The sequence below is a fragment of the Blastocatellia bacterium genome, assembly GCA_035573895.1.
Classification (GTDB): Bacteria; Acidobacteriota; Blastocatellia; order HR10; family HR10; genus DATLZR01.
Genome location: DATLZR010000009.1, coordinates 1 through 57,671, shown reverse-complemented (window position 1 = coordinate 57,671; position 57,671 = coordinate 1). Strand labels below are relative to the sequence as shown.

Annotated in this window: 49 protein-coding genes and 1 tRNA gene (1 of these 50 running past the window's edge); 30 read left to right on the top strand and 20 right to left on the bottom strand. The window is 57.6% G+C overall.

Annotated features, from left to right (window positions below):
- On the top strand, positions 1-185 hold the 3' portion of the coding sequence (locus tag VNM72_00950; GenBank protein HXF03967.1) for an MFS transporter. It extends 1,087 nt beyond the left edge of the window; 185 of the gene's 1,272 nt are visible here — the last part of the coding sequence; its start codon lies beyond the left edge, outside the window; it ends in the stop codon at positions 183-185.
- Between the two features lie 78 nt (positions 186-263).
- Here VNM72_00950 and hslO read toward each other — a convergent pair whose 3' ends face one another.
- Positions 264-1,187, bottom strand: a complete 924-nt coding sequence (gene hslO, locus VNM72_00945) for an Hsp33 family molecular chaperone HslO (protein HXF03966.1) — start codon at positions 1,185-1,187, stop codon at positions 264-266.
- A gap of 409 nt (positions 1,188-1,596) precedes the next feature.
- On the opposite strand from hslO, the gene VNM72_00940 reads away from it, so the two are divergent.
- The 7 genes from VNM72_00940 (at position 1,597) to VNM72_00910 (ending at position 10,838) form a co-directional block, all read left to right on the top strand.
- Complete coding sequence (locus VNM72_00940) at positions 1,597-2,751, top strand: cysteine desulfurase family protein (protein HXF03965.1); 1,155 nt, start codon at positions 1,597-1,599, stop codon at positions 2,749-2,751.
- A gap of 35 nt (positions 2,752-2,786) precedes the next feature.
- The gene (gene thiI, locus VNM72_00935; protein ID HXF03964.1) at positions 2,787-3,995 is read left to right on the top strand and encodes a tRNA uracil 4-sulfurtransferase ThiI; all 1,209 of its coding nucleotides are present in this window, start codon (positions 2,787-2,789) and stop codon (positions 3,993-3,995) included.
- A gap of 389 nt (positions 3,996-4,384) precedes the next feature.
- Positions 4,385-5,167 (top strand): FTR1 family protein, encoded by a 783-nt coding sequence (locus VNM72_00930; protein HXF03963.1) that lies wholly within the window; start codon positions 4,385-4,387, stop codon positions 5,165-5,167.
- Between the two features lie 291 nt (positions 5,168-5,458).
- Complete coding sequence (locus VNM72_00925; GenBank protein ID HXF03962.1) at positions 5,459-6,850, top strand: tetratricopeptide repeat protein; 1,392 nt, start codon at positions 5,459-5,461, stop codon at positions 6,848-6,850.
- A 49-nt stretch (positions 6,851-6,899) separates the two neighbouring features.
- On the top strand, positions 6,900-7,487 hold the full coding sequence (locus tag VNM72_00920) for a CDP-alcohol phosphatidyltransferase family protein (protein ID HXF03961.1): 588 nt from the start codon (positions 6,900-6,902) through the stop codon (positions 7,485-7,487).
- Between the two features lie 69 nt (positions 7,488-7,556).
- A complete protein-coding gene (locus tag VNM72_00915) occupies positions 7,557-9,251 on the top strand; it encodes a M14 family metallopeptidase (protein HXF03960.1) in 1,695 nt (564 codons plus the stop codon).
- A gap of 141 nt (positions 9,252-9,392) precedes the next feature.
- Positions 9,393-10,838, top strand: a complete 1,446-nt coding sequence (locus VNM72_00910) for a lipopolysaccharide biosynthesis protein (protein HXF03959.1) — start codon at positions 9,393-9,395, stop codon at positions 10,836-10,838.
- A 27-nt stretch (positions 10,839-10,865) separates the two neighbouring features.
- Here the strand turns inward: VNM72_00910 and VNM72_00905 are convergent, their stop codons facing one another.
- Entirely contained in the window at positions 10,866-11,609 is a 744-nt protein-coding gene (locus tag VNM72_00905) for a polyprenol monophosphomannose synthase (GenBank protein HXF03958.1), read from the bottom strand.
- A gap of 279 nt (positions 11,610-11,888) precedes the next feature.
- Between VNM72_00905 and mutM the strand changes: the two genes are divergently transcribed.
- From mutM to VNM72_00885, 4 genes are all read left to right on the top strand, one after another.
- On the top strand, positions 11,889-12,731 hold the full coding sequence (mutM, locus tag VNM72_00900; protein ID HXF03957.1) for a bifunctional DNA-formamidopyrimidine glycosylase/DNA-(apurinic or apyrimidinic site) lyase: 843 nt from the start codon (positions 11,889-11,891) through the stop codon (positions 12,729-12,731).
- Positions 12,732-12,874: 143 nt separating this feature from the next.
- Complete coding sequence (locus VNM72_00895) at positions 12,875-13,162, top strand: hypothetical protein (protein ID HXF03956.1); 288 nt, start codon at positions 12,875-12,877, stop codon at positions 13,160-13,162.
- A gap of 79 nt (positions 13,163-13,241) precedes the next feature.
- Complete coding sequence (locus tag VNM72_00890) at positions 13,242-14,018, top strand: ABC transporter permease (GenBank protein ID HXF03955.1); 777 nt, start codon at positions 13,242-13,244, stop codon at positions 14,016-14,018.
- A 489-nt stretch (positions 14,019-14,507) separates the two neighbouring features.
- Positions 14,508-14,939, top strand: a complete 432-nt coding sequence (locus VNM72_00885; GenBank protein HXF03954.1) for a DUF420 domain-containing protein — start codon at positions 14,508-14,510, stop codon at positions 14,937-14,939.
- Positions 14,940-14,981: 42 nt separating this feature from the next.
- Here VNM72_00885 and VNM72_00880 read toward each other — a convergent pair whose 3' ends face one another.
- Positions 14,982-15,842 (bottom strand): SCO family protein, encoded by an 861-nt coding sequence (locus tag VNM72_00880; protein HXF03953.1) that lies wholly within the window; start codon positions 15,840-15,842, stop codon positions 14,982-14,984.
- A gap of 330 nt (positions 15,843-16,172) precedes the next feature.
- Here VNM72_00880 and VNM72_00875 point away from each other — a divergent pair, with 330 nt between their 5' ends.
- The 4 genes from VNM72_00875 to VNM72_00860 all read left to right on the top strand — a co-directional run bounded on the left by VNM72_00875 (position 16,173) and on the right by VNM72_00860 (position 21,061).
- The gene (locus VNM72_00875) at positions 16,173-16,898 is read left to right on the top strand and encodes a TetR/AcrR family transcriptional regulator (protein ID HXF03952.1); all 726 of its coding nucleotides are present in this window, start codon (positions 16,173-16,175) and stop codon (positions 16,896-16,898) included.
- A gap of 55 nt (positions 16,899-16,953) precedes the next feature.
- Complete coding sequence (locus VNM72_00870) at positions 16,954-17,439, top strand: (2Fe-2S)-binding protein (GenBank protein ID HXF03951.1); 486 nt, start codon at positions 16,954-16,956, stop codon at positions 17,437-17,439.
- A gap of 61 nt (positions 17,440-17,500) precedes the next feature.
- Positions 17,501-19,885, top strand: a complete 2,385-nt coding sequence (locus VNM72_00865) for a molybdopterin cofactor-binding domain-containing protein (protein HXF03950.1) — start codon at positions 17,501-17,503, stop codon at positions 19,883-19,885.
- Between the two features lie 189 nt (positions 19,886-20,074).
- Positions 20,075-21,061, top strand: coding sequence for an FAD binding domain-containing protein (locus VNM72_00860; protein HXF03949.1), 987 nt, complete (start codon positions 20,075-20,077; stop codon positions 21,059-21,061).
- A gap of 182 nt (positions 21,062-21,243) precedes the next feature.
- On the opposite strand, the gene VNM72_00855 is transcribed toward VNM72_00860, so the two are convergent.
- Positions 21,244-22,566, bottom strand: a complete 1,323-nt coding sequence (locus VNM72_00855) for a DUF4147 domain-containing protein (protein HXF03948.1) — start codon at positions 22,564-22,566, stop codon at positions 21,244-21,246.
- Positions 22,567-22,803: 237 nt separating this feature from the next.
- Between VNM72_00855 and VNM72_00850 the strand changes: the two genes are divergently transcribed.
- The 4 genes from VNM72_00850 to rsmD all read left to right on the top strand — a co-directional run bounded on the left by VNM72_00850 (position 22,804) and on the right by rsmD (position 29,922).
- Entirely contained in the window at positions 22,804-23,721 is a 918-nt protein-coding gene (locus tag VNM72_00850; GenBank protein HXF03947.1) for a YihY/virulence factor BrkB family protein, read from the top strand.
- Positions 23,722-23,997: 276 nt separating this feature from the next.
- Positions 23,998-26,796 carry an aconitate hydratase AcnA gene (gene acnA / locus VNM72_00845; protein ID HXF03946.1) on the top strand — a complete coding sequence of 933 codons (2,799 nt, stop codon included), beginning with the start codon at positions 23,998-24,000 and terminating at the stop codon, positions 26,794-26,796.
- Between the two features lie 213 nt (positions 26,797-27,009).
- Positions 27,010-29,199, top strand: a complete 2,190-nt coding sequence (lptD, locus tag VNM72_00840; GenBank protein ID HXF03945.1) for an LPS assembly protein LptD — start codon at positions 27,010-27,012, stop codon at positions 29,197-29,199.
- Between the two features lie 117 nt (positions 29,200-29,316).
- On the top strand, positions 29,317-29,922 hold the full coding sequence (gene rsmD / locus VNM72_00835) for a 16S rRNA (guanine(966)-N(2))-methyltransferase RsmD (GenBank protein HXF03944.1): 606 nt from the start codon (positions 29,317-29,319) through the stop codon (positions 29,920-29,922).
- A gap of 139 nt (positions 29,923-30,061) precedes the next feature.
- Here rsmD and VNM72_00830 read toward each other — a convergent pair whose 3' ends face one another.
- The 3 genes from VNM72_00830 to VNM72_00820 all read right to left on the bottom strand — a co-directional run bounded on the left by VNM72_00830 (position 30,062) and on the right by VNM72_00820 (position 32,036).
- On the bottom strand, positions 30,062-30,394 hold the full coding sequence (locus tag VNM72_00830; protein ID HXF03943.1) for a DUF6516 family protein: 333 nt from the start codon (positions 30,392-30,394) through the stop codon (positions 30,062-30,064).
- Positions 30,395-30,506: 112 nt separating this feature from the next.
- Entirely contained in the window at positions 30,507-30,737 is a 231-nt protein-coding gene (locus VNM72_00825) for a hypothetical protein (protein ID HXF03942.1), read from the bottom strand.
- Between the two features lie 165 nt (positions 30,738-30,902).
- Positions 30,903-32,036, bottom strand: a complete 1,134-nt coding sequence (locus VNM72_00820) for a VWA domain-containing protein (GenBank protein ID HXF03941.1) — start codon at positions 32,034-32,036, stop codon at positions 30,903-30,905.
- A gap of 333 nt (positions 32,037-32,369) precedes the next feature.
- On the opposite strand from VNM72_00820, the gene VNM72_00815 reads away from it, so the two are divergent.
- The 4 genes from VNM72_00815 (at position 32,370) to mutL (ending at position 37,960) form a co-directional block, all read left to right on the top strand.
- Entirely contained in the window at positions 32,370-32,885 is a 516-nt protein-coding gene (locus tag VNM72_00815; GenBank protein ID HXF03940.1) for a gamma carbonic anhydrase family protein, read from the top strand.
- Positions 32,882-34,174 (top strand): histidine--tRNA ligase, encoded by a 1,293-nt coding sequence (gene hisS, locus VNM72_00810; protein HXF03939.1) that lies wholly within the window; start codon positions 32,882-32,884, stop codon positions 34,172-34,174. Before VNM72_00815 ends, hisS begins: the two co-directional genes overlap by 4 nt.
- Positions 34,171-35,964 carry an aspartate--tRNA ligase gene (gene aspS, locus VNM72_00805; GenBank protein HXF03938.1) on the top strand — a complete coding sequence of 598 codons (1,794 nt, stop codon included), beginning with the start codon at positions 34,171-34,173 and terminating at the stop codon, positions 35,962-35,964. Before hisS ends, aspS begins: the two co-directional genes overlap by 4 nt.
- 82 nt (positions 35,965-36,046) lie before the next feature.
- Entirely contained in the window at positions 36,047-37,960 is a 1,914-nt protein-coding gene (gene mutL, locus VNM72_00800; protein HXF03937.1) for a DNA mismatch repair endonuclease MutL, read from the top strand.
- Here the strand turns inward: mutL and groL are convergent.
- The 6 genes from groL to hslV form a co-directional block, all read right to left on the bottom strand.
- Entirely contained in the window at positions 37,957-39,573 is a 1,617-nt protein-coding gene (gene groL / locus VNM72_00795) for a chaperonin GroEL (protein HXF03936.1), read from the bottom strand. The genes mutL and groL overlap by 4 nt on opposite strands.
- Positions 39,574-39,591: 18 nt before the next feature.
- The gene (gene groES / locus VNM72_00790; protein HXF03935.1) at positions 39,592-39,894 is read right to left on the bottom strand and encodes a co-chaperone GroES; all 303 of its coding nucleotides are present in this window, start codon (positions 39,892-39,894) and stop codon (positions 39,592-39,594) included.
- 122 nt (positions 39,895-40,016) lie between these two features.
- The gene (locus VNM72_00785; GenBank protein HXF03934.1) at positions 40,017-40,799 is read right to left on the bottom strand and encodes a fumarylacetoacetate hydrolase family protein; all 783 of its coding nucleotides are present in this window, start codon (positions 40,797-40,799) and stop codon (positions 40,017-40,019) included.
- Positions 40,796-41,878, bottom strand: coding sequence for a fibronectin type III domain-containing protein (locus VNM72_00780; protein ID HXF03933.1), 1,083 nt, complete (start codon positions 41,876-41,878; stop codon positions 40,796-40,798). The genes VNM72_00785 and VNM72_00780 overlap by 4 nt, the downstream gene beginning before the upstream one ends.
- 190 nt (positions 41,879-42,068) lie before the next feature.
- Positions 42,069-43,523: an ATP-dependent protease ATPase subunit HslU gene (gene hslU / locus VNM72_00775; GenBank protein ID HXF03932.1), complete on the bottom strand. Its 1,455-nt coding sequence runs from the start codon at positions 43,521-43,523 to the stop codon at positions 42,069-42,071.
- 7 nt (positions 43,524-43,530) lie between these two features.
- A complete protein-coding gene (gene hslV, locus VNM72_00770; GenBank protein ID HXF03931.1) occupies positions 43,531-44,079 on the bottom strand; it encodes an ATP-dependent protease subunit HslV in 549 nt (182 codons plus the stop codon).
- Positions 44,080-44,262: 183 nt separating this feature from the next.
- Here hslV and VNM72_00765 point away from each other — a divergent pair.
- The 4 genes from VNM72_00765 (at position 44,263) to VNM72_00750 (ending at position 47,514) form a co-directional block, all read left to right on the top strand.
- Positions 44,263-44,338 (top strand) — tRNA-Asn (locus tag VNM72_00765).
- Positions 44,339-44,565: 227 nt separating this feature from the next.
- Positions 44,566-44,997, top strand: coding sequence for an SCP2 sterol-binding domain-containing protein (locus tag VNM72_00760; protein ID HXF03930.1), 432 nt, complete (start codon positions 44,566-44,568; stop codon positions 44,995-44,997).
- Between the two features lie 88 nt (positions 44,998-45,085).
- Positions 45,086-46,129: a Holliday junction branch migration DNA helicase RuvB gene (gene ruvB / locus VNM72_00755; protein ID HXF03929.1), complete on the top strand. Its 1,044-nt coding sequence runs from the start codon at positions 45,086-45,088 to the stop codon at positions 46,127-46,129.
- Between the two features lie 434 nt (positions 46,130-46,563).
- Positions 46,564-47,514, top strand: a complete 951-nt coding sequence (locus VNM72_00750; protein HXF03928.1) for a hypothetical protein — start codon at positions 46,564-46,566, stop codon at positions 47,512-47,514.
- Between the two features lie 110 nt (positions 47,515-47,624).
- On the opposite strand, the gene VNM72_00745 is transcribed toward VNM72_00750, so the two are convergent.
- Positions 47,625-49,412, bottom strand: a complete 1,788-nt coding sequence (locus VNM72_00745) for a UbiD family decarboxylase (GenBank protein ID HXF03927.1) — start codon at positions 49,410-49,412, stop codon at positions 47,625-47,627.
- A gap of 124 nt (positions 49,413-49,536) precedes the next feature.
- Positions 49,537-49,812, bottom strand: coding sequence for a hypothetical protein (locus VNM72_00740; GenBank protein HXF03926.1), 276 nt, complete (start codon positions 49,810-49,812; stop codon positions 49,537-49,539).
- 884 nt (positions 49,813-50,696) lie between these two features.
- On the opposite strand from VNM72_00740, the gene VNM72_00735 reads away from it, so the two are divergent.
- Entirely contained in the window at positions 50,697-51,179 is a 483-nt protein-coding gene (locus VNM72_00735) for an adenosine-specific kinase (protein HXF03925.1), read from the top strand.
- Positions 51,180-51,296: 117 nt separating this feature from the next.
- Here the strand turns inward: VNM72_00735 and VNM72_00730 are convergent, their stop codons facing one another.
- From VNM72_00730 to uvrA, 5 genes are all read right to left on the bottom strand, one after another.
- Positions 51,297-51,542: a helix-turn-helix domain-containing protein gene (locus VNM72_00730; GenBank protein ID HXF03924.1), complete on the bottom strand. Its 246-nt coding sequence runs from the start codon at positions 51,540-51,542 to the stop codon at positions 51,297-51,299.
- Positions 51,539-52,087, bottom strand: a complete 549-nt coding sequence (locus VNM72_00725; GenBank protein ID HXF03923.1) for a CvpA family protein — start codon at positions 52,085-52,087, stop codon at positions 51,539-51,541. Before VNM72_00725 ends, VNM72_00730 begins: the two co-directional genes overlap by 4 nt.
- A complete protein-coding gene (locus VNM72_00720; protein HXF03922.1) occupies positions 52,084-52,965 on the bottom strand; it encodes a phosphoribosylaminoimidazolesuccinocarboxamide synthase in 882 nt (293 codons plus the stop codon). Before VNM72_00720 ends, VNM72_00725 begins: the two co-directional genes overlap by 4 nt.
- 20 nt (positions 52,966-52,985) lie before the next feature.
- A complete protein-coding gene (locus VNM72_00715; GenBank protein ID HXF03921.1) occupies positions 52,986-53,522 on the bottom strand; it encodes a TlpA disulfide reductase family protein in 537 nt (178 codons plus the stop codon).
- A gap of 69 nt (positions 53,523-53,591) precedes the next feature.
- On the bottom strand, positions 53,592-56,408 hold the full coding sequence (uvrA, locus tag VNM72_00710; protein ID HXF03920.1) for an excinuclease ABC subunit UvrA: 2,817 nt from the start codon (positions 56,406-56,408) through the stop codon (positions 53,592-53,594).
- A gap of 262 nt (positions 56,409-56,670) precedes the next feature.
- On the opposite strand from uvrA, the gene VNM72_00705 reads away from it, so the two are divergent.
- Positions 56,671-57,618: a hypothetical protein gene (locus tag VNM72_00705; GenBank protein ID HXF03919.1), complete on the top strand. Its 948-nt coding sequence runs from the start codon at positions 56,671-56,673 to the stop codon at positions 57,616-57,618.
- Positions 57,619-57,671 lie beyond the last annotated feature (53 nt).

Here is a 57,671-nt window from a genome sequence, read left to right as displayed (position 1 = left end):
GAGGGCGGGTCATGAGCATGTACTCACTGGCGTTCCTCGGCCTGATGCCAATTGGTAACCTCGTTGCTGGAACGCTGGCCGAGTTGCTGGGAGCACGGGCGGGACTCGCCCTCGGAGCGGTTCTCATTGCCTCGACGGTGTTTTATGTCATTACCGTTCGGAGCGACGTCGCTCACCTTCGCTAGACGGTATGGTGCTCCCGAGGCAATCACTTCGAGGGAAACGATCTCTGGGTCTACAGACAGGAGTTCACCACAGCACAATCAAGAGGGTTCATCTGTCGCCGCCTCAGCCCGCAGCCGGGCGAGGTCCTCAGCGGTGAAGCGATACGTCGAGCTACAAAACTGACAGACCATCTCGGCTCCCCCATCTTCCTCAAGCATTTCCTGAAGATAGCGCGGATCGAGTGCCGCCAGGATACGTCGCGCTCGCTCTTCTGAACACGTGCAGCGAAATCTCAGGGGTCTGATCTCCAAGACCTCGAAATCGTACTTGCCCAGGGCCGTTTGCAGGATTTCTTCGGGGCCTTTCCCTTGACGAATCAATTGGGTGATATAGGGGGTTTCGGCGATGGAGCGTTCGAGATCGGCGATCACGTGCGGGGATGTCCCGGGGAAGGTCTGAACGATGAAGCCCCCCGCCGCCGCTACGCGAAAAGCGCGATCTCCGTCGGGAACAACGAAAACACCGAGCGATACCGCCGAGGGAATCTGTTCGGATTGCGTGAGATAGTAAGCGATGTCTTCAGCAATTTCACCGGAGATGATAGGAACCGATCCGACATAGGGGTCGCGATAAAGTCCTGTGCGGTAGTATTCTCCCTCCCGCATAACGTAGAGCATCCCTCCACCCACGATGCCCTTGACGTTGAATTTGCTTCGATCTGTTAATGGCAGATCCGCTGACGGATTTCTCACATATCCCCGCACGTTCCCCCTCGCATCGGCTTCAACCGTGATCCGCTCAATAGGGCCCTGACAGTGGAAGATGAGCGTCAGCTTTTCGACCTCTTTGAGCATCGTTCCCAGGAGCAGACCGGCCGTCAGGCTGCGACCGAGCGCCGCCGCTGCGGTGGGGGACGTTCGATGGCGGCGGCAAGCTTCATCTACCAGCTCCGTCGTCACAGCCGCGGCACAGCGCACCGTGTGCTCGCAAGCAAAACCCCGAACAAGGCGATCACCATTCATCGCGCGTCAACGAAAGGGTTTATTTTACGACTAACGGACACTTTGGCAAAGCGGCATCTGCGTCCAGAGACGCTCCAAAACTCTGAAGCTACCCGGCGAGCGGGCTTCCACCGTGGCTGGGATGTCTTCAATAAACAGGCACACGAGAAGCAAACGCCCATAAGTTTTCGTCGGTCGTCGTTGTGTTGATCATCCCTGAGTGGCTCCACTCATTTTCGGTGATCGCTTCCTTTATGCCTTCCCCATCAAATGGCCTCTCACGGGATGGCTGACCGGTGCTTCCCTCAGGGGACAGATTTCGTTACTCGGAGCGTATTTTGTGCACGGGGCGAGACTTTTTTTCGCTTTTCATTCTGTGACGACGCAGTCGGTTCTTTTCTCCCTCGTGGGGATTATGTAAACTATCGGCATGATGACACGCGAGATCTATCTGGATAACAACGCCACCACGCCGGTGGCTCCGGAAGTCTTCGAGGCGATGCGTCCTTATTTTTGCGAGCGATACGGAAATCCATCGTCATTGCATCGGAAGGGAATCGAAGCCGAACGCGCCGTCCGGGCGAGTCGGAACACGCTCGCTCGATTTTTCGGAGTGCCGGAGGCCGCAGTCATCTTCACCTCGGGAGGAACCGAGGGCGACAACATTGCTATCAAAGGAACGGCGCGAGCGCTTCGGCGTCGCGGGACGCATATTATCACCACTCAGGTGGAGCATCCGGCTGTGCTCGAAAGTTGCCGCGAGCTGGAGAGCGATGGATTTCACGTCACCTATCTGCCGGTCAACGGCGAAGGTCGGGTCGAAGCCGACGATGTTTTGGCCGCTTTGAGCGATGAGACCATCCTCGTTTCCATCATGCATGTCAACAACGAGCTGGGCACGATCTTCCCTGTAGAGGAGATCGCCGCTCGACTCAAGCGGCAACGACCGGAGATCGTCTTTCATTCTGACGGCGTGCAGGCCGTCGGCAAGCTCAAGATCCGCCTCGACCATATTGATCTTTACACGATCAGCGGCCACAAGATTCATGCGCCAAAGGGAATCGGCGCGCTGCTCGTGCAGGGAGATACGTCGCTTCGACCGTTACTCAACGGCGGGGGGCAGGAGCGGGGATTGCGCTCGGGAACCGAAAACGTTCCTGGAATCGTTGGTCTTGCCCGCGCTGTTGAACTGATCTCCGAGGACTTCGATGCTCTCCAAGCTCATTTTACCAGGTTACGCGATCGGTTTTTGGCAGGTCTGTCCGAGATTCCCGGTGTCCGGGTGAATTCACCCGTGCACTCCGTGCCGACGACGGTGAACGTCTCATTCCCCGGGATTCCCGCCGAAGTGATGCTTCATGCATTGGAGGCCGAAGGGATTTACGTCTCAACAGGAGCCGCCTGCTCCAGCCGCAAAGGGCGGCGGAGCCACGTTCTGGAAGCGTCCCATCTTCCGCCGGAGGTCATTGATTCCAGCCTGCGGTTCAGTTTTTCCCGCTACACGACCGTCGAAGACATTGAGACCACCCTGCAGGTGATCCGACAGGTCGTGCCGCTGTTTGCTGGAGTGGCTCGACGTGGCTAGCCTCTCCGGGCGCACCGTCCTGGTGCCCGAGAGGGATGACATCGGTCATTATGGTTGAACGGCTCGTTCTCGTCCGCTATGACGAAATTGGCATCAAGGGGCGAAACCGCCCCGACTTCACCAGGAAATTGGCGGAAAACATCCGACGGGTGACGGGTGTTGAGCGTGGACGCGTTCGTATCGAGTGGGGACGACTCTATATCCTGGCGGGCGAGGACGAGGCGGAACTTCTGCGTGCTCTCCCGCGGGTGTTTGGCATTCGGAGTGTGAGTCCGGCGGTGCGGCTTCCCTTCGATACAACCCTCCTCGAACAGGAAGCTGTCACACTTGCCCGACGCGAATACGAACGGGGTGCGCGCACGTTTAAAATCGAGACGCGCCGAAGTTTGAAGACATTCCCCCTGACCTCGCTTGACGTCAATCGCCTCCTGGGGACGGCCATTCAACGCGCTATTCCCGATTTTGCTGTGGATGTTCATCACCCGGATACGACGATTGGCGTCGAAATTCGCCAGGAGGGCATCCTGCTTTTCGCTGAGTGGATTGAAGGACCGGGCGGGCTCCCCGTCGGTATTAACGGGCGGGCGCTCGTGTTGCTCTCAGGTGGCATTGACAGCCCGGTCGCTGCCTGGATGGCGATGAAGCGCGGCATCGCCGTTGATGTCGTCTACTTTCACAGCTTCCCCTACACCGGAGACAAAGCCAAAGAAAAAGTGATTGAACTCAGCCGGTGCCTCAGCCGATGGAAGGGCGAGCCGGTGACCGTTTACATCCCTTCGTTCACCGACCTTCAGGTGGAAATCTCCCGACAGATACCGCCGCCACTGTGGACCATCTTTCATCGCCGATTCATGTATCGGGTGGCCGAACGCCTGGCCACCGAACATGGATACGGAGCTTTGGTGACGGGCGAAAGTCTCGGACAGGTGGCCAGCCAGACGTTAGAAAATCTGAGCTGCGTGGATGCGGCGGTGAACATTCTCGTTCTCCGGCCTCTCATCGGTCTGGACAAGGCGGAGATTGTGACGCTCGCCCGACGCATTGGAACGTATGACATCTCGATTCTCCCCTATGAGGATTGCTGCACCCTGTTTGCGCCCAAAAAACCAGTCACTCGAGCCCGTCGGGATCGAGTCGAGCAACTCGAGCAGAGACTTGATGTCGAGCGATTAATCGCGGCCGCCCTGAGCCGAACGGAGGTATTTTCGGTCACCGAGACCATGACCGAACAGGTCGTTCGGTAGAGGGTACCATGGGGATGCGGTTTGACATTGGCTCGGGCTCAGGATCCCGTCAGCGACGCTTCGCCCGATGCCTCAGGCGTGCTAAGTGAGGACTCGTTCGGAATGAGGGGAAGGGAAGTGATGGGTTCCGTCCCCCAAGCCGAGCCCCTCATGACATTCCTCCGATCCCACGGCCTCGTCCTCCGAGGGGCTTACTGAGAGAGGTCCTTTTCCCTCTCCAACAGATCTTCCCACCGCACGGGCGATGCCGGAGGCATCCGGAAGTTAGATTGGAAATTGACAATCAATTTCAATTATGCTAAACTCTCGGCTCACCGACAGGCCAGGAGGGGATGAGGTGACATTCAGAAGCAGGAGCAGATGAACAACAGGAGGTGGGTTGGACGACTATGCTTGATGCCTTCATGATCGTTCTGCGCGAGGGATTTGAGGCGTTTCTCATCGTGGCTATTACGCTGACCTATCTCAACAAGACGAACCGCCAATGGCTAAAGAGCGCGGTATATGTGGGAATTGTAACGGCTGCCGTGCTCAGTGCGATTCTGGGTTTTGTCTTGTTGCGCGGCATCAATCAGGCGTTCTGGGAAGGAGTGATCGGTCTGGTGGCCGCAGTGCTCGTCGCTTCCTTGGTGATTCACTTGTGGCGGACGGGTCCTCGGCTCAAGCAGATCATGGAGGGGCACCTCGAAAGGGCATCGGCGCCAGTGTCACGGTGGGCCGCCTTTGGTGGAGTTTTCCTTTTCACTGTGCTAATGATCACCCGTGAAGGGATGGAAACTGCCCTGATGCTATACCAGGTCCGAGGCAACTATTTCACCGGTGCCATTCTCGGACTGATGGCCGCTATAACGATGGCCTGGTTGTGGTCGCGATATGGATCGCGGATCAACCTTCGACGATTCTTCCAGGTCACTGGAATTTACCTCATTCTCTTTACGATACAGATCCTCATCTACTCTTTTCATGAGCTGGCCGAAGCCGAGATTCTTCCCCGGAGCGAGGAATTTCACGCGGCGACCGAACCCTTATCGCCGACAGGGATTTATGGGAAGTGGTTTTCCTTAGGCATGGTGGGGATTTGTGGTCTCTGGCTTCTCGGCGCGTGGTGGCGAGATCGGAACCGGGGTGGTCTTTTGGTTCGCCCTGGCGTTTCTGCTACCGCAACTGATTGATCCTTACCCCTCTATCTTCTCTCCGAGTGCGTTGCGCAAGCTCTCGAGTCTGTGATTTCCTGCAGACCAGAGAGCTTGCGCTTTTTTTTCATGGTTTCCCGGTGGTTACTTTCGCTCCGGGAGGAGCGTGAAAAAAGTGCCCATCAGTCCACAAAATCACGTGGTCGGCTCGTCGGGGGAATGGGCCAGGCCGGGACGGGTTTGCTGCCTTCGGCATGCTGTCGAATTGTTCTCGCAGGATGCTGGCCTATTGACAGGAAAAAAGCGCGCGGGCAAGATTCTCCCCGACCGATGAGTGACATACACAATGCAATGGGTGCGAGGAGCAAGCCTAACGGTGCGTTCCGACGTCGTATCCCGCCAGGGGCTGTTGCTTATGTCCTGATCTGGTTATTCTCTCTCCGCGTCGCTGTCTTCGCTCAGGAGGACATCCCTCTAGGACCCAATGGCTACGCGCGACGAATCGAAATGCTTTATCGCACGGCCAAGGGACTCATTGATGTGGGCGATTACGAGGAAGCCCTTCGGAACTATGAAGAGGCCCTTCAGCTTCAGGAGGGCCGCAAGGACCGTCGGGGAGCGAGTGTGACGTTGATCGCCATAGGCGACCTTTATCTTTTCTTTATGGGGGATGCTCGTTCGGCGATCGGTTTCTACGAAAGATCGGTTGCCATCAAAAAAGAGATCAAGGATAGAAAGAGTGAGCCGGAACCCCTTCATCAAATCGCCTACGCCTACTATGTTCTCGGTGACGTTGACCGCGCGGAGCAGATCTACCGCGAGGTCCTCGAACTTTCACGTAAGGTCAAGAACCGACGGGCTGAAGCGACGGCTCTCAATGGTTTGGGCAATTGTTTTCTTGCGCGGGGGCGCACGACCGAAGCGCTCGATTATTATCGTCAAGCGCTGCCGTTGCGAAAGAAGGTGAAGGATCACACGGGTGTTGCGAACACAACGTTCAATCTCGGCCGTACCTATTTGCGGGTGGGTGACCTTGCTCAGGCGCGACAGTATTTCGAGGAGGCGCTGAGGAAACGGCGTGAACTTCTTGACGTTCGGGCGGAGGCGGAGACCCTCCTCTTGTTAGGTCAAACCCTCGCCGGCATGGGTGAGAGTCCGAAGGCCCGTGAGTATTATCAGGAGGCCATCGCATTGGCCCGGAGGTCGAGAAATCAGCGAATCGAAATCGAAGCCCTCTATGGCCTCGGTGTCCTGGCGGTTAAAGAAGATCGAGGGGATGAGGCGGTTCGTCCTTTGACCTCGGCGCTATCACTCGCAGAAAAGATGGAGCCCGGCTTGCGCGACGTGATGCTTCGCCGTTTGATTCGGATGCTGGCATCGGTTTATCTCGCGCGAGGAGATATGATGGAGGCCGCCGCACTGTACAAACGCGGACTTCGGCTTGTGCGCCCTGCAGGCGAGCTGTCCTCACAAGTCGAATTCATCACCGCCTTGGGTGAAGTTTATGCGCAGCAGGGGCAGCATCAATATGCGCTGGCATGTTATTTTCAGGCCGAGGCACTCAGTCAAAAGAATCCTGCCCTGGCCGAGAGCCTGGTCGGAGATCGCATTCGGCGCCTGCGGGAACAGCTCGGTGAGGTCGCCTTCGCTCGATTAGCCGAGGATGTTCGCGCCCGTATGCTGACTCTTGTCTCGGAAGCAACGGGAATGAGCGATTGGTGAAAGGCTGGTCCCCTGGCGGAGAGCGCTCGGTCACCCCTATGGAGCGTTGATGATCAGCCGATTCTTAGGAAAGGGATTTCAGTCCGTTCTGCTGCGTCTGGCACAGATGCTCGTGCGCGTGGGTATTTCGCCGAATCTGATCACGGTCGTCGGGTGCACGGCGGGAATCCTTTCGGGCGTCGCTCTGGCCAGGGGAGAGTTCCTCTGGGGAGCTACGGCCATTGCCGTGGTGGGATTGTGCGACCTGCTCGACGGAATGGTAGCCCGCGCGAAAAACACGCAGAGCCGGTTTGGGGCATTTTTGGATTCAGCTCTGGATCGGTATGCCGATATGGCGATGCTCATCGGTCTCATCCTCTATTTCGCTCGGATGAACCGGCTCGATTATCTGTTAATTTGTTGTCTCGCGCTCGTCGGCACGGTCATGACCAGCTACGCGCGGGCGCGAGCCGAGAGCGTCATCGGTCATTGTCGCGTGGGCTTCATGGAACGACCCGAGCGCATCGTCTTCCTTATGCTGGGCATTCTCTTCAATCGTGTGGAACAGGCGCTCTGGGTCATCGCCGTCGGCGCCAACTGGACGGCGCTTCAGCGCATTCATTATACCTGGGTGGTATCCTCCAGCCGGCAGCAATGACGGAAGCCGTCTTCGCCGGGGGAGAGCGCTTCACCCGGCATCAGTCACTTTAGGGAGGAGGGACAACGGATGTTCAGAATCAAAGGTGTGGTGATGATCGTCGTGGGATGTCTTCTTTCATCGGGCCAGGCGAGTGTAAAGCAGGAACCCGCGAATCTTCCTCGCTCGCGGGCGGAAATAAGCGGGTTCACCGAGACATCGCGGTATCAGGATGTCATCGAGTTCCTCAAGGAGATGAGCCGCCAGAGTGATCTCGTTCGCCTGACGTCGTTCGGCAAGAGTTTTGAAGGGCGGGATCTCCCTCTGGTGATCGTGTCCGAGCCGCCAGTGACATCGCCCGAGCAGGCCCGCGCGTCGGGGAAAATGGTTGTCTTCATCATGGCCAACATTCACGCCGGCGAGGTAGACGGGAAGGAAGCAACCCTCCATCTTCTAAGAGATTTAACTGTTGGCCGCTTGCGACCGTTGCTCGCCCGTCTGGTCGTGTTGCTTGCTCCCATCTACAACGCCGATGGAAATGACCGCATCGGCCCCAATAATCGGCGGCATCAAAATGGACCGAGCGGGGGCGTGGGGACTCGGGAGAATGCGCAGGGGTTGGATCTCAATCGCGACTTTATGAAGCTCGAAACGCCGGAAGCGAACGCGCTCGTTCAGAACATCTTCAATCGCTGGGATCCCCATCTCACGATTGATTGTCATACAACCAACGGATCGTATCACGGCTATGCGCTGACCTACGCCCCGCCACTCAACCCCAATGGGCACCGAGAACCCATCGAGTATGTCCGCGAGCGAATGCTGCCGGAGATCACGAAGGTGCTCGACTCCCGCTTCGGTTACAAGACCTATTTCTACGGAAATTTCATTGACCCCAACGATCCGAGCAAAGGATGGCAGACCTTCGATCATCGTCCCCGGTTCGGCAACAACTACCTCGGCCTCCGCAATCGGATGACGATCCTGGCCGAATCCTATGCCTACGCTGATTTTCGCACTCGCGTGGATGTGACGGAAAAGTTCCTCCAGGTGATCCTGGAATATGCAGCAACGCACAGTCAGGAGATGATGGAGATCATCGCGCGAGCCGATCGGGAGACAGTCAATCGAGGGAAGTCGCCGACTGCATCCGATCAGCTCGGCGTCCGGTTTAAGATGAGGCCGTTCGACAAGCCCGTCCCCATCCTCGGCTACGAGATCGTTCAGGAAACGGATCCAGCAACGGGGCAGAGACGGCCTCGCCGAACGGATCGGTTGGTCACCTACGTGACCCAAAACTTCGGTCTTTTCGAAGCCACGCGAACTATCACCATCCCGCGCGGGTATCTGCTCTTGCCCAATTTGCCCGATGTCGTCAAGAAACTTCGCGCCCACGGAGTGCTCGTTGAGGAGGTCAAGAAACCACTTCGGGCTGAGGTCGAAGTCTATGCCGTCGAGAGCGTCACCCATGCCGCCCAACCCTTCCAGAATCACCGAGAAACGACGCTGGCTGGGAAATTCCAGACGCGCGCCGTGGATATCCCCGCAGGTTCCTATTACATCTCCCTGGCGCAGCCCAAAGCCAATCTGGCCTTTTACCTCCTCGAACCGGAGAGCGATGATGGGTTGGTGGATTGGAACTTCTTTGATGACTACCTGATGGCGCAGCAGCAACGAGAGCAACCGGTGGTCTTTCCCGTCTATCGCGTCCATCGGCCTCTTCGCCTCGTGACCGAACGGGTAGAATCTTTCGACGCAATTCAACGGGAGAAGGAGAAGAAATGAGGGCTCGTTCACGGGGCCGACCCGTTGACCACGGGTCGAGACCACCCCGTGATGCCCTGTCCCGTGACTCATTATGTTTCGCGAACTCTCATGCCGAGCACCATGAGACGCGATGATGTAGCCCCGGGGTCGGCCTCCCTATTGGAGCGAGGATTTTATTCCGGGACAGTCTGGCTGCTGTTTCATCAACTGGTCACACGGACGATTAATTTTTTCTCCGGGATCGTCATAGCACGGCTTCTCACCCCGTTAGACTTCGGTCTGATGAACCTGGCCACAACGTTTTCCAACCTCGTCATGGCCGTGGGGAACATCGGCGTCGGCCATTTCCTCATCTATCAGCCCGAGGAAAGACAAGAATATCTCACGGCTGGATTCTGGTTGGGGATGACGGCGAGTCTCGGACTCTTTCTGATCCAGGTCGCTGTGGCCCCGCTGGTGGCAACGTTTTATGGCACGCCGATCGTGGCTCCGGTGATGATCGTGCTGGGGATCACCTTTTTTTTGATTGCGCCGCTCGGAGGGATTCATCAGACAGTGTTGCAGAAGCGAATGCAGTATCGGCGATTGATCATCCCCCAGATCGTGATGACGCTCGTGGGGACCGGGCTCACAATCCTTCTCGCAGCGCTCGGTTGGGGTGTATGGAGTCTCGCCCTTCCAGGTCTCGTCGCATTTCCTCTGGGTGTCGCCGTGACATGGGCAGTGTGTGACTTTCGTCCGTCATTTCAGCTTCACCGGAAATACTGGCGGGAGATTTTTCGCTATGGACGGAATGTCCTCGGCAGTGAACTGATCACCTTCGTCAACAACAATGCCGACTACATCCTCATTGGCAAGCTCCTGGGAGCGACGCTTCTGGGTTTCTACAGTTTCGCCTACGCCCAGAGTATGATGATCGTGGTCCTGATGACGGGCGTCTTCTCACAGGTTGTCTTCCCTATTTTCGCTCGCCTCCAGAACCATCGAGAGGAACTTCAGACCACCTATCTTCGCTTCCTTCGCCGGGGGACCGCAGTGATGGTGCCGCTGACACTTCTTCAGATGGTTGCGGCGGAGGAGTTCATCGGCTTTCTCTACAGCGAGAAATGGGCCGATGCCATCACTCCATTTCGTTTCCTGTTGCTCTATGCCGTAGGGCGGTCGCTGGCCCTGGGGGCGATGGAACTGCTCAACGCCGTTGGGCGACCGGATCTCGGATTCAAGTTTTCGCTGGCGATGGCCCCTGTTTTTACTGCGGTTGTTATCCTCGGGACGCACTGGGGGATTGCTGGGGTAGCGGCGGCGACGGGAATTGTCTTCGGTGGAGCCCAGCTCATTCTTGTGGGCCTGGTCCTCAGGCTCTTTCGGTGGCGGTGGGCTGCATACGCCGAGGCCATTAGACCCGCCCTTCAGGCGGCGGCAGTCGTGGCTTTGGCCAGCGCAGCGGTTCGTTTGCTCGCACGACAACAAGGTGCCCCCGAAGCGATGATCCTCTTGCTCACCCTGGCGGTCGGAGGGTTGGCCCATATTGTCATGCTGCGACGTTATTTCATCGAGGAGGCAAAAGCCCTCCGGCAGCTCCTGTTCGGAGGCGTGCCGCATTGAGGCGACCGTCTGGGGCTTTCCATGGGTTCAGCGAGAGTCTTTCGGGAGCAACCGACCTACCAACCGGGCGACAATCAAGCGCCAGGGCATAAACGCCGATTCAACAATGACCCGCTTGCTCATCTTCGAAGCCCCGGCCCGACGCTCGATGAAAATAATGGGGACTTCTGCGATGCGAAAGCCGAGGGCGTAAGCGCGGTAGAGCGTTTCCACCTGAAACGAATATCCATCGGAGCGAATCGTGTGAAGACAAATTCGTCTCAAAGCAGATGCGCGCCAGCACCGGTAACCGCCGGTTGCATCGGTCACCGGCAGATGCGTGATGGTTCGCACGTAGGCATTGGCGAAAACGCTCAATAATAGCCGCGACAACGGCCAGTTCACCACGCTGACATGGTGTCGCACGTAGCGCGAGCCAATGACGACATCGTAATCGCGAGCAGCTTCGAGCAGTGCCGGCAGATACTCCGGGTTATGCGATCCATCGGCATCCATCTGAATCACGAAGTCGGGATTCCGCTCCAGGGCCCAGAGCATCCCATCCACTAACGAACGGCCGAAACCTCGCGGGCCGGTTCGATGGAGAACATGCAAAAGAGGATCGCCTCGTGCGAGCTGATCGGCCAGTTCACCAGTTCCATCAGGCGATCCATCATCAACGATGAGAATCCCTCCGTTAGGGAGGACGTGCCTGATGGCCGCGATTAAAGGAGGCAGATTCTCTCGCTCGTTGTATGTCGGAATAACGATTTGAACCAATGGCGTACTCATTGGCGCAGACATTGAATCAACAGAGTAGGCGAAGGGCACGGGGACTGTCAAAGCTCCGTCTGGGGGTGATTGCCTTAGGTCATTCAGCCGCTTCGTCACATGCGCTCCCGATGGTGCGCTCGGAGAGTGGGGATCAAGGGACCTTGTCGCCGGGATACATCGCGCGTAGAATGACCGGTCGTGGGAGGACGGGAAACCCGGCAATAAGGACAGTAGCGAAGGATCGGTTCGCTCGCGGGGAGAGTCCTTGACCTGCGCTCGTTCTCATGAGGAGTGAGTATGCCCGAGCTTCCTGAGGTTGATCACGTCGTTGGGCTCTTGAATCGAACGGTCGTGGGGAAAAAGATTGCCGATGTGACACTGCTTCGCCATGACCTGATGAAGAATCTGAGCCCGCGGGCCGTTGCGGGCCGATTGCGGGGATGCATCATCGAGCAAACAGAGCGTCGCGGAAAGTTCATCCTCATCCATCTCAGTCGAGGGTGGACCTTGCTTGTTCATCTGCGCATGACGGGAGGATTTGCCTACGGTCAACTCCACAGCCCGCTGCCTCGATATACGCGGGCTATTTTCACCTTCACCGATGGAAGCCGACTTCTCTATGAGGATCGGCGAAATCTCGGGGTGATATATCTTGTCCGAACCGAAGGGCTCAGCAGGTTAAAGGAGCTGAACAAGCTTGGTCCGGAACCTCTCGGCGCGGACTTCACCCTCTCAGCTTTTCGTGACGCACTCGGGATGAGCCGTCGGACGATTAAAGAGATATTGCTCGATCAACGGGTGGTCGTCGGTCTGGGCAACATCTATGCCGCGGAAGCTCTCCACCGTGCAGGAATTCGGCCCACACGAAAGGCTTATGAGGTCGCCCGGTCGCTTCATCGAGTAAAGGCTCTCTATCAGGCCATCCGGGAAACACTCCAGCGGGCCATCAGTGCGCGTACCGAGACGGCCCTTCACTTCACCTTTCTCGATGCTCCACCCCGGGCTTCTCGCGAGATCATCGAGGAATGTTTCCTGGTATACGGGCGTGAAGGAGAGCCATGTATGAGGTGTGGTGCTCGGATTCGCCGTCTGCGTCAGGGTGGTCGTTCGACCTACTACTGCCCCAGATGCCAGCGATGACGAAGGGGAGAGAGGTCGTCGCTTGACGCTTGAAACGGCTCGGGCAGCTTTCTTATAATGCCACACTTCGTGGATGACCGAGCCAAGATGATTGATCAGGGGATTCGCCGCAGGACGGGAGAAAAATCGGGATGTGGGAGGCTATGAGAGAGTTCATGATACTCAATGGGATATCCGCAGCAGTTGCCCTCATCTCGTTGGGCTTGGCAGTATGGACGGTATTGAGCAACAAGTTCAAAGGCGGGATTGACGATCTTTTTCTGGTCCTTACGTGTTTGTTCATCACTCTCGTCTTTTCCATTCAACCCGTGGCGTGGCTCCTTCGGAAGTGGGCACTCCGACGGGCCTCCGTTCCGGTAAAGGAGGCTGAAAAGCTCGCACCCGAGGGAGAGCCGGAAGCTGCCCAGAAGGAAAAGGTCGCCGTCAAGTGAGCGTGTTGATGGCGGCGTTTCTTCCGATATTCGAGGGAGCAGTTCCAGCGCCGTGTCAGGTTCCCGGCCATCTCCACTATTGCTTGTATGGATATCCAGTGCTTCGCTCTGGCGGCGCGAGCTGGTTCGTTTCTATCGCCAGCGATCTCGCGTCCTGGGTGTCATCGCCTCACCGCTCGTCTTCTGGCTCGTGATTGGGTCCGGCTTCGGAACATCCTTTCGCCCCGAAAGCGACCACCGCATCAGCTATCTGCAATACTTCTTCCCCGGCACGCTGGCGATGATCCTCCTCTTCACGTCAGTCTTTTGCATGATGTCGGTGATCGAGGACAGAAATGAGGGGTTCCTTCAATCGGTCCTGATCTCGCCGGTGCCACGGGTCTCCATTGTGCTGGGAAAAGTTCTCGGCGGCACCACGATTGCCGCATTCCAGGCAGCGCTTCTTCTTCCCCTGGCTCCCCTGGTCGGGTTCTCTCTTGACGGCGGACGCGTCGTTCTCCTTCTGGCAGTACTGCTACTGGTCGCCTTTGGGCTGACTTCCCTGGGATTTTTCTTCGCCTGGCGAATGAATTCGATACAGGGATTCCACGCCGTCATGAATGTCTTCCTGATCCCGATGTGGCTGTTGTCGGGGGCATTATTCCCTCGGGCAGGCGCGGCTCCGTGGGTCGCCTGGGTGATGAAGGCGAATCCGCTCAGCTATGGTCTGGCCCTCCTTCACCACGTTTTGTCGGCGAATCCCTCAACGTTCAGTAGTGACGAGCCGCGCGTCACAACAGCTCTGACTGTGAGCGTGCTCTTCAGCGCGACGATGTTCCTTCTAGGCCTTCTCCTCGTCGGACGGCGAAGCGGGTGAGCTGTCATTCCCCTGCCGCAATCAAGAGCGTCTGTCATTTCTTGATAAGTCGCCAGAGTTTGCTCGGGGCGTTCTCGACTGGCATCCGGCAGAATCGCTGGAGCAACATCCGACGGCTGACCCTTCACCTCCTGAATGAGCGATCGGGTGGTGAGCGTCCCCATCGCAGGAATCCATCCCTCGTTGAGCGGGAACGCGAAATCCAGGATCCGTAGGCACTTTTCCTCTGCGGGCGATCGCTACTTCTTTCCGGGCGGAGGGACCCCAGGTTGCTGCAATAATCCGGTGGTGTCACCATCTCTCCCGACCGGCTGTCAAAAAGAGTCCCGCTTGGACCAGTCGCTCGTCTTGTCGGCCGGCGAGGGTCTTTTGACTGTGGCTTCGTTCGGCCTTCCGGTCTTTCACGGCCCTTCCCGGTAATTGGGGCAGGGTCTGAAAACAGGGGGATCGTATACGGAATCAGCGTTTCTCGTTATAATCTTCGCTCGTATGATTTCATTGACCGACCTGCCAACGGTGAACGCGATCCTCAATGGTCTGAGCACGCTCTTTCTCCTTTGGGGGTTCTCTTTCATCCGACGGAAGCAAGTGAAGGGTCATCGAATCTGCATGGTGGCCGCATTCTCGACGTCGGTTCTTTTCCTCATCTCATATCTGACCTATCACTTTCATCACGGGGCGACGCGCTTCACCGGGCAGGGGTGGGTGCGCCCGATCTACTTTGGCATCCTCATCAGTCACACGGTATTAGCCGCCGTGATTGTTCCTCTCGTGCTGATTACTCTCACGCGCGCCTTGCGGCAGCACTATGATCGTCATCGGCGCATCGCTCGATGGACCTGGCCGCTATGGCTCTACGTGTCAATTACCGGAATCGTGGTTTATATGATGCTGTACCACCTCTACCCGGCTGTTCCCTGATTCCGGGACATGGGCGGAACAGGATACGGAATCGCCTTTGATTCACTGATCGGCGGCGATAATTTCGTTCACAAGCTCTTCGGCCTTCCACTCATTGCCCCGGAGGACGTTCTGGAGTTTTCCATTCGGTCGGATGATCGCCGTCGCCAAGTTGTGATTGATCAGTCCTCCTTCGGTCCAAAAGGACAGTCCGAGGCTTGCACCGAACTCAGCGATTTCGCGGATGGAACTCGTGGCAAATGTCCAGCGGGAGAAATCAGCTTTCCATCGCTCGCCATAGGCCCGGAGGACATCGGGCGTGTCGTAGTCGGGATCGAAGCTGACGGTCAAAAATTGCGTGCGCTTGCTCAGGGAAGGAGACCGCTGGTCGAGAAGTTTCTGGGCTTCGACGAATCGTTGACTCATGAGAGGACAAAAGTTCGGGAACGGGCACCGGGTGAAGATAAACGTCAGCGCGACGATTTTCCCGCTGAGATCGGAGAGACGGAACTCTCGACCATTTTGATCAATGAGACGAACGTCGGGAACATCATTGCCCGGCTGAACCAGATACTCTATGGGCAGCGGACGGGAACGATCCGGTAGCGGACGCCCCTCGCCCTTTTTGGTGACGCGAAGCCTGGAGATCCACCCCTCGCTCGACGTGACCGTGATCTCCCCTTCGACCTCATCGCCGGGAGTGATTCCATCAAGGAGAGCTGGCTCCTTCACGGGAAAGGGCATGGTCATCGCTTCCATGTAGCCGGGAATAGCCTCATGGGCGATGGTAATTGACTGGCGGTTGGCGGCTACAGCGACAACGCGACCCTTGAGGGGATAGACGCGAGGATGCTCCTGACACCCCGAAAAGCTCGAAACCAGGAGAACGATGAGAATGAGACCAGCGCCACCCTTGCTCTTCATAGGTCATGAAGTTTACTCCCCGGGCGAGGGAAATCAAGGCGAGGTAAGGATGTCGCCTCCTCCAGAAGCGGAGTCGGTGAAGTGGGTGGCAGGTGGAAATTTTGGCTACCTTACTGATCACTAAAAACAGCATAAGTCCTGGAGCCAAGCGATGGTGCCGGTGAAAGTCCTCCCGACCGGCGGGATCCGAGCGTTCGTCCGAAGGGGCAGTGAAAGAGGGGGAGTTCCCGGAAACGGATCGCCACCTCTGGGCAGAAGTACGCGGACGGCTTGACGAGCGCCGGGACGCAGGATAAGCTGGAGGCATATTTTTGAACAAGTAGTCAAAAAATGACGAATCAGTCAAAACAAAAGAAGAGCCGACGCGAGTTGAAGATCGAGCAGAAGAGGCTGGAGATTCTCCAGAGTGCCGCCGAGGCCTTTCGTCGGAACGGCTTCGTGGCCACCACGATGGATGACATCAGCGAGCGCCTGCTCATGACCAAGGGGAGCCTCTACTACTATTTCAAGAACAAAGAGGAAATCCTCTACTTCTGTCAGGACTATTCGCTCACGCTGCTGCTCAAACAGTTGGCCGAGGTGCAGCGGAGCGGCGCGCCTCCGGACGAGAAACTTCGTCGGGTGATTGTCGGTCAGGTCGCCGTTATCCTCGATGTCCTCAAGGCCTCCGCCATGCACGCCGATTTTCAGATGCTCTCACCGCCTCTGTTGAAGAAGGTGATTGCTAAGCGCGACCGCTACGAGCGGGGTATCCGTGCCATCATCGCCGAAGGGATTGCCCGGCGCGTCTTCGTCCCGTGCGACCCGAAGTTGATTGCGCTGGCCATTCTCGGAGCTATTAACTGGACGGTGAAGTGGTTTTCCCCGGCCGGACCGCTGTCGGCGGAAGCCATTGGTGAGGCATTTGCTGATTATTTCCTGCGCGGGCTCGCTCGCCGACCCGCCCCATCGCTTCCGGTCCCCTCGGGGGAGGTGCCCGCTCGTTTCGGCAATGCTGAAGGGCAGACGGTGACATCGGCTCCAAGCAAGACTACGCGCAGGCGGTTGGTTCCATAGTAGCGCACCGAGAGCGCGTGGCGCTCTGTGAGAAGGATCATTTGGAGGGGGAATGATGGATAGAGAGCTGATCGAATTGCGCGTGAACGGCGAGACCTATCAGGTTGCGGTTCCCGTCTACAAGACACTTCTGGAAGTGCTTCGTGAGGATTTGAGTCTGACGGGAACAAAACATGGATGCGAACTCGGTGAATGTGGGACGTGCACCGTGCTCGTGGATGGTTTGCCAGTTTTGTCATGTTTGATTCTGCCCATCGAGGTGGCGGGCAAAGAGATCATCACCGTGGAGGGACTGGCCCGGAACGGTCAGCTCCATCCTCTGCAGGTGGCTTTCGCCGAACTGGGAGCTGCACAGTGTGGTTATTGCACACCGGGAATCCTTGTCACGGCAGCGGCTTTGCTCGGAGAGAATCCCCGCCCTTCCCGTCAACAGATCAAGGAGGCCCTCGCGGGGAATCTCTGCCGCTGCACGGGGTATGTCAAAATCCTCGATGCCGTCGAGCGAGCGGCGGCTCGGATGAGCCAGTCAGGCGATCACTAAAGATGTCTCCACCTCTAGCGAGGCTGTTCGCGTCCATCTGCGGTGAATGTCGGAGGTGAACATGGATAACGAACTGAGCGTGATTGGTCAACCGTTGCCCAAGGTGGATGCCTGGGATAAATGCGTCGGTCGAACAATCTATGCGGACGATCTCAATCTGCCGCGACTGGCGGTGGGGAAAATTTTGCGAAGTCCGCATCCCCATGCCCTCATCAAGCGAATAGATGTGAACCGCGCGCGACGGATGCCCGGCGTCTATGCTGTCATTACGGGCGAGGATCTCCCGATAAAGTATGGCATCTTGCCCGTGAGTCAGGACGAAGAGGCGCTCTGCCGCGAGAAAGTTCGATTCATTGGGGATCCGGTGGCGGCGGTGGCGGCCGCCGACGAATGGATCGCCGAAGAAGCGCTCCGTCAGATCGAGGTGGAATATGAACTGCTCCCAGCGATCACGGGGATCGAGCAGGCCCTCGAAGAAAGGACTGTCCGCATTCACAGCTATGGAGACGGTCCGAACATTCACAAGATGGTCTCACTGGAGTTCGGCGATGTGGAGGCAGGCTTCGCCGAAGCCGACTATATCCGCGAGGACATATTCTTCTATCAGGGCAGCACCCATCTCCCGATGGAGCAGCATGCGGCAGTGGCTGACTTCGGTCCCGATGGAAAGTTGACGCTCTGGAGTTCGACGCAAACACCGCATTATGTTCATCGCGCACTGGCGAAAGTGCTGGAGCTTCCGCCGAGTCACATTCGCGTCATTGCTACTCCCGTGGGTGGAGGATTTGGCGGCAAGAGCGATCCTTTTTCCCACGAAATTGTGGCGGCCAAACTCTCGATGCTGGCGGGGCGACCGGTCAAGATCACGCTCACGCGGGAGGAAGTTTTCTACGTTCATCGCGGACGGCATCCCGTTCTCATGTGGGTTCGGACGGGGGTCAAGCGAGATGGAACGATCACGGCCATGCATTTTCGCACCTTTCTCGATGGCGGTGCCTATGGCAGTTACGGTGTGGCGAGCACGTATTACACCGGAGCCTTGCAAACGGTCACCTATCGGATTCCCCGGTACAAGTTTGAGGGGGTGCGGGTTTTCACCAATAAACCGCCATGTGGTCCCAAACGAGGCCATGGAACGCCTCAGCCGCGCTACGCGCTGGAAGTTCACCTGGATAAAATCGCCGAGGCTTTAGGGCTCGATCCCGTTCAACTCCGACGGCCTCAGGTCGTCCACGCTCCTTCGCGTACGGTCAACTGGTTGAGGATTTCCAGTTGCGGATTGCGCGAGTGTATTGATCGCGTGGTGGAAGCGTCGGGATTTCTCCGGAAATTCCGCCGCCTGCCCTTCGGGCGCGGCGTCGGTTTCGCCTGTAGCTCTTATTTGAGCGGAGCAGGCTTGCCGATTTACTGGAACGATCTGCCGCATTCGGGGGTGCAGATCAAAATTGATCGCGGGGGCGGCGTGACGGTCTTCTGCGGCAGCACCGACATCGGCCAGGGATCGGATTCCATCCTCGCCGCCATTGTCGCTGAAGTACTGGGAATTCGCCCCGAGGATATTCGCGTGATCACGGCGGATACGGATTTGACACCGGTGGATCTGGGGAGCTACTCCAGCCGCGTCACAGTGATGACGGGCAATGCCGCGATCGAAGCCGCAGAGAAGCTCCGTCGGCTTCTTTTTCGCGTGGCAGCGGAGCAACTCGATGTGCCGGAGGATCAACTTGCCGCCAGGGATCGGAGAATCTTCGATGCTCTGGCCCCGGATCGCTTCCTCACCTTTGCCGAGGTAGCGCAACGCGCCGAAGCGCGGTTTGGCACGCTGGGTGCCGTCGGCAGTTACAAACCTCCGGCAACAGAAGGCAAGTACAAAGGGGCGGGCGTGGGGCCATCGCCATCCTACAGTTATTCGGCCTGTGTCGTCGAACTCGACGTGGATCCCGAAACGGGACTCATCACGGTTCACAAGGTCTGGGTCGCTCACGACATCGGACGCGCGATCAATCCCCTTCTTGTTGAGGGGCAGATCGAGGGAAGCGTTTATATGGGTCTGGGTGAGGCATTGATGGAGGAGCAGGTCTTTCGTTCACGATCCGGCCTGCACAAAATCCCTTCGATGCTCGACTATAAAACTCCCACGATACTTGAAATGCCGGAGGTTGAGTGCATTCTGGTCGAAACCGACGATCCGAACGGCCCCTTTGGTGCAAAGGAAGCCGGGCAGGGACCACTGCTCCCCGTCCCGCCGGCGGTGGCCAATGCAGTGTATGATGCTGTCGGCGTGCGGATTGATGAAATTCCCATCACACCGGACAAAGTCCTTCGTGCTCTGGAGGACAAACGGCGAGGGGGTACGGGAAGGATCGGTCCCACCTCCATTCCCGACGTTCCGTGGCCCGAGCCGATTCGTGTCACACCACCCGCCGAGTGGATCGCCAGGCACTAGCATGCGAGGTGGGCCGACCGAAGACTGCTCCCTCCGCGTTCCTTCCTGTTGCGAGAAATGCGGAGTAATTGGATCAGAAGCCGGCGGACCGGAAATCCTCCGACGAATCACTTCGTTGGTGCTGATTGCTCGTGCCGATCGGCGTACAGTGAAGATGGGTGAGGATCTCTTTTGAGGAGAATCGCGTCTATGCTCAGATTGCCACGATTCCGCTACTACTCGGCTCGAACAATTGAGGAGGCTGTAAGAATCCTGAGCGATTATGGCCCCGAAGCCATGCCGGTGGCCGGTGGAACGGATGTATATCCCAAAATGAAGCGCAGGCAGTTTGAACCGAAAGTTCTCGTGGGCCTTCGCCAGGTGAGAGACCTTGCAGAGATAAAGGGTGATGGCTCCCGAGGGATGAGCATCGGTGCCGGGGCCACGCTGGCGATGATCGTTCAGAACAAAAACCTTGCGGCGTCCTACCCGGCGCTCGTTCGCGCCGGTCAGGTTATTGCCCATCCCCAAATTCGCAACATGGGGACGCTCGGAGGCAATCTCTGCCTGGATACGCGCTGCACCTACTACGACCAAACGTTGTTCTGGCGCGAGGCTCTGGGGTTTTGCCTGAAGAAAGATGGATCGGTATGTCCCGTCGCGCCAGGAGGCGATCGGTGCTGGGCGGTGTCTTCCACCGATGGAGCGCCCGCCGTGATTGCTCTGGATGCTCAGATTCGCCTCGTTGGTCCACAAGGAGAGCGGGTAATTTCGGCCGGCGAACTCTATCGGGATGACGGAAGGCAATTCCTCGCCAAGCGGCCCGATGAGATCATCGTGGAGGTCCTGCTTCCTCCTGCTGACGGCTGGAAGAGTACCTATTTGAAATTGCGGCGGCGGGGGGCGTTTGACTTTCCAGTTTTAGGTGTTGCAGTCGCTATCCAGGAGGACGGAGGGGTATGTCGTCAGGCGCGTATCGTTGTGGGAGGAGTCGGGTCCGCACCGATTCGCTGTCGTCCGGCTGAAGCCGTGCTCGTCGGAGACAGAATTGATGCCGACCGAATCGAAGAAGCTGCGCACCGCGTCTATCAAATCATCAAGCCTCTTGACAATACGGACTTCGTCCACCTCTATCGGAAAAAAATGGCTCCGGTCTTTACACGCCGCGCCCTGCAAGAGCTAATGGCAACGACATGAGTCACGAAATGCGTTTGCCGGCGGATGAAAAGTGCCAACGGAATCCGTTGGAACCGTTCATCTGCTGGCGAATCATTTTCCCAAGGGAAGGGAAATCAAGGGGGTCTCCTAATCCTCGACAGGCTGAGATGCATGGGCTCATGGGGGCGGCTCGTCGGGAGATTTTGCCTCGGCTTGTGCTCTCATCGGCGGGCCAACAGGAGACGGAGATCGCGGACATTGGTGCCCGTCGGCCCCGTCACGATGGTGTCTCCGAGGGCAGCGAAAAACGAATAAGAGTCGTTATCGGCAAGAAATTTCTTTGGGTCGAGACCGAGGGCCTCGGCCCGTGCAACGGTCGTTCGATCCGCAACGGCTCCCGCGGCCGGACTGATGCCGTCAATTCCGTCGGTTCCTGCGCTCAGAACGGCAACATCCAGCGGGTCTTTGAGTTCGGCGATTTTGAGCGCGGCGTAGAGCACGAACTCCTGATTTCTTCCACCAACGCCAGACCCCGTGACGGGGCAGCTCACTTCACCTCCGGAAACAAGACACACGGTCTGTTCGGGGAACTTCTCAGCGAGCTGGAACAGCCGGGCGAGTAGCCGATCAGCAACAATTCGATAATGCTCCTCGTTCGGGCTGTCATCCACTTCCACGAGGCATTCGCGTTCCCTCGCCATGGTGGCAGCAGCATCCAGCGCTGTTCGATTGTCCATCACCAGATGATGGGTGCTTCGTGAGAAGATCGGATCGCCGGGTTTCGGGGTCTCATCACGGCGGCCGTGAGAGAGGATATCGGCGATCCGCGGGGGCAATTTTTTTATCACCTCGTATTTTGCGACTACGGCGAGAACGTCATCCCATGTCGTCTCGTCGGGCAACGTGGGACCCGAGGCTATGGTCGAAAGGTCGCCGGGGTTCACATCCGAAACGTAGAGCGAGATTTGCCGCGCCGGATGGGCCCGCTCGGCGAGCCGGCCCCCTTTGATGGCCGACAGGTGTTTTCGCACGGCGTTGATCTCTCTAATCGTCGCTCCGCAGGTGACGAGCGCGCGATTGAGCTGTTGCAAATCGGCCAGTGTGAGAGTTTCGAATAGCGGAACCTCAATGAGCGCGGAACCTCCTCCTGAAATGAGGAAGAAAACGAGCGTCTCCTCATCTCGACGAGAGAGAAGTTCGATGATGCGCCGACCTGCCTCGAGACTTCCCTCGTTCGGAGTGGGATGGCCACCGACGATGATGGGGTGCCGGGAGAGGGCCGCGGGGACCTCGGCGGGAAGCGCGTTGGTCACAATGACGGCATCCGTCAGATCCTCGGCCAGGATCTCAGCCAGCACGGCAGCCATTGTGACGGAGGCTTTGCCAAACGCGATGAGAAAAACCTGGCGGTAGTCGGTCAGATCAAAGGTGTCCCCATAGACCTCCAGCCGCGTTCCCTGCCGGCGGATGTGGGATCGCAGTACAGATTTCAGTTCGATCCGGCCAAGAGTTTCCCGGAAAATGTCCCGCGCCAGGTCTTTCATACGGTGGATCATTGTACCACATGACGGATGGCATGAAGCCTGTGAGGCTGCACTCATGATCTCCACCGGCAAGCCGGTCGGCTCACTTCAATCCGATTGTGGCGCGAAGACTCTGACCCATCAGTGCACGCCTCGACTGAAAGAACGAAATTTGCTCAGCCAGAACTCCATGGCTTGTGCTATAATCTCGCCGTCTTTGTGAGAGGGAATGAGCGAGAGTGACAGGGGGACAGGGCGATGGCTCATGTTTCGTTTGCCGTGATTAAGAAGGGAATACCCAAGCGGAAGATTCTGGCGGAGACATTTCGGCAGTTCCTGGCCAACGATTTACCGACATCGGCGGCAGCCATCTCGTACTTTGCGATGCTCGGGCTTTACCCCTTTTTCCTGCTTCTTTATCTGGTGAGCGAACAATTCCCGCAGTTTCGGATCATCAGCGCGCGAGCCATCGAAACGGTTCTCGGACTCCTGCCGACCTCCAGGCAGGTTCTGGAGTCGAATCGCGACTCCATCGTACAACTTTCCCGGGCGAGCGTTATCAGTTGCGTTCTGATCATCGTGTGGGTGGCGTCGTGGGCGTTCACCATTGTCGAGCGTGCCGTCAATCGCATCTGGCGAACCTGTTGCCGTTCGTTCTGGCACGGGCGTGTGCTCGCTCTGGCGATGATGATCGTGGTCGCGGGTCTTCTGGCTCTCTCGGCCATGATGACGACGATGGTCGGCTTTTTCGAGACGGAGACCAGCCGACTGACGCTCCACTCCGGCGCTCTCATTTTCGTAGATCGTCATCTCTGGCAATTCGTGATCGGTGTTGTGGGATTGTTCTTGACGATTGCCCTCTTTTGTGTCGTCTATACGGTCATGCCCAACACGCCGGTGAAGGTCGTCGAAGCGTTGCCGGGAGCGATCCTTGCCGGGGGAGCCTGGGAGCTGGCGAAATATCTTTTCACCTGGAGCCTCGTGAAATTCCCCTACGACCAGCTTTACGGGTCAATTGCGGCGGTGGTAGCGACGCTCACCTGGATTTACATTTCGGCGCTCGTCATGCTCTTCGGAGCGCAGATGACCGCTCTTCTCCACCGCGAGGACCTGGTGCAGGAGCATGCCCCGACCCAGAAGGTCGCGCACGCGACGGTCCGCCTCGGACAGTCATGACGCCCACCCGATTGCCGGCAAAGCCGGGTGACACAGGAAACGATTGCGACATTTTGATCGGAGATTCGCGCCGCGCTCCCTGATGAGAGGGAGAGCGCTCGTTCCCTTCGAGTGATGGAACTCATTTTGCCCGACCGACGTCCACCTTCCTGAGAGGAGCTAAGGTTTGAAAGATCACTCTGCCGCTGGTATGATAGTTCGTTGCCTGCGATGATCGAGCGGCGGCAGGGAGATCATCGCACCAAGGCGCGATTTCGTTTCTGAGGAGTTAGTGGCATGGCGCACAGATCCGCTGACACCTTCCGCACCCGAACCCTCTTTCGCGGGGCCGGGCTTTTGTTCGAGTATTATTCGCTGGACGCTCTCAGCCGAGCGGGCCTCGGAGAGGTCGAGCGACTGCCGTTCTCGCTCAAGATTCTGCTGGAGAATTTGCTTCGGTTCGAGGATGGGATCACCGTGACGGCGGACGATATTGCGGCCGTCTGCCGCGCCGTCGGCCCGAAGCGGCCGGAGAGGGAAATCGCCTTTCGTCCGGCGCGTGTGCTGATGCAGGATTTCACGGGCGTCCCGGCCATTGTTGATCTGGCCACGATGCGCGACACCATCAAGCGACTCGGTGGTGATCCGAAGCGCATCAATCCGCTTCAACCGGTCGAGCTGGTCATTGATCATTCGGTTCAGGTTGACGCTTTCGGTTCTCCCGAGGCGTTCGCCGTCAACGCCGAGCGCGAATATGAGCGGAACCGCGAGCGCTATGTTTTCCTCAAGTGGGGGCAGGGAGCGTTTGAAAACTTCAAAGTGGTTCCTCCGGAGACGGGGATCGTTCACCAGGTCAACCTGGAATATCTGGCGCGGGTCGTCTGTACCGAGGTTCACAACGGGGTCGCCGTGGCGTTCCCGGATACCCTCGTGGGGACCGATTCGCACACGACAATGATCAACGGTCTGGGCGTGCTCGGCTGGGGAGTCGGAGGAATCGAGGCGGAGGCGGCCATGCTGGGGCAACCTCTTTCTCTACTGATCCCGGAGGTTGTCGGCGTAAAGCTGACGGGTTCGTTGCCCGTTGGAGCGACGGCGACGGACCTTGTTCTTACCGTCACCCAGCTTCTGCGGAAAAAGGGCGTCGTCGGGAAGTTCGTCGAGTTTTATGGACCGGGTCTCGATGCATTGAGTCTTCCCGACCGAGCGACGGTAGCGAATATGGCTCCGGAGTATGGGGCCACGATTGGCTTCTTCCCGGTGGACGATCAGACGCTCGAGTATTTGCGATTGACCGGACGGGATGAGTCTCTCGTGCAACTCGTCGAGGCCTATACCAAGGCTCAAGGTCTCTTCCGGACAGCTACGACGCCCGATCCCGTTTTCAGCGATGTGCTCGAGCTTGATCTCGCAACAATTGAACCCAGTTTGGCGGGACCGCGTCGTCCTCAGGATCGGGTTCCCCTCGGGCATGCCAAGCGAGAGTTTCGTCGCGCGCTTGTCGGATTTCTGGAGCGTGAGGTGAAAACCGTTGATCCCGACATCCTCACCCGTTGGATTGATGAAGGCGATGGGCAAGGGTATTCAGGCTCAGAGGCAGACGGTGAGGCTCTCAGCCCGCTGCTTCGTCGGGCTGTCGTTCGGTTCAACGGCTCCTCCTGCGAGCTGGCTCATGGAGCGGTTGTGATCTCGGCGATCACAAGCTGCACGAATACCTCTAATCCGACGGTACTGCTGGCGGCAGGGCTTCTGGCGAAAAAAGCGGTCGAACGGGGATTGACAGTCAAGCCGTGGGTGAAGACGAGTCTCGCGCCAGGATCGAAGGTCGTAACCGAGTACCTCCGGGAGACGGGCCTGCTCGACTATCTGGAGAAGTTGCGATTTCATCTCGTCGGTTACGGATGCACGACCTGCATTGGCAATAGTGGTCCTTTGCCCGACGCGATTGGTCAAGCCATCAAGGAGCACGGTCTGGTGGCTGCGGCTGTGCTCAGCGGCAATCGCAACTTTGAAGGTCGAGTTCATCCCTTCGTCCGGGCGAACTATCTGGCGTCGCCGCCGCTGGTTGTGGCTTACGCGTTGGCGGGAACCGTAGATATTGACCTCGTGCGGGAACCGGTCGGTTACGATTCGCATGGGCATCCCATCTTTTTGAAGGACATCTGGCCGTCGGAGCAAGAAATTCAGCAAGCTCTTTCCTCGGCAATCCGCCGGGAGATGTTCCTTCGAGTTTATTCCGATGTCTTTGCGGGCGACGAGCGGTGGCAGCGCTTGGAGGCTCCCGGCGGAGACCTCTTCGCCTGGGATGAGGCTTCAACGTATATCAAACGCGCTCCCTTTTTCGACGGGATGACCCTGGATGTTCCGCCGCTTGATGATATTCGACAGGCGCGCGTGCTGGTTCTTTTGGGCGATTCCGTGACGACGGATCACATATCGCCGGCGGGGTCCATCCCCGCGGACAGTCCCGCGGGTCAGTATCTCATCGCGCAGGGCGTCTCTCCCCGCGATTTCAATTCCTACGGCGCTCGTCGGGGAAATCACGAGGTGATGGTGCGAGGGACATTTGCTAACATTCGGCTGCGCAATCTGCTTGTGCCGGGAGTGGAGGGAGGATGGACGCTTCATTTTCCCGACCGAGAGAAGATGACCATCTACGAGGCGGCCATGCGCTATCAGGCCGACGGCGTCCCGCTCCTTGTGATCGCCGGGAAGGAGTACGGGTCGGGGTCGTCGCGGGATTGGGCGGCCAAAGGACCCAGGCTCCTTGGCGTGCGGGCCGTTCTGGCCGAAAGCTTTGAACGCATCCATCGCAGCAATCTCGTCGGAATGGGCATTCTGCCTCTCGAATTCCTCCCGGGCGAAAATCGCGAGACGCTCGGTTTGGACGGGACGGAAATCTTCGACATCGAGGGCATCCGGGCGGGACTTACGCCACGAGGACGAGTCACCGTCCAGGCGCAACGCGCCGATGGGACGGTAACGCGGTTCGAGGTTATTGCCCGCGTGGACACTCCGGTTGAGCTGGAGTACTACCGCCATGGGGGCATTCTCCCGTATGTGCTCCGTCATCTGCTGACAGCGTCCGCATCGTGAAGAAGACCGTCCCGTCGCCACGGCGCCCGTGTTGTCCTTTGGCGGTATGAGGATCGGGCGGATAGGCGAGGATCGTTGCTGGCATCATCCATTCCTATGATCGGCATCCTCCTTGTGGTTCCTCTTCTGGCTCAGGCTTCCGCGGAGAACTCTGCGGCGATGCTCCCGAGCAGGGCAGTGGTCCAGAAGCGGCCTGTTATCCCATATGAAAATGTGGACATCGAAGCGGATCGGTCACGTCACGAGGGGACAAAGACGATCTATGAAGGCGCCGTCGAAGTGCGAGCGGGGACAATGCGTCTGCTGACAGATCGGCTGGTCTATAACGAAGAGACTCACGAGGTGGAGGCCATCGGCCACGTCGTCTTTGATGAAGTGGGCATCCATGTTGAGGGGACGCGCGCCTTCTATAATCTTAAAACGCGCGAGGGGGGAGTCTGGAACGCCCGCGGGCACACCGATCGTAGTCCCGATGGAACCACGCTCTATTTTGAGGCCGAGCAAATACTCCGACTCGCCTCCGATACGTACGAAGTGGTGAAGGGGCGATTGACCTCCTGTCAGGGCGTGCGACCGATCTGGAGTCTGACGACGGCTCGAATGAAATTCACCGTCAATCGCCGCGTCTCGCTTCGGTGGCCGGCGTTCCGCGTCAAGGAGATTCCCGTGCTCGTGTTGCCCTATGCCTCGGTGCCGCTGACGCCGCGCGTGCGCAGTTCGGGATTCCTCATCCCCGGCTTCAGCCGATCCAGCGTCAAAGGCATCTCCCTCTCGATTCCTTACTACCAGACGCTCGGCCGGAGCGCTGACATCACGCCTCGACTGGAGGTATACAGCGCACGGGGAATTGGCTATGGCGCCGACCTCCGGGCTCGTCCGGGCGAGCAATCTTCTTTGACGACAGGATTTTTCATCGTTCAGGATCGGTTGTTCGGGCAGCCGGGACCGGATCAAGGAGGCACCGCCTTTTACCTCAAGGGAGTCCAGTTTCTACCCCACGGCTTCATCGGAACAGCCGACGTCAACATCACGAGCAGCCTTGCCTTCCGTCAGGTCTTCTCCGATAGCTTCCAGCAGGCTATTTCACCGGAAGAAAAGACACAGATCACGCTCACCAACAATTTCGGCGATTACAGTTTCAACTCGCTGATTATGGCTCGAACGTTCACCCTTCCCGGCGGATCTGTTCGGTTGCGAACTCTTCCCTCATTTAATCTCCTGAGCCGTCCCCAGAACGTAGTCAGGGGCCTCCCCCTTTATCTCTCTTTCGACATTGCTGCCGACGGCATCTCGCGCAAAGAGGCAGCGCTTAAGACTCCGTCGGTCGTTCAACGACTCGATGCGCAACCTCGGCTCACGCTGCCGATCCTCGACGTCGCGGGCATGACAATTACGCCGGAACTGGCGCTGCGGGCGACATTCTATTCCGACACGGCGGACCCTCAGGATCGCACGCGGGTTCTCGGCGAGAGTTTCACACGCCGGTCACTTGATTTCTCTTTGGAGATTCGGCCTCCGGCTCTTGAGCGGGATTTTCATCATCGAGATGGGTCGCGTTGGTTCACTCATCTGATCGAACCGACAATCACCTATCGCCGGACCGCAGGCATCGGCTTGAACATTACCCGTATCCTCCGCGTTGACGAGCGGGATATCATCACCGATACAAACGAAATCGAGTATTCGCTCGCCCATCGTTTTTTAGGTCGTCGGAAAACGACGGACGGCCAAATGGTCCCTCACGAGCTGTTTTCGATAACGGTCCGTCAAAAGTACTTTTTCGATCCGACCTTCGGAGGGGCTTTAACGCCGGGGCGTCGCAATCAATTTCTTCCTCTGATGAGCCTGTCGGGATTCTCCTTTGGAGGGCGACTTCGGCGATGGTCTCCCGTGAATGTCACCACTCGTTTACAGCCGCTTTCTTCCCTCTTTGCTGATATCCGGTTTGACTACGATGTGCAGCAGCGCGAGGTGCGGAATATCAGCGTCGCAGGCGGAGTGCGTCGTTCGAGCTTTTCCGTTTTTCAAACCTGGTTCATGAGTCGCCAGATCCGATTGGGAAACGGTGAAATGGAAGCGGGAACCTTCGCTGGAAATCTCTCCCAATCCTCGGTGACCGTCGGACGGCTGACTCAAGGACTTTTCATGGCGGCGGATGTTCTTTACGATTTCACCGATCGAAAGATTGAGGGACGAGTTTCGTCGCATCGGTTGGTGTCCTCGACGCTGCGCATCGGGTACGCTTTTCACTGCTGCAGTATTGTCGTGCAGAACACGACGTTCCGCATCGGCGTGAGGAGGGAAAACCGTCTGGCGTTCGCGCTCGTTCTCAATGGCATCGGAAGCTTCGGAGCCCACACTGCCGCCGGACGTCGCGTATTTGATCCCTATTCGCCGTTTTGATTGTGATGCGAGGGAGACAGGTTTCACCATTCGGGTTTTCGATTTCTCCGGCCCTACGGGCTTGATGGCTCAGCTCCGGGGGAATGCCGCGCTCGGTGGGCATTTGCGAGGTGCTCGATGCGGGTCATTGCCGGTCGCTACAAGGGAAGGCGATTAAAGAGTCCACCGGGGCTCGACGTCCGACCGACGCCGGACCGGCTGAAAGAATCCCTTTTCAATATCCTGCAGGATCGGCTTCCCGGCTCGCGGTTTCTCGATCTCTGCGCGGGGACGGGTTCGGCTGGCATTGAGGCGTTGAGCCGAGGAGCTACCTTCGTCCTTTTTGTCGAGAGATCTCGCGCGGCCGTGGCAGTTTTGCGGGAAAATCTGCGCGCATTGAACATTATTGAGGGCTACGACGTCTATTGCGGTGACGCCCTCGTTGCCCTCGAGCAGCTTATCGAACGTGGCGATCGCTTCGATATCGTCTTTTTCGATCCGCCCTACGCCTCAAACCTCTATGAGCCTGTCATGAGCTGCCTCGGTGGGGGCGAGGTTCTTGCTCCCGGTGGCATTCTCATCGTTATGCACCATCGGAAGATGTCTCTGGAGCCCCTATACGGCGTCCTCGAACGCACGCGCCAGGTCATTCAGGGAGAGAATGTCTTGAGCTTTTACGTCATTTCACCGGAGCCCGATAGCCGGGTCGCGCCCGAACGTGGGCATCGGGATGGCGAACCGTAACCCGAATGCGGCGGTAGCTCCCATCGCGTGCAGTGTTGAACGATTTCTCTTGAAATGAGGAGGGCCGGTTCAAAAGGGATTGTACTGTTCCCACACCATGACCTGACCGAATTTCGGAGGGCTTTCCTTTTTAGCGGAGTTAACGCCTCATTCTTCCCTGCGCTCTTTCAGCTAAAACCTTCTCGACTTCCTTCAGGAAGTCCTCAATTCGACCCGTAAAGGACCGAATTCGTCCCTTTTCATCATGAAGGTGATGAGGGAAAGCTACGAGTTTGCGCTTCCTGTAATCAAGAGGATGGTGGGGCGAGGGGTCCGCGCGAATGACAACAGCTTCGTTTTTATGGAGAAGCACATAGCTATAGGTCTGAATCTCTAACTCCTTGCCGGGAAAATGGTATTCCTCTTCGATTCGCAGGTTGTAGGCGAAGGGAAGGGGGACCTCCAGATGCAGCAAAAACATGACGACTGCCATTTCGACTCGGTCTGGGAAATGGACGTGGAAATTCGGAAGTAGACTAAAAGTGTTCGTTATTAGGTCGTATATCTTCCAGCATCGCTCATAGACCAGCCATCGTTGCCATGCGTCAGAAGGCACCGGCCAGCACCTCTTCGAGGGAAAACTTTGTCTTAAGAAGTCGGAAATAACTGCGGTAGCACATCGCCCAGGAGAGGAAGTCAGGGTGATCTTCTGCGGGGGTTCCTACGATGAGCTTATAGAAGACCTCAGATCGCATATTGTACCTCTTCTCATAATAGTGGAGGCGTTCGGTCAGTTCCTGCAGGGCATGATCGGTTGGTAGGGACCCCTTCGTCATCCTCTTGAGGAACGCGTGTTTCGATAACCTCTTTGCCTGTTGAATTTGTCTCATGAATTCTCCCGCAAAATTCTCTCGTGATCCGCGCAAATGATAGCTTTTGAAGGAACTGGCGTCTAGGGCTTCATTTCGGTTTGACCTCCCGTAGCGCAGTAATCAAGGATCTTATTGTTTGCTCGGAGCCCGATAGCCGGGTCGCGCCCGAACGTGGGCATCGGGATGGCGAACCGTAACCCGAATGCGCCGGTAGCTCCCATCGCGTGCAGTGTTGGAGGGATAGTATCCGAGCATATACTGGTGGCGCAGTTCGTCCGCGATCTGCTCAAAAACACCCGGCAGATCGTAAAGGGTGTCGGCAGCATATAAAGCTCCGCCGGTTCGGTCGGCTAACTCAGAGAGGTAGGCTTCACCCCGTCGGTACATCTCCTCCAATCGTCCGTTGGTCGGAGACCCTGGCCCTCGTCGGGGCGATGGCGTGGGCGATGGCCAACGTCCCGGCACGGGGAAGGGACCAGTATTAGGCCAGGGAATCGGCCAGCGCGTCCGTTGTGGCGCACGGGGGAAGGGAAGAGGTACCGGGATCCGTCCGATGATGACCCCGCCTGAGCCTCCCATTCGTCGGGCGACCGCCTCCAGGGTGTTGTAGCGTATCGAGTAGACGAGAACATTTGATTCTTCCAGGTCCCGGATCGTACCGTCAAAAGTGGCATTTTGACTGGCCGTGTCCACCCCGTCGGTGAAGAGTACGATGGCCTTTCGTCCTGAGAGGTGGTTTAGATGTTGCTCAACTGTGTAAGCGACCGCATCATAGAGACGGGTGGATCCGCCCGACCGAACTCGCCGAATAGCGCGAACGATCTCCCGCCGGTCCGATGTCAGCTCGCATTGCAGGTCAATGTCATCGTCAAAGGAAATCACCATCACCCGATCATAGTCGTGGAGCTGCTCGACAAAAGTGATGGCAGCATCCTGAATTCGCGGCAGTTCCTCGCGGGTGCTCCCGCTCGTGTCCAGAAGGAGGGCCACATTGAACGGTTCTTCCGTGTTGGAGAAGAAGGCGATTTCCTGCTCGATGCCGTCTTCAAAAAGGCGGAAGTGCTCTTTCTTCAAGTTGGCAATGTACCGGTTGTTGCTGTCGCGGACGACGACGGGAACGTTGATGAGCGTTCCCGTCAGCTCAATGACGTCACCCCGTTGCTCCGTCGTGCGCTGCGACGGGCGATCTTGTGACCGGGAGATTGGCGGCCACAAGAGCGAGAAGGTGAGGAGTACGACAACGCCGGTGGGTCCCGATTTCATTTCCTCCTCCTTCTTTTGGCTTGAGATCATGGGTCTTCACGACGAGAAGTTTACACCGCATCAGATTAGAGTTGCTGCAGATGGCCATTAGAATGAGCTAATGAGACTGCCGGCCTGCGCACCAGGGCGGCAATTTCAGGTGCCTCCCCCCCAATGGTCAAATGTCTCGATCGCAGGTTTCTGGCGTCATCGAGAAGTCGGGAGTGAGAGGTCCCGCTTGGCGATGATCTGGTAACATCGCATCGCGACGACTTCTTGCCAGCCTCTCAGATGGTATGGTAGCTTTAGCCTCTTGCGCCTGAGGACGCGAGCGCGCTAGAGGTATTGTGTGGGATGATTCAGGAATTTGACGGAAAATTCCCGGTCATCGCCGATAGCGTCTTTATTGCGAAGAACGCCTCCGTCATTGGCGATGTGGAGATCGGCGAACACTCTTCGGTGTGGTTTCAGGCTGTCGTTCGTGGCGATGTCAACTATATTCGCGTGGGACGGTACACAAATATTCAGGACGGCTCGGTCGTTCACGTGGATCGAGAGACATCGCCTGCCCGCATCGGAGATTACGTAACGATCGGACATCGAGCCATCATTCATGGCTGCACGATTGGCGATCACTGCCTGATCGGGATGGGAGCGATAATTCTGAGCGACGCGGTCATTGGCGACTATTGCCTGGTGGCCGCGGGAGCGGTTGTTCGGGAGGGGCAGGTCATCCCTCCGCGCTCGGTTGTCGTAGGGGTTCCCGCCCGCATTCTGCGTGAAGTCACCCCCGATGAGATTCGTCGAATTGAAGAGGGGTGGCGCAATTACGTGGAGCTGAAGGATTTCTATCGGGGACAGGGGTTGTGATTCAAACCGTTCGAGGAACGTTCGACATTCTGCCGGAAGAGATTCCCCGCTGGCGGCGGGTCGAGGAAACTGCTCGTGAGATTTTTCGTCGGTACGGATTTCAGGAGATCCGCACACCGATCTTCGAGCGCACGGAATTGTTTGCTCGCAGCGTTGGTGAGGAGACGGATATTGTGGCCAAAGAGATGTACACCTTCACTGACCGAAGCGGCGACAGTATCAGCCTTCGACCCGAATCAACGGCCTCCGTCGTCCGTGCGTATATCGAACACCGAATGTGGCTCCAGGCCAATCCCGTCAAACTGTTCTACATCGGCCCACATTTCCGTTACGAGCGGCCGCAGAAGGGACGATTCCGTCAGTTCCATCAACTGGGTGCAGAAGTCATCGGGTCGAGCGACGATCCCGCCATTGACGCCGATGTGATCGAAATGCTGGACGAATACTTCGCGGCCCTCGGCATCAGAGAGAGGCAGCTCGCTTTGAATTCGGTCGGCTGCCGCGTGTGTCGGCCAGTCTATGTGGCGAAACTAAAAGCCGCGCTGGCGACTGTTGTTTCCCGGATGTGTGCGAACTGCCAGCGGCGGTATGAGACAAATCCCCTCCGGGTGCTCGATTGCAAGGTCGAGAGCGATCAGGAGGTGATCGAGGGCCTCCCGGCCATGCTCGATGATCTGTGCGAAGAGTGCAGTCGGCATTTCACCACCCTGCGGCGCCATCTCGATGCGCGACATATCGAGTACCATATTGCCCGTCGGCTTGTACGGGGCCTCGATTACTACACGCGAACTGCCTTTGAGGTCACCAGTGGACATTTGGGAGCACAAAATGCCATTGCCGGGGGCGGACGGTATGATGGCTTGTCGGAAATGCTCGGAGGGCCACCGGCGAAGGGGTTTGGCTTCGCCTGTGGGATCGAGCGAGTGCTCCTGGCGCTACCTGAGGAAACAGATACCGCCGACGATCAGCGGCCGGATCTCTACATCGCGGCGCTCGGCGAAGAAGCTCGCACGGTCATGTTCGCGCTGGCCCGTCGCCTGCGTCGAAGCGGAATCATCGTCGTCTACGACTATGAGGAGAAGAAGCTCAAGAGGCTCATGTCGCAGGCCAACCGGGTCAAGGCTCGATTCACCCTTCTCATCGGTGAGGATGAACTCGCTGGAGGCTTCTTCACGCTGCGTGACATGGTGACGGGAATGCAGGAGAGAGTCAGGGAACAAGACCTTCTTGCACGGGTGCAAGCCATCAAGTCGGCTGAGGTCAAGGAGAGGACAGGAGTCTCAGGATGACGCGTTCTGATCAGACGCTCGTGCGCACTCATACCTGTGGGGAACTCCGTCCGGCTCATGCCGGACAGCGGGTCGTGCTCATGGGCTGGGTGCATCGGCGGCGCGATCTTGGTCCATTGACCTTTCTCGATCTTCGAGACCGTTACGGCATCACCCAGATCGTGTTCGACCAGCAGCGGAACGAAACCGCCCATCGTCAGGCCAAGCAGCTTCGCAATGAATACGTTGTGGCCATCAAGGGAATGGTGGTTATGCGCTCGCCTGAGACGGTGAACTCAGCGATTGAAACGGGGGAGATCGAGGTCCTCGCCGAAGAGGTCATCGTGCTGAATCCGGCGAAAACGCCGCCCATCCCACTGGATGATGGCGGTCGGGTTCAGGTGGCCGAAGATTTGCGTCTGCGGTATCGCTATCTCGATCTGCGCCGAACGCGACTTCAGCGAAATCTCATCCTGCGCCATAAGGCGGCACTGGTTGTCCGTCGCTATCTCGACCGGCAGGGATTTCTGGAAATCGAAACTCCCATGCTGGTGAAGTCAACGCCTGAAGGAGCGCGCGACTTCATTGTTCCCAGTCGGCTGCATCGCGGCAAATTTTACGCCCTTCCGCAATCGCCCCAACTGTTCAAACAGTTACTGATGGTCGCCGGGTTTGATCGCTACTTTCAAATCGTTCGCTGCTTTCGCGATGAGGACCTTCGCGCCGACCGCCAGCCGGAATTCACGCAGATTGACATTGAAATGTCGTTTCCGACCGAGGACCTCCTCTTCGGAATCATTGAGCCGATGATGCAGGAACTTTCGGCGCTGGTGGGGCGAGAGGTCTCCTTGCCCTTTCCGCGTATCACCTATGCCGATGCGATGGAGCGGTACGGGACGGATAAGCCTGACATCCGCTTCGGCATGGAAATGATTGATCTGAGCGAGCAGTTTCGCGCGCTCGATTTTGCCCCGTTCCGGCAGATCCTCGATCAGGGCGGGGCCATTAAAGCGATTGCCGTTAGGGGCGGTGCCAAGTATTCGCGGAAACATTTGGACGAGTTCACCGAGTTCATTCGCCGACAGGGGCTCAGTGGCCTTGCCTGGATCAAGCTGGCTGATGGGGAACTGACCTCGTCGCTTCTGAAGGCCATCGGGCGATCACCGATTGAGGCACTGGTGGCGTGCTGTCGGGTCATGTCGGGTGATGCCGTCCTCATCGTGGGTGGACCCCGGGAGCAAACGAATGCGGCCCTGGGTGCGCTCCGGCTGGAAATCGCCCGCCAGGAAAAATGGCTCGATGGCTCGCGGTTCTGCTTCCTCTGGGTGACCGATTTCCCTCTTCTCCAATGGAATCAGGAAGAGCAGCGGTGGGACCCGGTTCATCATCCCTTTACCTCACCCCGCGAAGAGGACCTGGACAAGTTGGAGACCGATCCCGGCGCAGTCCGCGCACGAGCCTATGATCTCGTGCTCAACGGAGTGGAACTGGGAAGCGGTTCAATCCGAATTCATCGTCAGGATATTCAACGCGCGGTTTTCAAAGCGATCGGCCTCAGCGAGGAAGAAGCCCGGCAGAAATTCGGCTTTCTCCTCGATGCCTTTGAATACGGAGCCCCGCCGCATGGTGGGATCGCCCTCGGGTTTGATCGGCTGGTGATGCTGTTGGCCGGAGAGCAAACGATCCGCGAGGTCATCGCTTTTCCCAAGACAGCATCCGCATACGACCTCATGCTGGAGTCGCCAAGCGAAGTTTCAGATCGTCAACTCGCGGAACTGGGGATCTCGGTGATTCCGGAGGGCGATGACTGATGCTCCTCGCCCTGGCGGGATTCAGCGGATCGTTACTGACTCTACAAGGGGACGCGTTGGCTCCGGTACGAGAGGCCTAGTAATGGGCAAGATTCGCATCCTCCCCGACATCGTCGCCAGTAAGATTGCTGCGGGCGAGGTGGTGGAACGGCCCGCCTCGGTCGTCAAGGAACTCATTGAAAACGCAATTGATGCCGGCGCGCGTCGCATCACGGTGGAAGTTGAAGCGAGTGGAAAGAAGGTAATCCGTGTGGCTGACGACGGCGAGGGGATGACCCGCGACGATGCCTTGTTGGCCTTCGAGCGCCATTCGACGAGTAAGCTCGCGTCAGCCGATGATCTCAATCACATCGCCACGCTCGGCTTCCGGGGCGAGGCGCTTCCCTCAATCGCGTCGGTGTCAAAAATCCTGCTCCGGACGAAGACGGCAGCCGATGTGGCAGGAACGGAAATTGCCCTGGAAGGGGGGAAGATCAAATCGGTTCGGGAGTGCGCTTGGTCGGAGGGGACGGAGATTGACGTCCGAGACCTTTTCTTCAATGTCCCTGCCCGGCGGAAGTTCTTGCGATCGGATATGACCGAGCTGTTCCATATCACAAACGTGGTCACGCATTACGCCCTTGCCTATCCGCACCTGGCCTTCACGCTCAGACATGAAGGACGCCAGCTTCTCGACGTCTCCCCCGTTGGAAATGTGAGGGATCGGGCCTATCAGGTCTTCGGGGCCGACTTTCTCTCGACCCTCGTTGAGATTGACTACAACACCGACGCTGTTCGAGTGAAGGGATTTACCTCTCGGCCCACATCGGTGCGTACCACCCGTGAAGCGCAATACTTCTTTGTCAACGGACGGTACGTCAAGGATCGGCTCATCAGCAAATCTCTGGGGGAAGCGTACAGAACGATGATCCCCTCGGGGATGCATCCGGCAGCCATCCTTTTTGTTGAGGTCGCACCGGAGGATGTGGACGTCAATGTGCATCCGGCGAAGACCGAAGTCAGGTTTCGCCGTCCGACTTTAGTCGAGGCCGCGATTCGAGCAGCCGTAGAAAAAGCGCTAACCGAGAACAAGCCCATTCTTGAGGTCCGGCCGACAATGCAAAGACCTCTTGAGAGGCGAACCGGCAAACCAGAACCGGGTATTGAGATGCGCCATCTCACCGCTGAAGCGCTGCATCTTCAATCCCCCGTGGAGAAGTCCGTGAAGTCCCCCGCGCAGCCGTCGCTTCAACTTGGATTTGCCGAGCGAGCAAAAACCCCGCCCGCCCTTTCGCATTCACCGACAACGCCTCGCGGTCCCGAAACATCAGAGAGCGCTCCAACAGTCGGAGCTTCAGCATCGGCTGACATCCTGTCCCCCATCCATCCTGTTGGCGGGCGATCGCCTCGTTTCGAGGTTGCTCTCCCGAGTTCAACACCCCTGCCGATTCAACCGCTCGGTCAGCTGCGAGAGAGTTTCATTGTCGCCACGAGTCCCGAGGGACTGCTCCTCATTGATCAACATGCTGCCCATGAGCGGGTCCTGTTTGAACGGTTTCGCCGTCGCTTCCGTGAGCGGACGGTCGAAACACAGCCTCTCCTGCTACCCCGTGTGATCGAGTTGACGCCCGCCCAAGCGGCCACATTCGAGCATATTAAGGACGAGCTTGAAGCCATCGGCTGCGAGCTGGGTCAGCTATCAGGTCGGTCGCTCGTGATCAAGGCCTTGCCGACAGACGTACCACTCGAGCAGGCGGAAGCGCTCATCCGTGAGATTCTCGATGTGATCGAGGCGGAGAAGCGCACGCTCACCATTGAAGATATCCGCGATTGCATTGCTGCTCGGTTCGCCTGTCGTGCGGCCGTCAAAGTCAATGAACCTCTGACGGATGAAATGATGGTCTGGCTCGTTCAGGAACTCCTTTCCTGCGCCACTCCCTCTAACTGTCCGCACGGACGGCCAACGATCCTCAAACTCTCAATCCGAGAGATCGAGCGTCTTTTCCACCGATCCTAGAATTCGGCTCCGGGCATGCGTGGTTCGGCGGACTCTTCCTCTCGTATTTCTGAGACCAGGGCTTCCGTTGTAATGAGCAGCGAAGCAATCGAAGCCGCATTCTGAAGGGCAATCCGGCTCACTTTCGCCGGGTCCAGGATGCCGGCCTTCACCAGATCGCAGAACTCTTCGGTCTCCGCGTTGAAGCCAAAAGAATCGTTCTTTTCCTGGCGCACGCGCTCCACCACGACCGCGCCCTCGTGACCGGCGTTTTGTGCAATCTGCCGGAGGGGTTCTTCGAGGGCCCGTCGGACGATGCTCACCCCCGTTTGCTCATCAGGGTCATCGAGACGGAATTTTTCCAGTGCCCTGAGCGCCCGGAGGTAGACCACACCGCCGCCGGGGACTACGCCCTCTTCGACAGCCGCCCGCGTGGCATGCATAGCATCTTCGACGCGAGCTTTCTTCTCCTTCAGTTCCGTCTCTGTCGCCGCTCCCACTTTAATCACCGCCACCCCGCCGACGAGTTTGGCCAGTCGTTCCTGCAGCTTCTCCCGATCATAATCCGAGGTCGTCTCTTCGATTTGCACGCGGATTTGTTTCACGCGGGCTTGGATGTCGGAGGATTTCCCCGCCCCTTCAACGATGGTGGTTGTATCTTTATCCACGACGACCTTCTTGGCGCGTCCGAGGTCCTTGAGGGTGACGTTTTCCAGTTTGATGCCCAGCTCTTCGGCGATGACTCGCCCGCCCGTGAGAATGGCGATGTCTTCCAGCATGGCCTTTCGCCGATCGCCGAATCCGGGAGCTTTCACCGCGCAGGTCTGGAGCGATCCCCGCAAGCGATTTACTACCAGCGTCGCCAGCGCCTCCCCCTCGACATCTTCGGCGATGATCAGGAGCGGTTTCCCCTGCCGGGCCACCTGTTCCAGTAGCGGCAGGAGGTCCCGCACCGAGCTGATCTTTTTGTCGTGAAGGAGAATGTAGGCGTCCTGGAGCACGCACTCCATGCGTTCGGGATCTGTCACAAAGTAGGGCGAAAGAAATCCCCGGTCAAACTGCATGCCTTCAACGACATCCAGAGTCGTATCGAGCGTGCGGGATTCTTCAACGGTGATCACGCCGTCTTTGCCGACTTTATGCATGGCTTCTGCGATGAGGCTTCCAATTGTGCTGTCGCCATTGGCGGAAATTGTTCCAACGGCAGCGATGGCATCTCCCTTGACGGGTTTGGCCAGCGCCCGAATCTCTTCGACCACCCGCTCGACGGCTTTTTCGATCCCGCGTTTGAGAGCCATAGGGTTGGCCCCGGCGGCCACATTTTTCACGCCTTCGCGGAAAATCGCCTGGGCCAGCACCGTGGCCGTGGTTGTTCCATCACCGGCGATGTCGGATGTTTTCGAGGCTACCTCGCGCACCATCTGCGCGCCGAGATTCTCAAGAGGATCAGGCAGCTCGATCTCTTTGGCTACAGTTACTCCGTCCTTGGTAATCGTAGGTGAGCCGAATTTCTTCTCCAAGACAACGTTGCGCCCTTTAGGGCCGAGAGTGATCTTGACGGCATCGGCGAGCTTGTTCACTCCCCGAAGAATTGCCTGACGTGACTGTTCTCCATGAACAATCTGTTTGGCCATGTTCTCCGTCCCCTTTCCTCACTTTTTCCTGGAAATAATCCCCAGAACGTCGCCTTCCCGCATGATGAGGTATTTCTCGTCGTCGAGTTCAACCTCCGTTCCCGCGTACTTCTCGAACAGCACGCAATCGCCAACCTTCACCTCCACCGGCACCCGACGGCCATCGTCCAGCAGACGCCCGGGTCCAACGGCAATGACTTCACCTTCCTGGGGCCTCTCTTTGGCCGTGTCGGGAATAATGATCCCGCCCCGAATCTCCTCGGGAGCTTCGAGGGGCTTGACGATAATGCGATCATGAAGCGGTCGTAATCGTCCTCCCATCTCTCCTCCTCATGCCCGAATCAGTGCCACAAACAAGTGGCCAATACTACCGACTGTCAACCCCTCTGTCAACCGTGAGAATTGACCGGCATTTTGTCACAGACGCCGCATAATCCATGGCCTCATCTAGCCCAGCCATGGACGACGGGATTTTTCAACGCGCCAATCCCTTGGATTTCGACAACGACCGTGTCCCCTGCCTGGAGTGGGCCAACGCCCGCCGGTGTGCCGGTGAGAATCACGTCTCCGGGATAGAGCGTCATTATGTTCGAAATGTACCGAACCAGAAACGCTACCGAGAAAACCATGTCGCGGGTGGTCGCCCGCTGTTTCACCTGATCATTGACGCGCGTCTCCAGTCGGAGATCATCGGGAGAAAGCTCCGTTTCGATCACCGGGCCGAGCGGAAGGAACGTATCGAATCCTTTGGCTCTCGTGTATTGCACATCTTTCCTCTGGAGGTCACGGGCCGTCACATCATTTGCGCAGGTATACCCGAAAACGAAACTGAGTGGATTATCCTCCAAAGTCAGGCGCGACGCCCGCGAGCCCATGACCACGGCCAGTTCTCCTTCGTAGTCCACTCGTTCGGATACCGGCGGTAGATGGATCGCCTCATCGGGTCCGATGATCGCGCTCGGTGGCTTGAGGAAGAGAAGCGGTTCGGACGGAACGCGATTCCCCAGCTCCTCAGCATGAGCGCGATAGTTCTGGCCCACGGCCACGATTTTCGTCGGCTCGCACGGAGCGAGGAGTTGAACCTCTGGGAGTGGGATCTCTCGAGGTTCTCCCCAGCGGAGTGCTCCGTAGGGGGTGACGACGTCGAGCGGTCGAACGACATCTCCCTCAATGACACCGTAACAGGGTTTGTCCTTCAACAATGAACGAAAGCGACAGAATCTCATCGAACGTCCCTCCATGAGAGATGATCGCCATGCCTGTCCCAATTTCCCCGCCGATCATTGACGTGGCGTCCGGCCCGTACCTGGATCGAACGTTTCCTGAACTTTTCCTCCAAGTGCAGACAAGACGAAGCCTCCGGCACAACCTCCTGCGACACGGTGACCGAGGGGCGACTCTCGTTACCGGCACGGTCAACAGCCGTCACCCGATAGTAGTACCTCCGACCCGGTTCAACTCGGTCATCTCGAAAGGTCGTCAGCACATGGAGTGAAGGATTGATCTTTCGCCAGGCGGCCTCGGATTCCGAGAGTGAATCAGCGCGGTAGATGTTATAACCGGCGATGTCGGACTCGCTATTTGGGGTCCAGAAGAGACTGACGAGGCCGTTAGCCGATGCCACCGTCAACCCTTCGGGCGGATCAGGGGGGAAGACATCCCGGGGCGTGATGGTGACAACGACCGAATCAGTGCTCTCTCGAAGATCGTTGGCTGCTACCGAGGCGACACTCCGAACCATGAACTCGTATTCTGTGCCGTAGTCGAAGGAGCGATCGGTAAACTCCGTCCCTGCGACCGGCGATGCTCCGTTCAGCGGGCCGGTGAAAGGCAACTCTCCCCGTCGTCTGCGGTAGACGTTGTAGCCGACGACGCGGGCGGGACGGGATCCGTCAAGATTCTCCTCCGGTGGCATCCAGGTGATGATGAGCACATCCTGTGCGGCGTCGCGCGCCTGAACATCTCGCGGGGGGAGGGGAAGCTGTGGCGTGGCCTCAATGACCACGATGCTGGAGAGAGGTCCGGGCCGCCCCCGATCACCCACCCACCGGGCGGCGTAAAGGTATCGCGCTGACAAATTCGTCAGAGGACCATCCTCAAAAAGGATCCGCTCGCCGGTCCCTGCCTGTTCGATCTCATCCCAGGAAAGAGAACCCGCCACCTGAGCGCGTTCGAGGAAGGACTCTTCGTCAAGCTGAAGCATGTCGGTGCGCGATTCGATCACCCGAAGAACATCAAGTCGCATCGCTCGAGAATTCACCGTAGGAGAGGAAGGCACTTCCGGGCGAGCAACGGAGATGATCATTCGGTCGCCTCGCTGGATAACGGAGATTGTCTCCGGCCGTGGCAGCTGTCGTCGAATGGGTGGCAGGGGAGCACCCACTCGTCCGCAGGATACGACCATCCCCAGGATGGTAACGACGACGATCCAAAAAGGGGAAGATTGTGACTGGCTCCACGACCGGTCCTGACAGGCACGCCCGTCCACCGCCGTCTCACAGGATGTAGCGACTGAGATCCTGGTTCTGCACGATTCCCGCCAGCTTCGCCCTGACGTACTCGGCGTCAATGTAATGATGCTTCTCCTTCAGGTCAGGAGCCTCAAAGGAGATGTCTTCGAGCAGTTTCTCCATGATCGTGTGGAGCCGCCGCGCACCGATATTTTCCGTCTGCTCGTTGACAGCGAAAGCGAATCGGGCGATGGCATCAATGGCATCTTCGGAGAACTCGATGATCACGTCTTCGGTGGCCAGCAATGCCGTATATTGCTTGATGAGCGAATTTTTCGGCTCGGTCAAGATGCGCTTGAAGTCATCCACCGTGAGCGGGTCGAGTTCCACACGAATGGGGAACCGTCCCTGGAGTTCGGGGATAAGGTCGGAGGGCTTAGCGACGTGAAAGGCGCCGGCGGCAATGAAGAGAATGTGATCGGTCCGAACCATTCCGTACCGGGTGCTGACCGTTGTGCCTTCAATGATAGGCAACAGGTCCCGTTGCACCCCTTCCCGCGAGACATCCGGCCCGTGACCCGATTCGCGCCCGGCGATTTTGTCAATCTCATCGAGGAAAATAATGCCGGATTGTTCCACGCGCTCGACGGCGATCCGGGCTACCTGCTCCATGTCAATGAGTTTTTGCTCCTCCTCTTGAAGGAGATAATCGAGGGCCTCATCCACGCGCATCTTGCGCTTTTTGGTGCGAGCGGGGCCGAACAATCCCGGCATCAGGTCCTGAACGGCAATATCCATCTCCTCGATTCCCTGATTGGTGATGATCTCGAAGCGGCCGGGGAAGAGCTTCTCTCGAACTTCGATCTCAACGATGCGGCTGTCGAGCTTGCCCTGACGCAGAAGTTGACGCAATTTTTCTCGCGTGCGCTGAACCGTCTCGTAGTCATTGATCTCTTCCAGCGAGGTCGTGGAGGAAGGCTCCTCATCTTCGTCCGTGAGAACGGCCGACAGGGGATTGCGTCGGGATTTGCGCCGCCTCCCCGGCGAGGGAAGGAGGTAGTCGAGGAGTCGTTCCTCGGCATTCTGTTCGGCTTTCTCGGCAACTTCCTGCATCTTTTCTGCCCGCACCATGTCAACAGCGACCTCCACCAGGTCGCGCACCATGGATTCGACATCGCGGCCGACGTATCCGACCTCGGTGAACTTCGAGGCTTCAACCTTGAGGAAAGGAGAATTCGAGAGCCGGGCGAGTCGTCGGGCGATCTCCGTTTTTCCAACCCCCGTCGGGCCGATCATGAGAATGTTCTTGGGCATAACTTCCTGGGCCATATCGGGGGGGAGTTTTTGCCGTCGGATGCGATTGCGCAGGGCAATGGCCACTGCTCGTTTGGCGGCCGTTTGCCCGACGACATATTTGTCCAGTTCCGCGACAATTTGTCGCGGCGTCAGCTCATCGAGCTTGGGGACAATTTCCGTCTCACCGGAGAGGTAAATCACCATAAGCGTCTCACAACTCTTCGATGTGGAATTTATCGTTTGTGTAGATGCAAATCTGGCTGGCCAGCGTCATCGCCTCCTGGACGATTTCACGGGCCGACAGTTCCGTGTGCTTCATCAGTGCGCGGGCCGCGGCCAGGGCATACGGTGCGCCCGAACCAATAGCAGCAATCCCATCATCCGGTTCGATGATCTCCCCGCTGCCGGAAATGATTAAAGATTGGTTGGCATCGGCCACGATCAACAATGCCTCCAGGTACCGAAGGAATTTTTCCGTGCGCCAATCGCGGGCCAGTTCGACGGCGGCGCGCCCGAGATTTCCCCGATATTCTTCCAGCTTGCTCTCGAATCGCTGAAAAAGGGCAAAGGCATCGGCCGTTGCCCCGGCAAACCCAGCGAGAATGCGATCGTTGTACAGACGGCGCACCTTGCGGGCCGTGTGTTTCATAATAGTGTCGTGGAACGTCACCTGACCGTCACTGGCCATTACCACGCGCCCGAAGCGTCGGACGCACAGCACGGTTGTCCCATGGAAATCTGATGTCTCCCTTCCTGTCATCAACACGTAAGGACTATAAGAGCCGTTCCGGGAAAAGTCAAGAAATCGTCAGCCGGTCGGTCGGATCGAGTGCGTCAGGGGGGAAACGCGGGCGGGACATATACCGTGCTCCCCGTCGTCGTTGCGATGTTGACAAGTGACGACGACTTTTGCTAACTTCTTGCCCGTCGCACAAAGCGATGCTCCTCAGTAGCTCAATCGGCAGAGCGGCCGGCTGTTAACCGGCGGGTTGGAGGTTCGAGTCCTCCCTGAGGAGCCAGACACAATCGTGAGCGGACGTACCAGAACTCGGACGATCTCTCTTCCCAGCCCAAGAGTGCAGCACTCCTGCGGTAGTCCCCCACAAATTTCTCTCATGCCGTTCCCCTCATCTATGGCGAGGGTCCGCTTGACTGCTCGTGGGTGTTTTATTTCGGAAGAGGAGAAGGGTATTGGGGGCTTCCGCGTAACCGACCGAAAGCGATCCTGAAGGAAGGAGAAGCGAGAATGGCCTACCGTTTTCCGAGCGAGGAATGGATAGAGCAATTTAAAAACCAGATTAATGCCAGCGAGGAGTACCGCCAGTCGGCAGCTCAGTGGGAGGCCGGCCCGGTGTGTTTCGTCATCAATGCGGACGAGCGGCTGGGTCTCCCGAGGAAGTATTATCTCTGGCTCGATCTCCATCGTGGGGAATGCCGGCAGGCGCGACCTGTCACGGCGGAGGAGGCCGAGAAAGCGTCCTTTCTCATTTCGGCCGATTATGATCGGTGGAAGGAGTTGTTAACTGGCGGCCTCGATGGCGTGCAGGCTTTAATGATGGGCAAAATCAAGATCCGTGGTGATCTCATGACGTTAATGCGTTTCACCAAAGCGGCGAATGACCTTATCAGCTGCGCCGCTCGCGTACCGACAAAGTTCCTTGATGAGGATGAACCATAGAGAGCGGACCTCGCCGTTCGGCCCGGCCCTTCTTTTCCGGCACCCTTGGTGAGGATCGGCGACCGAATGTGCTACAATTGCCACGCTTATGAAGGATCGGCGGTTGTTAACGAGCGGCATCCCGACGGATGAAGATCGTCAGTACGACGTTACGCTGCGGCCGCGTTGGCTCAAGGACTACGTCGGGCAGAAAAAGATCACGGAGAATCTCTCCGTCTATATTCAGGCAGCCCGGGCCCGGGGCCAGGCTCTGGATCACGTTATCCTGCACGGTCCGCCTGGGACCGGGAAGACCACATTGGCTTACATTATCGCCAATGAGCTGGGTGTGGACATAAAGTCCACATCGGGCCCTGTCATTGAACGGTCGGGTGACCTCGCGGCGCTTTTGACCAATCTGCAGGAGCGGGATGTCTTGTTCATTGATGAGATTCATCGTCTTAATCCCGCCGTCGAGGAAATCCTCTATCCGGCGATGGAGGCCTATCAACTGGATATCATCATCGGTCAGGGGCCAGCAGCCCGGTCCATCAAAATAGATCTCCCACCCTTCACCCTGATCGGAGCGACGACCCGAAAGGGCCTATTGAGTGCTCCTCTGCGAGGACGGTTCGGCATTGATCTTCACCTGGATTTTTATCTCCCGGAAGAATTGCAGATCATCGTAGAGCGATCCGCTCGTATCCTTCAGATCGAGATCGAAGCCGACGGAGCCCGCGAGATTGCTCGGCGGGCCCGTGGCACGCCTCGGATCGCCAACCGACTCCTGCGCCGCGTCCGCGATTTCGCCGAAGTTCACGGCGAAGGTCGCATCACCCGCGCCATCGCCGATTACGCCCTCAACCGGATGGAGGTAGACAGGTATGGCCTGGATGAAATTGACCGTAAGATTCTGCTGACCATCATCGAGAAATTCGGTGGAGGACCGGTCGGGTTGGGAACGATTTCCGCTGCCATCAGCGAGGAGAAAGACGCCATTGAGGAGATCTACGAACCTTATCTCATCCAGATCGGGTTCCTCAGCCGCACACCCCGCGGTCGCGTTGCCACGGAGGCAGCCTATAAGCATCTGGGCTTTGACCTTCGGGGGCGACGCCTCTCGGTCGCCGGAGAGGGCCTGTTTGACCTCTAGAGGTACAAGTGATTTACACCGGGAGCGCATGTTTCTACCGTGCCTCTGCCCACAAGGATGCGGGCGCTCACGGGGTGCGGGACGACTGAAAGTCGCTACAACGAAAGGATGTCCTGCGCGGGATTCTTTCATGGGGCAACGTCTTGGCCTGGTCTTTTCGTAAAAATAGGTATGGCAACGGGGGGCCTGAAGTGCCCATCAAAGCTTATGGTTATGCGAAAGCTCGGGAGACGCTACGGCGATAAGATTTTTCCCGACCCCTTTTCGTCTGCTGATTTCTGGGGTAAACTTGCGTCGTGCTCGGCTTGCGCTGGTGAAGTGAGTCATGCAACCGTAATGACCGTGATCAATGGTGAGACACATGCGCTAGCCCAAGCGTGACGGAGGATGTGATGATCTTCGTGGTCGGACTTTGATGAGGAGGATGATTAATTATGGCGCGAAAAACATTGGACGAACTTCTTCTCGGCAAGCCAATGCCATCAGAGGGTGAGACGAGTGACCGGCCCGTCACGACCTCCCCGGCTCGCTCGATCTCTCGGTTCCCGTCAGCGCTTGTGATCGCGGGCGTTGCTGTTCTGGTTGTGCTCGCTCTGTTGCTCTATGTGGTCTATGATTTGAAGGCAGCGGTGCGGGACCTGCGGGCTGAGTTGGATCGGCGCAACAAAGATATTGAACTGGCTTTCAAGCGACTGGATGATGCCGATAATCGGTATGCCAACCTCAAAGCCCAGCTTGAAGTCACCAGCCAGCATATCGGGATCACTGAACGCGAGCTGGATCGGGCGCGCCTTCTCGCTGCCCAGATCAAGCGGGAGCAGGAGCAGAAGGTTCAAGAACTTATGGCAGAGCTTGCCCGCAAGGCCGAAGCCGCACAGGTCGCTGCTTTGCAAGAAGAGCACAACAAGAAGATCGGTGCCCTGGCTGGCGACATCACCACGGTGAAAGGCGATGTAATAACCACTCGTGAGGAGGTCGAAAAGACAAAGCAAGAGCTGAGTGGAGTTCAATTGAAATTGAGCGAATATGGCACGCTCATCGCCCGGAACCGTGAAGAGCTGGCAGAACTCCGACGGCGAGGCGAGCGGGATTACTTCGAGTTCGACATCAGCAAAAAGAGTGGATTTCAGCAGGTCGCCGATATTCGGATTGCGGTGAGCAAGACCGATGTGAAGAAGAAAAAATTCAACGTTGTCCTCTACGTGGGGGATTTCAAGGTTGAGAAGAAGGATCGCACGATCAACGAGCCCATTCAGTTCCGAGCCGAGAAGGGAACAGCTCCGTACGAGCTGGTGGTCAATGACGTTCAGAAAGACCGAATCATCGGCTATCTGGCTGTTCCCAAGGATCGGGCAGCCAATCTCAAGCCTGCTATTACTCGATAAACGGAAGTGAGGAATGGCATCTCGAGACTGGGGGCGGGGAATGTTCCTCTCGCCACCCGGTCTCCGTCACGATCACTCTCTAGCAGTATCGTAGTTGTCAGATCACCGCGTCAGGACATGTCCCTGACTTCCGGGCCGAAATATTCACCCCACCGTCGGTCAACCCGCCGCTGAATCTCAGGGTCCATTTCCAGCGGCTGGGGATAGCCTTCTTTCCACGTCGCGTCAATGGCCAAGCGGCCTCGGTAAAGGGGTCGCGCCCCCACAAGCCGCATCTCCTCAGCCAACATGTCGCGTGCCGGGTCGAATCGGGTGAAAATTCCCCAGATGAGGTTCTCGTCGTCTTGCACTTTTACATCGGGGCTCACCGCCACGATGAATTTCACCGGACCAAGCTCGGGCCAGCGCAGCAGATCGGCAAGGACCTGGCGTGCGTCCCGGGCAATAACGACGACGAGAAATCCCCCTTCAAGCAGCCGGTAGTCCACAATGCGAGAGTCAAATCGGCGAGGGTCAACGATCTCGCGCGGGGGCTCGGCGCTCATAATCCGCTCGCCCGTCGCATCGAGAATGAGTTTGCTCCCCGTGTGCATGGTGAACGAGGTGAAGTCGAGAGTATCAAGGGGCGCGGTTGGGATCAGGAGCATCCGCTCCGCCGGATCGAACCGCCACCAGAGTTCCCGCAGGAGATGATCAAACCGGCGACAATTGACCTCCTCCCTTACCAGCACCATCACCTTCGTCAGAGAGAGCTGACCCACGCCGAGAAGGCCAAAGGCTGTTTTCAAAACTTCCTTCGGATGACGTTCGGCCACGGCGACGCCGAGCAGATTGTGAAAGCCCGCTTCATAAAACGCCCAGAGATCGCGCACATTGGGCTGAATGAGCTTGATGAGTGGTCCAACGAGCAACCCGGCTGCCTCTCCGATGTATTTATCCTCCTGCGGGGGCTTCCCCACAACCGATGCCGGGTATATGGCCTTGCGCCGCCGGGTCACTCGGCGGAGGTGAAAGACGGGGAAATCCGCCGCCTCGGAGTAATGTCCGAAATGATCGCCAAAGGGCCCTTCCCGCCGTCGCTCGAAGGGGGGGACGTGCCCTTCAAGAATGAACTCCGCGTTTGCCGGTACAAGAAGCGGGCTCGTCTGAGCCTTCACCAACGAGGGCCGCCGACCGGAGAGCAAACCCGCGAAGGTAATTTCATCCACATCTTCAGGCAGAGGGAGCACCGAGGCGAGCATGAGCACAGGATCGCCGCCTAATACCACGGCCACATCAAGCGGCACTCCCTGTTGTTCGGCGGCGAAGTAATGACCTCGCCCGCCCTTCATGGATTGCCAGTGCATACCCGTTGTTCGCTCATCATAGATGTGCAGCCGATAGAGCCCCAGGTTGCGGCGGCGCGTGTGCGGATGCTCCGTAAGCACCATGCCGAAAGTAATGAACCGACCGCCATCGCCCGGCCAGCACTGCAAGACGGGCAATCTGGTTAAATCGGGCTCTTCGCTCACCTCCTGTACAGGAGCTTGGCGAACAATTCGCGGACGCATGGCAAGAGCCCGAATTAAAAACTCACGTGAATGCCAGAGAGTCGAAAGCGATGGTGGATTCAGGCGGTCTATCGTCTTAACAATCGCTTCCCCAATCGCTTCAGGGTGATTCCCCAGCGCTTCCTCGATCCGGCGATGCGAGCCGAAAAGGTTAATGAGAAGGGGAAAGTCAGCCCCTCGCGGGCGCTCGAACAAAAGAGCAGGACCCTCTTGTTTCACCACCCGCTGAACGATCTCGGACACTTCCAGTACGGGATCAACTTCAACCCGAATCCGCCGCAACTCTCCCTTCTTCTCCAGATGGTTGATGAATTGGTGGAGATCATCAAATCGAGTTCGGGGATTCATAGGCATCACAGGCAGCGGACCTAGATTTTTTGGGACTTGCACAGCTTCGCTTCATCCGGGAGCGTTGGTGAAGCTTTTGACGTTCGGCTGCGAGCAAACACAGGGACACGTTCCTCTTCCTTTGTTAAAGGAAAACAACAGTTTGAAGGCTGGGAATGTCAAAACGCCGACGGCATCGTTCGTTCCGACAGGTGAGGACGTCATCCACCCGAACCATATGATCGCGAGCTTTTTGAAATTTCTGCCGATCCTCCTCGCCTGCCCAGGAGGGAAGCGACTTCTTTTTCGTCCGTCGGATCCAGCGAATCCGGTAGTCAGCTTTTACACGACAGTGCGGGCATTCATAGGCAGCAATCTTAACCTCCTCGCGTTCGCAATAAAACTCTCGTTCGTCCATCATAGTTCCATCCCGTTATAACCCCACGGACTTGCCACGTGGTCCTGGCCCCCACCGCCTACTCCCTGAGAGCGATCGGGCTTTCCTCCACCATCGCTCCGTTGTGGGTGCGAATTCCTCTTCAGTCATCTTCCCCGACGATTGGTTCCGGCATCCGATCCTTGATGCCGGCGACCACATCGGTGAGCCGCTTGTTAACCTAGGCCAGGTCGGCTGTTTGTCGGGGCGTGGCGTTCAGCCCCAGCAACGAGTGCTATCTGCTCCTGCGCCCAACTTAGTCTTTCTTCGGTGCGATCGTGAGCCACCGTCAGAACGACAGGCTGCTCCTCAACACGACCCATTCGTTTTTCCCTCCCGCGATGTATCTCAGCCGTTTCTCTGGCACCTTCCACCAGATCAACCAATCCATCCCTCATAAGCCAGCGTCGCAGTTCTGCCCTGCACTTCGGGTAGTCCGCAAGAAGCCTGACTAGATCTATGTAATCGTGCACTTCAAAAGCCGCTCCGCATTCTCACATGTCAGTTTTTAATGGCGGACTCCCTGCCTGACATTATCCAAGTCACCATAAAACGACCGATAGTCTAGAGCATTTTCCCGGTTTTATAAACCCCACCGAGCGGGGATTCAGCGCGGACTGCTTCACGTGGCTGGCCCGGACAGCTTATTCTGCGATCACCTATCGGACACTCTCCGATAGGCTGGAGGTGGAAGCGTCGCTTGACGCAGAAGGGAAAGTCTGCGTTAGATTTTGTGGGAATGCTCATGAACTATCCGCAGCCATACATGGCAACAGGAGCATTTCGATTGACGGCAGATGTGCACCAAAATCATCGGTCAAGGTGCGCGTCTGCATCCATGCCTGAAGCCTTAAATGAGAGGAGGCAAAATGGAACTGATAAGCGTGACGTTAGAAATTCCATCGGGCTGCAACATCATTGTAGGACACGCTCATTTCATCAAGACGGTGGAGGACCTTTACGAGATCATGGTGACGACGTCACCGCAGGTTAAGTTCGGGATCGCGTTTTGCGAGGCATCGGGACCCTGCCTCATACGAACCGAGGGCAACGATGAGGAATTGCGGGCGGTAGCCGTCAAGAATGCGCTTGCACTCAGCGCCGGTCACACGTTTGTCGTCCTGCTGCGCGAAGCCTATCCCATCAACTTCCTCAATGCGATCAAAGCCTGCCAGGAGGTCTGTACGATTCACTGTGCCACGGCAAATCCCGTCCAGGTGATCGTTGCGGAAACGGATCAGGGTCGGGGCATTCTCGGCGTCATTGATGGATTTGCCTCGAAGGGGGTCGAAACGGAAGCAGACCGGGATTCGCGGAAAGCTCTTTTACGGAAATTTGGCTACAAGCTCTAATGAAGCGGGCAAAAGGTGAAAGTAGACGGCGTCCGTTCCACAAGGCTGGTAAGGAAACCGTCAGAGGCGCTGGCGAGGGATACGAGCGTAGCGAGCGCTAAGAGATGAGTTCTTCGGTTATGAGAGTCTGTCGTCGGCGGTACTCATCCCCGGAGAAGTGCGGAAGCGGGCGCGATAGGCTTTCAGGCGCGAGCGCAAAGTATTGCGGTGGATGCCCAATTCGCGGGCCGTGCGAGAGATGTTGCCCCGATGGCGCTCCATCACTTTAACAATGAACATCATCTCGAACTCGCGGACGGCATCCTCGAAACGAATTCCCCGCTCGACCATTTCGTCAACAAGACGTTCGAGTGATTCTCTCATGCCCGCGCATCCTTTCTCTGGGTGGAGGGATGAGTCGGTTCCTTACCCGGCACGGACTCTTTGGGGTGAAGCGTCTGACGCAGTTCATCCGTGATGAGCTGGCTGAGCAGAGCTACTCCTCGCTCCAGATAAGGTTTGGTGATTGAGGGATGGATGATTTCGGTCTTGAGGGGGAAAGCCAGCAGGGCCAGATAGGCGACGGAACAGGCGACCCACCCTCGCGCCAGTCCGAAGGCCGCGCCGCCGAGGGAATCAAGCCATCCAAGGCGTGCCTTCTCCAGGGTCCGTCGCAGCAAGCGTGAAACAACGAAGGCGACCACCAGAACAGCAAGGTAAATGGTCAGGAAGGCCGTCAGGTTGGCCACGAGATCGGTTTCAAACGCCGGTCGCACAACACCAGCCAGCCGGGGGTAGTGCGAAGCCGCCACGACGATCCCTCCCAAGGCGGCTGCCGTCGTCAGCGTACTTCGCAGCAACCCTCGGGCAAATCCGATGAGCGTCGAAATTGCCATGATGAAAAGAATCGCAATGTCGGTTACGCTCATACCGTCAACTCTTCGCCCGTGAGGATGCGGTATGCCATCAGGTACTTCGAAGAGGTTTTCTCAACAATCTCATCGGGAAGCGGGGGAGCTGGAGGTTCTTTGTTCCATCCAATGGTCTCCAGATAATCGCGCACGTACTGTTTATCGAAAGACGGTTGGGGGATTCCCGGGCGATAGTCAGCCACGGCCCAGAATCGCGACGAATCCGGCGTGAGGGCTTCGTCAATCCAGATGATCTGTCCATCCCGCACGCCGAACTCGAATTTGGTATCACAGAGGATGATACCACGCTCGAGGGCGTGAGCAGCCGCCTGACTGTAGATGGTCAGGCTCAGGTGCTTGAGTTTCTGGGTCAGTTCCGAACCGATCCGACGGGCCATCTCCGCTTCGCTAATGTTGAGGTCATGGCCCTCTTCGGCCTTAGTTGCCGGGGTGAAGATGGGTTCCGGGAGTTTCGCCGATTCCATCAAACCGGGCGGGAGCTTCACACCACAGACGGAGCCCGACTCTCTGTATTCCTTCCAGCCGGACCCTGCCAGATAACCCCGCACGACGCACTCGATGGGAACAACCTCAGTGCGCCACACGATCATGCTCCTTTGCCAGAGCACATCCCGGTAGGGTTTCAGACGCTCGTCCACCTCCCAGGGAACGGTTGTGATCAGGTGGTTAGGCACGAGCGATTGCATTTTCTGGAACCAGAAGCGGGAGAGCTGGGTCAGGACCTTCCCTTTGTGAGGAATTCCCGTCGGTAGTACGACATCGAAGGCGGAAATTCGGTCGGTGGCGACAATCAGCAACCGATCATCTCCAATGGCATAAATATCCCTCACCTTTCCCCGCCGGAGGAGCGGCAGAACGGGGATGTGCGTCTCCATAACAGCGGATGCGTTATTCGTCACGGTTGGATCCTCTTCAGCAGCGAGTCTATGGTCGTACTGAGATCCCTCAGGAAGGCTTCCCGGCCATCGAACCCCAGATGCGGTTGGCCGACGAGCTTGCCCTCTCGGTCGAAGATGAGCAACGCGGGAACGCCGTCTACTTTGTGTTCGACGAGCAATCCGGCCTCAGGGTCCCGCAAGACAGGAACGCGGAAGCCGAAGCGGGGAGCTTTTTCCTTCAGTTCCTGGCGTAGCTTTTCATCGGACATCTCCGTGTCGTCAATGCTCACCCAGTAGAAGGCGACCGGATGATTTTTGTATTTTTCCGCCAGTTCCTCTAAAACGGGGAGTTCTTCCCAACAAGGCGGACACCAGGTTGCGCCAAAGGAGAGAACAACGATCTTACCTTTGAGCGCGCTCAGGTCAACTCGACTTCCGTCAAGTGCCGTGAACACGTGATCCGACTTTTTCGATTGATCCATCCGGCTGACGATGAAGCCAGCGCCACCAGCGATAAGACCGACGATCAGCAAAGCAAATGCGCTTTTCATCATGATGTTCCTCGTCGTAAAAGTCGGGCTGAGTCTAGCACATCTGGCACCCCGGCGGGAAGTCCCCGGACGTCACAAGCCGAGTACGCGAGCGAGATACCGCCCCGTGTGGGAATGTGGTACTCGGGCAATATGTTCCGGAGGACCTTCGGCGACGAGCGATCCTCCTCTCTCTCCTCCTTCCGGTCCCAGATCAATGATCCAATCGGCTGACTTGATGACCTCCAGGTTGTGTTCGATGACCAGAAGCGAGGCTCCCGCCGCCAGGAGGCGACGAAAGGCGCCGAGCAACTTATTGATGTCGTCGAAGTGTAGCCCAATGGTGGGTTCGTCGAAAATGTATAGAGTTCTCTCGCTTTCCCCTCTGGCCAGATACGCCGCCAGTTTCACCCGTTGGGCTTCGCCTCCGGAAAGAGTGGTGGCCGACTGGCCCAATCTCAGGTATCCCAGACCTATTTCCTCGAGGACAGCGAGTTTCTTCTGAATCCTCGGGCAATCGGCGAAAAATTGCATGGCTTCGTGCACCGTCATGTTGAGAACATCGTGGATGGTTTTCCCTTTGTATTTGACGTCGAGGACAAAAGGTTTGAACCGGGTGCCCTTGCATTCATCACAGACAAGTTCAATGTCGGCGAGAAACTGCATTTCCACCGTAACCGTCCCTTTCCCCTCGCAGGCATCGCAGCGGCCTCCGCCCATGTTGAAAGAGAAATGACCCGGTGTTAGACCCCGACTTCGAGCCTCGCGGGTGGAGGCGAAAAGATCACGAATCCCATCGTAAAACTTAACGTAGGTAGCCGGATTTGACCGTGGCGTGCGTCCGATGGGCGATTGATCCACGAGGATGATCTCTTTGAGGTGTTCTCCTCCCGAGATGGACGTGACGGCTCCGGCAGGTTGATCCCACTGGCCCCGTTGCTTCATCAGATTGGCATAGAGGACATCATAAACGAGCGTTGATTTCCCGGATCCCGATACGCCGGTCACGCAAACGAAAAGTCCGAGCGGGATAGCGACATCGAGCGACTTGAGATTGTTGGCCCTCGCCCCTCGGATGATCAGTTTCTTGTCTCCGGGAGGCCGACGATATCGGGGCACGGGGATTGTCATTTCACCTCGAAGATACTTTGCGGTGAGTGAGGTGGGCGACCGAACCAGTTCCTCCACAGGTCCCTGAAACACAACGTCGCCGCCAAATTCTCCCGCACCGGGGCCGAGATCAATGACGTGATCGGCGGCGAGAATCATCTCCGGATCATGTTCGACTACGACAACGGTGTTGCCGATATCTCGGAGATTTTTCAAAATGGCGATGAGTTTGTCGGTGTCGCGGGGATGGAGCCCGATGCTGGGTTCGTCCAGGATATAAAGTGTGCCCACGAGCGACGATCCGAGATTGGTGGCGAGCTGAATGCGTTGGGCTTCCCCTCCGGACAAAGTGGAAGAGAGACGGTCCAGCGTGAGATAATCCAGTCCCACGCCGATGAGAAATCGCAACCGCTCGGTAATCTCCCAGCGAAGGCGCTCGCTGACCGTCCGTTCGTAGTCCGTGAGCGAGAGTTGCTCGAAAAAGCGAGCGCACTGGGCGATGGTCATGGCGCACACTTCCGGCAGGGATTTTCCGCCCAGGCGAACGGCATGGGCTTCCGGCCGCAGGCGCGAGCCCTGACAGGTCGGGCAGGTGTTATAGCCCCGGTATTTGCTGAGGAAGACGCGCACGTGGACTTTGTATTTTTTCGTCTCCAGCCAGTCGAAGAAACCGCGAACTCCTCCGAAACGCCCTTTCCCTTCGATGACCCATCGTTGATGGAGGGGCGATAACTCCTCGAAGGGGACATCCACAGGGATTCCGTTGCGCTCGCAGAACTCGATCAGCTCGTCCTGCGCCCAGGCGAACTGGGCCTTCGTCCACGGTTCAATCGCGCCGTCTCTCAGGGAGAGACGACGATTGGGAATGACGAGATCGAGATCGAGCGTGATCGTGTTGCCGAATCCCTGACAGGTGGGGCAGGCTCCATAGGCGCTGTTAAAACTGAAGAGTTGTGGGTCAGGTGAGGGATAGGAGCGACCGCACTGCGAGCAGGAGAGAGAGTCCGAGTACCGCCGACGCTGCGGGGGATCATCGAGGATTACGATTTCGGCCTGCCCACCGCCTTCGCGATAGCAGACTTCGAGAGAATCTACCAATCGAGAACGGATGGTGGGGTGAACGGTGAGACGGTCAACGAGGACGCTCACCCTATGGAGAGTCTCGACGGGAAGACGCTCCACGCCGGTGAGATCGTAGATCTGATTCTCCACATAAAATCGAGTGAAACCTCGCTGCATGAGCGATAGCAGTTGGGCCTGAATCGCACGCACGGTCGGCTCACCGGTGCTCGACCGCGACGTCCCCCGACCGTCGCCCGAAGACGGCGGCAGAGGGAAGAGGACGTAAAACCTCGTGCCCGTCGGAAGGCGAAGGACTTCATCGGCGATGGACTCCGGCGTGTCCCGAGTGACCTCAACTCCGCAGGTGAGACAATACGTTCTCCCGATCCGCGAAAAGAGAAGTCGCAGGTAGTCGTAGATCTCCGTCTGCGTGGCCACCGTTGACCGGGGATTTCGCGTGAGTGGCTTTTGTTGAATCGCAATTGCCGGACAAAGACCGGTGATCTCATCCACATCGGGTTTGCTCATCCGTTCGAGGAATTGGCGAGCATAGGCCGAAAGGGACTCGACGTAACGCCGCTGTCCTTCGGCATAGAGAGTATCAAAGGCCAAGCTCGACTTGCCGGAGCCCGACACGCCGGTGATCACCGTGAGACTCCTGAGCGGAATCTCACAGGTGATGTTCTTCAAATTGTGTACTCGCGCGCCCCGGACTCGTATGACGTCTTTCGAACTCATGATCGTAACGGCCAAGTATACGGCAGGCACCAAGCGACCATCAATTGACCGCGCATGAGTCGCGTGGGCGACAGGCGTTCTCCCTCGTCGAATCCGAATCAAAAGAGGAATGAAGCCAGCCGAAATTTAATTAGTCGGCAAGGCGCGGGCCACCGCCTCATCCTGTGATAAAATGGTTGCGGGAACCGTGATCGGCGCTTGATCGTAGATCAGGTCGAGATTTGTTCATCGGTATCGGCTTCGCAACGAGGAGGATGACACAATGGCGACTAAAAAGATCGAGGAGTGGAAGAAAGCATTGAGCGAGACCGCCCGGGAGCTGGATGAAAAATTTCGCCTCCGGGAAAAGGTCGAGCAGGCCGGCGAGATGGCCAGTGATGTGGCCCGCAAAGCCGGTACCGTGATCATGACCGGAATCGAGCACGCCCGCCAGGAGTATGAGCGGCTCGATGCTGAACGTCGGATCAGCGAAACGGTCAAAGCGACGGCGAGCAAAGTGGAGGAGGTCCTCAAGACCGGCAGTCAGGTAGCCGGAGAGAAAGCCGAGGAAGTCAAGCGAGAAATTGAAAAGCACTATCGGCGGTGGGAGAGCTTTTCCGAGTGGATGGAGGAAGCCGGTCGGACAACCGAGTCCGTTCGAGCCGCGGTGAATCGAGCCCGAACGTGGGCCTCGAGCAATCCGGGAAAAGTCGTGGCTGTGACAGTCTCCGTCATCACCGGAGTTCGGGCGGCAACGGCATTCGCCCGTCTGGACGCAACCTTGCTCGGCCTGACGGCGGGGCAGCACTGGTTCTTCCATAGCGCCCTGGCTCCCTACGCTTTGCGCAGGCTCACGGAGAAGTATGTTGACTACCTGAAGGAGCAAGAACGACTCCTGGCCGAGGGGCGGCTGTCAGATGTTGAGAAAACCCGATGTGAGTTTCAACGAAACGTCGTGAAGTATGTTGGTGCGCCGCTGCTTGGCGTCTTCAGCGTGACCCTGGGAGGGACGCTCATTGCCGAAAGTCTGAATCCCTCACGAATCGTGGGAATGCCCATTGATCTGATCCTCGGCGGGAATCCCGTCCTGAGCAGTATCTGGCTGTTTGCCAACGGACTCATGTGCATTCACAACGGGTACAAGTTCTTCCTGATCGCCCTGGCGGATGCCGAGGAGGTTCATCGCGTCGCACGCCAGATCAAGGGATTGCTTCCCGCTCCGGCTGAGTAAGTCTATGCACAGGGATGCTGCGGGGGAGGGCTAATCGCGGAAACGGCGGGCCG

What these genes read in the sequence shown, in the direction of transcription:
- VNM72_00860 (HXF03949.1), top strand. Translation starts at nt 20,075, where the DNA reads ATGCTCAGATTGCCACGATTCCGCTACTACTCGGCTCGAACAATTGAG.
- VNM72_00920 (HXF03961.1), top strand. Translation starts at nt 6,900, where the DNA reads ATGATCAGCCGATTCTTAGGAAAGGGATTTCAGTCCGTTCTGCTGCGT.
- mutM (HXF03957.1), top strand. Translation starts at nt 11,889, where the DNA reads ATGCCCGAGCTTCCTGAGGTTGATCACGTCGTTGGGCTCTTGAATCGA.
- groL (HXF03936.1), bottom strand. Translation starts at nt 39,573, where the DNA reads ATGGCCAAACAGATTGTTCATGGAGAACAGTCACGTCAGGCAATTCTT.
- aspS (HXF03938.1), top strand. Translation starts at nt 34,171, where the DNA reads ATGACGCGTTCTGATCAGACGCTCGTGCGCACTCATACCTGTGGGGAA.
- VNM72_00715 (HXF03921.1), bottom strand. Translation starts at nt 53,522, where the DNA reads ATGATGAAAAGCGCATTTGCTTTGCTGATCGTCGGTCTTATCGCTGGT.
- hslO (HXF03966.1), bottom strand. Translation starts at nt 1,187, where the DNA reads ATGAATGGTGATCGCCTTGTTCGGGGTTTTGCTTGCGAGCACACGGTG.
- VNM72_00815 (HXF03940.1), top strand. Translation starts at nt 32,370, where the DNA reads ATGATTCAGGAATTTGACGGAAAATTCCCGGTCATCGCCGATAGCGTC.
- VNM72_00880 (HXF03953.1), bottom strand. Translation starts at nt 15,842, where the DNA reads ATGAAGAGCAAGGGTGGCGCTGGTCTCATTCTCATCGTTCTCCTGGTT.
- hslU (HXF03932.1), bottom strand. Translation starts at nt 43,523, where the DNA reads ATGGTGATTTACCTCTCCGGTGAGACGGAAATTGTCCCCAAGCTCGAT.
- VNM72_00885 (HXF03954.1), top strand. Translation starts at nt 14,508, where the DNA reads ATGATTTCATTGACCGACCTGCCAACGGTGAACGCGATCCTCAATGGT.
- VNM72_00820 (HXF03941.1), bottom strand. Translation starts at nt 32,036, where the DNA reads ATGAAATCGGGACCCACCGGCGTTGTCGTACTCCTCACCTTCTCGCTC.
- VNM72_00780 (HXF03933.1), bottom strand. Translation starts at nt 41,878, where the DNA reads ATGATCATCTCCGTTGCTCGCCCGGAAGTGCCTTCCTCTCCTACGGTG.
- VNM72_00735 (HXF03925.1), top strand. Translation starts at nt 50,697, where the DNA reads ATGGAACTGATAAGCGTGACGTTAGAAATTCCATCGGGCTGCAACATC.
- ruvB (HXF03929.1), top strand. Translation starts at nt 45,086, where the DNA reads ATGAAGGATCGGCGGTTGTTAACGAGCGGCATCCCGACGGATGAAGAT.
- VNM72_00785 (HXF03934.1), bottom strand. Translation starts at nt 40,799, where the DNA reads ATGAGATTCTGTCGCTTTCGTTCATTGTTGAAGGACAAACCCTGTTAC.
- VNM72_00855 (HXF03948.1), bottom strand. Translation starts at nt 22,566, where the DNA reads ATGAAAGACCTGGCGCGGGACATTTTCCGGGAAACTCTTGGCCGGATC.
- thiI (HXF03964.1), top strand. Translation starts at nt 2,787, where the DNA reads ATGACATCGGTCATTATGGTTGAACGGCTCGTTCTCGTCCGCTATGAC.
- groES (HXF03935.1), bottom strand. Translation starts at nt 39,894, where the DNA reads ATGGGAGGACGATTACGACCGCTTCATGATCGCATTATCGTCAAGCCC.
- uvrA (HXF03920.1), bottom strand. Translation starts at nt 56,408, where the DNA reads ATGAGTTCGAAAGACGTCATACGAGTCCGGGGCGCGCGAGTACACAAT.
- VNM72_00915 (HXF03960.1), top strand. Translation starts at nt 7,557, where the DNA reads ATGTTCAGAATCAAAGGTGTGGTGATGATCGTCGTGGGATGTCTTCTT.
- VNM72_00705 (HXF03919.1), top strand. Translation starts at nt 56,671, where the DNA reads ATGGCGACTAAAAAGATCGAGGAGTGGAAGAAAGCATTGAGCGAGACC.
- VNM72_00905 (HXF03958.1), bottom strand. Translation starts at nt 11,609, where the DNA reads ATGAGTACGCCATTGGTTCAAATCGTTATTCCGACATACAACGAGCGA.
- acnA (HXF03946.1), top strand. Translation starts at nt 23,998, where the DNA reads ATGGCGCACAGATCCGCTGACACCTTCCGCACCCGAACCCTCTTTCGC.
- VNM72_00745 (HXF03927.1), bottom strand. Translation starts at nt 49,412, where the DNA reads ATGAATCCCCGAACTCGATTTGATGATCTCCACCAATTCATCAACCAT.
- VNM72_00875 (HXF03952.1), top strand. Translation starts at nt 16,173, where the DNA reads ATGACGAATCAGTCAAAACAAAAGAAGAGCCGACGCGAGTTGAAGATC.
- VNM72_00725 (HXF03923.1), bottom strand. Translation starts at nt 52,087, where the DNA reads ATGAGCGTAACCGACATTGCGATTCTTTTCATCATGGCAATTTCGACG.
- hslV (HXF03931.1), bottom strand. Translation starts at nt 44,079, where the DNA reads ATGACAGGAAGGGAGACATCAGATTTCCATGGGACAACCGTGCTGTGC.
- VNM72_00740 (HXF03926.1), bottom strand. Translation starts at nt 49,812, where the DNA reads ATGATGGACGAACGAGAGTTTTATTGCGAACGCGAGGAGGTTAAGATT.
- VNM72_00870 (HXF03951.1), top strand. Translation starts at nt 16,954, where the DNA reads ATGGATAGAGAGCTGATCGAATTGCGCGTGAACGGCGAGACCTATCAG.
- VNM72_00750 (HXF03928.1), top strand. Translation starts at nt 46,564, where the DNA reads ATGGCGCGAAAAACATTGGACGAACTTCTTCTCGGCAAGCCAATGCCA.
- VNM72_00940 (HXF03965.1), top strand. Translation starts at nt 1,597, where the DNA reads ATGATGACACGCGAGATCTATCTGGATAACAACGCCACCACGCCGGTG.
- VNM72_00830 (HXF03943.1), bottom strand. Translation starts at nt 30,394, where the DNA reads ATGGCAGTCGTCATGTTTTTGCTGCATCTGGAGGTCCCCCTTCCCTTC.
- VNM72_00760 (HXF03930.1), top strand. Translation starts at nt 44,566, where the DNA reads ATGGCCTACCGTTTTCCGAGCGAGGAATGGATAGAGCAATTTAAAAAC.
- VNM72_00720 (HXF03922.1), bottom strand. Translation starts at nt 52,965, where the DNA reads ATGGAGACGCACATCCCCGTTCTGCCGCTCCTCCGGCGGGGAAAGGTG.
- VNM72_00930 (HXF03963.1), top strand. Translation starts at nt 4,385, where the DNA reads ATGCTTGATGCCTTCATGATCGTTCTGCGCGAGGGATTTGAGGCGTTT.
- VNM72_00865 (HXF03950.1), top strand. Translation starts at nt 17,501, where the DNA reads ATGGATAACGAACTGAGCGTGATTGGTCAACCGTTGCCCAAGGTGGAT.
- VNM72_00925 (HXF03962.1), top strand. Translation starts at nt 5,459, where the DNA reads ATGAGTGACATACACAATGCAATGGGTGCGAGGAGCAAGCCTAACGGT.
- rsmD (HXF03944.1), top strand. Translation starts at nt 29,317, where the DNA reads ATGCGGGTCATTGCCGGTCGCTACAAGGGAAGGCGATTAAAGAGTCCA.
- VNM72_00730 (HXF03924.1), bottom strand. Translation starts at nt 51,542, where the DNA reads ATGAGAGAATCACTCGAACGTCTTGTTGACGAAATGGTCGAGCGGGGA.
- VNM72_00825 (HXF03942.1), bottom strand. Translation starts at nt 30,737, where the DNA reads ATGACGAAGGGGTCCCTACCAACCGATCATGCCCTGCAGGAACTGACC.
- mutL (HXF03937.1), top strand. Translation starts at nt 36,047, where the DNA reads ATGGGCAAGATTCGCATCCTCCCCGACATCGTCGCCAGTAAGATTGCT.
- VNM72_00850 (HXF03947.1), top strand. Translation starts at nt 22,804, where the DNA reads ATGGCTCATGTTTCGTTTGCCGTGATTAAGAAGGGAATACCCAAGCGG.
- VNM72_00895 (HXF03956.1), top strand. Translation starts at nt 12,875, where the DNA reads ATGAGAGAGTTCATGATACTCAATGGGATATCCGCAGCAGTTGCCCTC.